The sequence below is a fragment of the Anaerococcus sp. Marseille-Q5996 genome (assembly GCF_946893725.1).
In the GTDB taxonomy this organism is placed as follows: Bacteria; Bacillota; Clostridia; order Tissierellales; family Peptoniphilaceae; genus Anaerococcus; species Anaerococcus martiniensis.
Genome location: NZ_CAMPPE010000001.1, coordinates 115,343 through 173,013 on the forward strand (window position 1 = coordinate 115,343; position 57,671 = coordinate 173,013).

General features: G+C 34.0%; 51 protein-coding genes (2 of these 51 running past the window's edge). 43 read left to right on the plus strand and 8 right to left on the minus strand.

Annotated elements, in window-relative coordinates; genetic code table 11:
- The 27 genes from pta to OC526_RS00655 form a co-directional block, all read left to right on the plus strand.
- Positions 1–591: the 3' portion of a phosphate acetyltransferase gene (gene pta / locus OC526_RS00525; protein ID WP_262121207.1), read on the plus strand. 393 nt of this gene lie to the left of the window's left edge; the window shows 591 of its 984 coding nt (coding positions 394–984); its start codon lies beyond the left edge, outside the window; its stop codon occupies positions 589–591.
- A gap of 123 nt (positions 592–714) precedes the next feature.
- Positions 715–2,061, plus strand: a complete 1,347-nt coding sequence (locus OC526_RS00530) for a DUF1538 domain-containing protein (protein ID WP_262121209.1) — start codon at positions 715–717, stop codon at positions 2,059–2,061.
- Positions 2,061–2,669, plus strand: coding sequence for a transcriptional regulator (locus tag OC526_RS00535; RefSeq protein WP_262121211.1), 609 nt, complete (start codon positions 2,061–2,063; stop codon positions 2,667–2,669). Before OC526_RS00530 ends, OC526_RS00535 begins: the two co-directional genes overlap by 1 nt.
- A 77-nt stretch (positions 2,670–2,746) precedes the next feature.
- A complete protein-coding gene (locus tag OC526_RS00540) occupies positions 2,747–3,055 on the plus strand; it encodes a thioredoxin family protein (RefSeq protein ID WP_262121213.1) in 309 nt (102 codons plus the stop codon).
- Positions 3,055–3,939, plus strand: coding sequence for an NAD(P)/FAD-dependent oxidoreductase (locus tag OC526_RS00545; protein ID WP_262121215.1), 885 nt, complete (start codon positions 3,055–3,057; stop codon positions 3,937–3,939). The genes OC526_RS00540 and OC526_RS00545 overlap by 1 nt, the downstream gene beginning before the upstream one ends.
- A 123-nt stretch (positions 3,940–4,062) precedes the next feature.
- Entirely contained in the window at positions 4,063–4,533 is a 471-nt protein-coding gene (locus tag OC526_RS00550) for a MarR family winged helix-turn-helix transcriptional regulator (RefSeq protein WP_262121218.1), read from the plus strand.
- A 1-nt stretch (position 4,534) separates the two neighbouring features.
- Complete coding sequence (ftsH, locus tag OC526_RS00555) at positions 4,535–6,541, plus strand: ATP-dependent zinc metalloprotease FtsH (RefSeq protein WP_262121220.1); 2,007 nt, start codon at positions 4,535–4,537, stop codon at positions 6,539–6,541.
- 226 nt (positions 6,542–6,767) lie between these two features.
- Positions 6,768–7,757 (plus strand): signal peptide peptidase SppA, encoded by a 990-nt coding sequence (gene sppA, locus OC526_RS00560; RefSeq protein ID WP_262121221.1) that lies wholly within the window; start codon positions 6,768–6,770, stop codon positions 7,755–7,757.
- The gene (locus OC526_RS00565) at positions 7,750–8,235 is read left to right on the plus strand and encodes an RDD family protein (protein WP_262121224.1); all 486 of its coding nucleotides are present in this window, start codon (positions 7,750–7,752) and stop codon (positions 8,233–8,235) included. The genes sppA and OC526_RS00565 overlap by 8 nt, the downstream gene beginning before the upstream one ends.
- A gap of 177 nt (positions 8,236–8,412) precedes the next feature.
- Positions 8,413–10,941 carry a ribonucleoside-diphosphate reductase subunit alpha gene (locus tag OC526_RS00570; protein ID WP_262121225.1) on the plus strand — a complete coding sequence of 843 codons (2,529 nt, stop codon included), beginning with the start codon at positions 8,413–8,415 and terminating at the stop codon, positions 10,939–10,941.
- Positions 10,942–11,013: 72 nt separating this feature from the next.
- The gene (locus OC526_RS00575) at positions 11,014–11,274 is read left to right on the plus strand and encodes a type II toxin-antitoxin system RelB/DinJ family antitoxin (protein WP_262121227.1); all 261 of its coding nucleotides are present in this window, start codon (positions 11,014–11,016) and stop codon (positions 11,272–11,274) included.
- A 1-nt stretch (position 11,275) separates the two neighbouring features.
- On the plus strand, positions 11,276–11,536 hold the full coding sequence (locus tag OC526_RS00580; protein WP_262121228.1) for a Txe/YoeB family addiction module toxin: 261 nt from the start codon (positions 11,276–11,278) through the stop codon (positions 11,534–11,536).
- A gap of 13 nt (positions 11,537–11,549) precedes the next feature.
- Positions 11,550–12,608, plus strand: a complete 1,059-nt coding sequence (locus OC526_RS00585; protein ID WP_262121229.1) for a ribonucleotide-diphosphate reductase subunit beta — start codon at positions 11,550–11,552, stop codon at positions 12,606–12,608.
- Positions 12,609–12,764: 156 nt separating this feature from the next.
- Positions 12,765–13,349, plus strand: a complete 585-nt coding sequence (locus OC526_RS00590) for a TetR/AcrR family transcriptional regulator (RefSeq protein WP_262121232.1) — start codon at positions 12,765–12,767, stop codon at positions 13,347–13,349.
- Between the two features lie 11 nt (positions 13,350–13,360).
- Positions 13,361–15,415 (plus strand): efflux RND transporter permease subunit, encoded by a 2,055-nt coding sequence (locus tag OC526_RS00595; RefSeq protein WP_262121236.1) that lies wholly within the window; start codon positions 13,361–13,363, stop codon positions 15,413–15,415.
- Positions 15,416–15,424: 9 nt separating this feature from the next.
- Entirely contained in the window at positions 15,425–17,734 is a 2,310-nt protein-coding gene (locus OC526_RS00600; RefSeq protein WP_262121238.1) for a hypothetical protein, read from the plus strand.
- Between the two features lie 232 nt (positions 17,735–17,966).
- Positions 17,967–18,290: an ATPase V gene (locus OC526_RS00605; protein ID WP_262121240.1), complete on the plus strand. Its 324-nt coding sequence runs from the start codon at positions 17,967–17,969 to the stop codon at positions 18,288–18,290.
- Entirely contained in the window at positions 18,277–20,211 is a 1,935-nt protein-coding gene (locus OC526_RS00610) for a V-type ATP synthase subunit I (RefSeq protein WP_262121241.1), read from the plus strand. Before OC526_RS00605 ends, OC526_RS00610 begins: the two co-directional genes overlap by 14 nt.
- Entirely contained in the window at positions 20,211–20,684 is a 474-nt protein-coding gene (locus OC526_RS00615) for a V-type ATP synthase subunit K (protein ID WP_262121243.1), read from the plus strand. Before OC526_RS00610 ends, OC526_RS00615 begins: the two co-directional genes overlap by 1 nt.
- Before the next feature lie 15 nt (positions 20,685–20,699).
- Positions 20,700–21,251 carry a V-type ATP synthase subunit E gene (locus OC526_RS00620; protein WP_262121244.1) on the plus strand — a complete coding sequence of 184 codons (552 nt, stop codon included), beginning with the start codon at positions 20,700–20,702 and terminating at the stop codon, positions 21,249–21,251.
- 9 nt (positions 21,252–21,260) lie between these two features.
- Positions 21,261–22,322, plus strand: a complete 1,062-nt coding sequence (locus OC526_RS00625; protein ID WP_262121247.1) for a V-type ATPase subunit — start codon at positions 21,261–21,263, stop codon at positions 22,320–22,322.
- Positions 22,315–22,626 (plus strand): V-type ATP synthase subunit F, encoded by a 312-nt coding sequence (locus OC526_RS00630; protein ID WP_262121249.1) that lies wholly within the window; start codon positions 22,315–22,317, stop codon positions 22,624–22,626. The genes OC526_RS00625 and OC526_RS00630 overlap by 8 nt, the downstream gene beginning before the upstream one ends.
- Positions 22,627–22,637: 11 nt before the next feature.
- A complete protein-coding gene (locus OC526_RS00635) occupies positions 22,638–24,395 on the plus strand; it encodes a V-type ATP synthase subunit A (protein WP_262121251.1) in 1,758 nt (585 codons plus the stop codon).
- Positions 24,395–25,762: a V-type ATP synthase subunit B gene (locus OC526_RS00640; protein ID WP_262121254.1), complete on the plus strand. Its 1,368-nt coding sequence runs from the start codon at positions 24,395–24,397 to the stop codon at positions 25,760–25,762. Before OC526_RS00635 ends, OC526_RS00640 begins: the two co-directional genes overlap by 1 nt.
- A gap of 9 nt (positions 25,763–25,771) precedes the next feature.
- The gene (locus OC526_RS00645; RefSeq protein WP_262121257.1) at positions 25,772–26,500 is read left to right on the plus strand and encodes a V-type ATP synthase subunit D; all 729 of its coding nucleotides are present in this window, start codon (positions 25,772–25,774) and stop codon (positions 26,498–26,500) included.
- A gap of 296 nt (positions 26,501–26,796) precedes the next feature.
- Complete coding sequence (locus OC526_RS00650) at positions 26,797–28,401, plus strand: Na+/H+ antiporter NhaC family protein (protein ID WP_262121260.1); 1,605 nt, start codon at positions 26,797–26,799, stop codon at positions 28,399–28,401.
- A gap of 99 nt (positions 28,402–28,500) precedes the next feature.
- The gene (locus tag OC526_RS00655; RefSeq protein WP_262121263.1) at positions 28,501–29,862 is read left to right on the plus strand and encodes a hemolysin family protein; all 1,362 of its coding nucleotides are present in this window, start codon (positions 28,501–28,503) and stop codon (positions 29,860–29,862) included.
- A 189-nt stretch (positions 29,863–30,051) separates the two neighbouring features.
- On the opposite strand, the gene OC526_RS00660 is transcribed toward OC526_RS00655, so the two are convergent.
- Entirely contained in the window at positions 30,052–31,722 is a 1,671-nt protein-coding gene (locus OC526_RS00660) for an FAD-dependent oxidoreductase (RefSeq protein WP_262121266.1), read from the minus strand.
- Positions 31,723–32,055: 333 nt separating this feature from the next.
- Here OC526_RS00660 and thrS point away from each other — a divergent pair, with 333 nt between their 5' ends.
- From thrS to OC526_RS00680, 4 genes are all read left to right on the plus strand, one after another.
- The gene (thrS, locus tag OC526_RS00665; protein WP_262121268.1) at positions 32,056–33,978 is read left to right on the plus strand and encodes a threonine--tRNA ligase; all 1,923 of its coding nucleotides are present in this window, start codon (positions 32,056–32,058) and stop codon (positions 33,976–33,978) included.
- A gap of 139 nt (positions 33,979–34,117) precedes the next feature.
- Positions 34,118–35,500, plus strand: coding sequence for an MATE family efflux transporter (locus OC526_RS00670; protein WP_262121270.1), 1,383 nt, complete (start codon positions 34,118–34,120; stop codon positions 35,498–35,500).
- Positions 35,501–35,623: 123 nt separating this feature from the next.
- On the plus strand, positions 35,624–36,478 hold the full coding sequence (locus OC526_RS00675) for a DNA adenine methylase (RefSeq protein ID WP_262121273.1): 855 nt from the start codon (positions 35,624–35,626) through the stop codon (positions 36,476–36,478).
- A complete protein-coding gene (locus tag OC526_RS00680; RefSeq protein WP_262121275.1) occupies positions 36,465–37,757 on the plus strand; it encodes a type II restriction enzyme in 1,293 nt (430 codons plus the stop codon). Before OC526_RS00675 ends, OC526_RS00680 begins: the two co-directional genes overlap by 14 nt.
- Before the next feature lie 34 nt (positions 37,758–37,791).
- Here the strand turns inward: OC526_RS00680 and OC526_RS00685 are convergent, their stop codons facing one another.
- The 3 genes from OC526_RS00685 to OC526_RS00695 form a co-directional block, all read right to left on the minus strand.
- Complete coding sequence (locus tag OC526_RS00685; protein WP_262121280.1) at positions 37,792–38,715, minus strand: glycoside hydrolase family 3 N-terminal domain-containing protein; 924 nt, start codon at positions 38,713–38,715, stop codon at positions 37,792–37,794.
- 414 nt (positions 38,716–39,129) lie between these two features.
- Positions 39,130–40,686, minus strand: coding sequence for an N-acetylglucosamine-specific PTS transporter subunit IIBC (gene nagE, locus OC526_RS00690; RefSeq protein ID WP_262121283.1), 1,557 nt, complete (start codon positions 40,684–40,686; stop codon positions 39,130–39,132).
- A gap of 108 nt (positions 40,687–40,794) precedes the next feature.
- Positions 40,795–41,658 (minus strand): hypothetical protein, encoded by an 864-nt coding sequence (locus OC526_RS00695; RefSeq protein WP_262121285.1) that lies wholly within the window; start codon positions 41,656–41,658, stop codon positions 40,795–40,797.
- A gap of 67 nt (positions 41,659–41,725) precedes the next feature.
- Here OC526_RS00695 and OC526_RS00700 point away from each other — a divergent pair, with 67 nt between their 5' ends.
- Both OC526_RS00700 and OC526_RS00705 read left to right on the plus strand, forming a co-directional pair.
- Positions 41,726–42,397 carry a hypothetical protein gene (locus OC526_RS00700; protein ID WP_262121288.1) on the plus strand — a complete coding sequence of 224 codons (672 nt, stop codon included), beginning with the start codon at positions 41,726–41,728 and terminating at the stop codon, positions 42,395–42,397.
- 79 nt (positions 42,398–42,476) lie between these two features.
- On the plus strand, positions 42,477–43,394 hold the full coding sequence (locus OC526_RS00705) for a CPBP family intramembrane glutamic endopeptidase (protein ID WP_262121291.1): 918 nt from the start codon (positions 42,477–42,479) through the stop codon (positions 43,392–43,394).
- Between the two features lie 106 nt (positions 43,395–43,500).
- Here OC526_RS00705 and uraA read toward each other — a convergent pair whose 3' ends face one another.
- On the minus strand, positions 43,501–44,769 hold the full coding sequence (gene uraA, locus OC526_RS00710) for a uracil permease (protein ID WP_262121293.1): 1,269 nt from the start codon (positions 44,767–44,769) through the stop codon (positions 43,501–43,503).
- Between the two features lie 140 nt (positions 44,770–44,909).
- On the opposite strand from uraA, the gene OC526_RS00715 reads away from it, so the two are divergent.
- Positions 44,910–46,136, plus strand: a complete 1,227-nt coding sequence (locus tag OC526_RS00715) for a dicarboxylate/amino acid:cation symporter (protein WP_262121294.1) — start codon at positions 44,910–44,912, stop codon at positions 46,134–46,136.
- A gap of 37 nt (positions 46,137–46,173) precedes the next feature.
- On the opposite strand, the gene OC526_RS00720 is transcribed toward OC526_RS00715, so the two are convergent.
- Both OC526_RS00720 and OC526_RS00725 read right to left on the minus strand, forming a co-directional pair.
- The gene (locus OC526_RS00720) at positions 46,174–47,076 is read right to left on the minus strand and encodes a lactate/malate family dehydrogenase (RefSeq protein WP_262121295.1); all 903 of its coding nucleotides are present in this window, start codon (positions 47,074–47,076) and stop codon (positions 46,174–46,176) included.
- A gap of 99 nt (positions 47,077–47,175) precedes the next feature.
- Positions 47,176–48,459 carry a glucose-6-phosphate isomerase gene (locus OC526_RS00725; protein ID WP_262121297.1) on the minus strand — a complete coding sequence of 428 codons (1,284 nt, stop codon included), beginning with the start codon at positions 48,457–48,459 and terminating at the stop codon, positions 47,176–47,178.
- 183 nt (positions 48,460–48,642) lie between these two features.
- On the opposite strand from OC526_RS00725, the gene galE reads away from it, so the two are divergent.
- From galE to OC526_RS00760, 7 genes are all read left to right on the plus strand, one after another.
- On the plus strand, positions 48,643–49,677 hold the full coding sequence (galE, locus tag OC526_RS00730) for a UDP-glucose 4-epimerase GalE (RefSeq protein ID WP_262121298.1): 1,035 nt from the start codon (positions 48,643–48,645) through the stop codon (positions 49,675–49,677).
- Positions 49,674–50,591: a sugar phosphate nucleotidyltransferase gene (locus tag OC526_RS00735; RefSeq protein ID WP_262121299.1), complete on the plus strand. Its 918-nt coding sequence runs from the start codon at positions 49,674–49,676 to the stop codon at positions 50,589–50,591. Before galE ends, OC526_RS00735 begins: the two co-directional genes overlap by 4 nt.
- 173 nt (positions 50,592–50,764) lie before the next feature.
- Positions 50,765–51,355 carry a rubrerythrin gene (gene rbr, locus OC526_RS00740; RefSeq protein WP_262121301.1) on the plus strand — a complete coding sequence of 197 codons (591 nt, stop codon included), beginning with the start codon at positions 50,765–50,767 and terminating at the stop codon, positions 51,353–51,355.
- Between the two features lie 67 nt (positions 51,356–51,422).
- Positions 51,423–51,605 carry a helix-turn-helix domain-containing protein gene (locus OC526_RS00745; protein ID WP_262121303.1) on the plus strand — a complete coding sequence of 61 codons (183 nt, stop codon included), beginning with the start codon at positions 51,423–51,425 and terminating at the stop codon, positions 51,603–51,605.
- A 143-nt stretch (positions 51,606–51,748) separates the two neighbouring features.
- Positions 51,749–52,282: a hypothetical protein gene (locus OC526_RS00750; RefSeq protein WP_410050262.1), complete on the plus strand. Its 534-nt coding sequence runs from the start codon at positions 51,749–51,751 to the stop codon at positions 52,280–52,282.
- Positions 52,283–52,304: 22 nt separating this feature from the next.
- Complete coding sequence (nagB, locus tag OC526_RS00755; RefSeq protein WP_262121305.1) at positions 52,305–53,027, plus strand: glucosamine-6-phosphate deaminase; 723 nt, start codon at positions 52,305–52,307, stop codon at positions 53,025–53,027.
- Positions 53,028–53,108: 81 nt separating this feature from the next.
- On the plus strand, positions 53,109–53,837 hold the full coding sequence (locus OC526_RS00760; protein ID WP_262121308.1) for a type II CAAX prenyl endopeptidase Rce1 family protein: 729 nt from the start codon (positions 53,109–53,111) through the stop codon (positions 53,835–53,837).
- Positions 53,838–53,865: 28 nt separating this feature from the next.
- Here OC526_RS00760 and OC526_RS00765 read toward each other — a convergent pair whose 3' ends face one another.
- Complete coding sequence (locus tag OC526_RS00765; protein WP_262121310.1) at positions 53,866–55,098, minus strand: aminopeptidase; 1,233 nt, start codon at positions 55,096–55,098, stop codon at positions 53,866–53,868.
- Between the two features lie 91 nt (positions 55,099–55,189).
- On the opposite strand from OC526_RS00765, the gene pepF reads away from it, so the two are divergent.
- Positions 55,190–56,989, plus strand: coding sequence for an oligoendopeptidase F (pepF, locus tag OC526_RS00770; protein ID WP_262121312.1), 1,800 nt, complete (start codon positions 55,190–55,192; stop codon positions 56,987–56,989).
- Positions 56,989–57,671: the 5' portion of a M20 family metallopeptidase gene (locus tag OC526_RS00775; protein WP_262121314.1), read on the plus strand. The gene runs 619 nt beyond the window's last position; only the first 683 of its 1,302 coding nucleotides appear in the window; it begins with the start codon at positions 56,989–56,991; its stop codon lies off the right edge, out of view. Before pepF ends, OC526_RS00775 begins: the two co-directional genes overlap by 1 nt.

Genomic DNA, 57,671 nt, shown 5'->3' on the forward strand with positions numbered 1-57,671 from the left:
GATACAATTAGACCAGCCCTACAACTTATCAAAACAAAACCAGGTGTTTCTAGAGTATCAGGTATTATGATTATGGTTGGAGAAAATGGAGAACAATACGTATTCTCTGATGTTGCTGTAAATATTACATTAGAAGCTCAAGAAATGGCAGAAGTTGCAGTAGAATCTGCTAACACAGCAAAATTATTTGGTATCGATCCAAAAGTAGCCCTACTATCATTCTCAACAAAGGGTTCTGCAAAACACGAACTAGTTGATAAAGTAGCAGAAGCTGCAAAAATCTCAAAAGAACTTGCTCCAGACCTTGCAATTGATGGTGAATTACAATTTGACGCTGCAATTGATCCTACAACAGCTAGCAAAAAAGCTCCTGATTCAAATGTAGCTGGACAAGCAAATGTATTTATTTTCCCAGACCTACAAGCAGGAAATATCGGATACAAAATTGCTCAAAGACTTGGTGGATTTAAAGCAATAGGACCTATCCTTCAAGGTTTAAATGCACCTGTTAATGACCTATCCCGTGGATGCTCAGCAGATGACGTTTACGAAACAGCAATAATTACAGCAAGCCAAGCAGCGGCTGAATAAATGAATGACCGAAACTAAACATTTATCTTAAAAGAGACAATCGAAAGATTGCCTCTTTTTTTTAAAAAATAAAAGGAGGCGCCTATATTTCTAGATTATACAAAAGAAAATACTAAGGCAGTTTTGCCCATAGTTGTTTTAGTTTTTGTCCTCAATTTTTTTGTAGGATTAGCAAGTGATTTGCTTATAAAATTTGTCCTAGGATCTTTTGGGGTCATCATAGGACTTTCAATTTTTCTATCAGGAGTTGACCTTTCTATTTCTAAAATTGGTTCTATGATGGGAGATTTTTTGGCAAGGTTTGATAAAATCATAAAAGTAGTTTTATTTGGTATTTTTATAGGATTTGTAATTTCAATGGCAGAACCAGACCTATTAATTTTGGCCAATCAAATTACCCAAGCCATTGGACTTTCACCGTGGCTTATAGTTGCAATTATTTCTATAGGAGTGGGAATAATGATTGCAATGGGTCTTTTTAGGATTTTTAAAGAGATTTCAATTTCAAGATTAATGTGGATTGTATATTTACTTATTTTTGTCCTTATGTTCTTGGCAAATGACACAGGCCATGCCATTGCCTTTGATGCATCAGGAGCTACCACTGGAGCGATGACAACTCCATTTATAATTGCCCTTGGACTTGGTGTTGCAAATTTAAAGGGTGATTATAGCGAAGATAACTCCTTTGGCTTGGTAGGCATAGCTTCTACCGGCCCAATTATTGCAGGGCTTTTAATGAGTCTTTCAGTGGGAGAAAATAATTTTGAAATCCAAGCAGCAGACCATGGTTCAGCCCTCATAAGTGGACTAAAAAATGCAAGCTTTGCAATAGTGCCTATTGCCCTAGTTTTTATAATAATGAATGCTAAATATTTTAAGCTAGCAAAATACGAGTTAACAGAAATTTTACTTGGTTTGCTATATACTTATATGGGTCTAATAGTATTTTTGACCTCAGTTGAGGCTGGATTTATGGAGCTTGCCAGAGTGTTGGGCGAAGGTCTTAGGGAATCCAAATTTTTACCCCTAATAGGATTTGTAATGGGACTGGTTGTAGTTCTCGCAGAACCAGCCGTTGCCGTATTATCTGAGCAGGTTGAGGATGTAACCGGTGGTTCCATAAAAAGAAAAAGTATTTTAAGGGCCTTATCAATTGGAGTTGCAAGTGCAGTTATGCTTGCAATTATTAGGATAAATTCACAAAATTTTGCCCTTTGGATGGTTATTGTCCCAGGATTTTTGATTTCACTATTGCTATCACTTAAAATTCCGCAAATTTTTGTAGGGATTGCATTTGACTCAGGAGGAGTAGCATCAGGACCTATGACTGCGACATTTATCTTGGCCTTTTGCCAGGGAGTGGCAGGCAATGTAGCAGATGGTTTTGGAGTAATTTCTTTTGTAGCTATGATGCCAGTTCTTACAATAATGATCTTGGGCTACCTTTATAAGAAAGGAAGTAGATAATGCAGTTTTTAAGAGTAATTTTGCCAAGAGGTCTTGGCAGCGATTTTATGAAAGTTTTACAAGATGATGGGGCAAAGGCAATTTCTTGCATGTATGGCTATGGATCAGCTACAGATGCGATTTCAAATATGCTTCATGTAGATAAAATAAGAAAAGAAATTGTAATGGCCATTTTGGATGATGAAAGTGTAAAAAAAATACTTGATGAATTAAGTGAAAAGTTGGATAAAACCAATACAGGTATAGCATTTACATCGCCACTTGATTATAAAGGAGAAGATGATTTGAATTTTGATATAGATTATGTAGCGCTTTATGTAATTGTAGACCGCCATGAAGGTCAAAAAGCAGTCCACATTGCCCAAGAAAATGGTGCAAGGGGTGCTACACTCGTTCACGGACGTGGTTCTGCAAAAGAAGTAAAGTCAATTTTACTAAATATGAATATAGAGCCTGAAAAAGATATTGTAATCATGCTTGTTAAAAAAGACCTAGTAGAAAAAATTCGCGATGCCATATATGATCAAATGAATTTAATAGAAGAAAATAAGGGTATAATATACTCACTACCAGTTATGGAAGTAAGAGGTTTAGTCGAACAAAACTAAATTTCAACTCTTAACAGCAGGAAAAACCTTAATATAAAATTTCCTGCAAATACATAAGAAAAATAAAGGAGAAAAAAATGCGTGAATTAGATACATTAGGATTTAGAGATGAAGTTGAAGCTGGCAAGGGACTTTGCCTGGTAGATTTTAATGCAACATGGTGTGGACCATGCAAAATGCAAAAGCCAGTTTTAGAAGAATTAGCAAGTGAAGTAGATTATCCAATCTATGGAGTAGATGTTGATGAGGCAGAAGAAATTGCTAGCCAATATAATGTAAATGCAGTTCCAAGCCTAATGATTTTTAAAGATGGTAAGTTACAAGAAACTCTTGTAGGTTTTCAATCAAGAGATGTCCTAGAACAAGCAATGGGAAAATATTTATAATGAGATATAATTTAGCAGTAATAGGCGCGGGTCCAGCAGGACTTAGCGCCGCTGTTAATGCTAGCATAAGAAATAAAAGCGTAATAGTATTTGGATTAGATTCGCCGGCCATATCTAAAACTGAGGGGATTAAAAATTATCTGGGTTTTGGAACCATAAGTGGAGCAGAATTAAATGAAAATTTCAAAAAAACTCTTGAAGGTCATGATATAGAAAAATCCACAGAAAAAGTCCAACAAATCTATGCCATGGGAGATTACTTTGCCATAATCCTAAAGGGAGATAAGATGATCGAAGCTACATCTGTAATTGTAGCAACAGGTATAGAACTTAAAAAAGATTTGATCGGCGAAGACAAATTTTTTGGCAAGGGCGTTTCATATTGTGCCACCTGCGATGCAAGTTTTTATAAGGGAAAAAAAGTTGTCTTAATCGGCTACAACGAAGAATCAGTCGAGGAAGCAAATTATACATCTGAAGTAGTTGATAAACTTATTTATGTAAATATGTATAAGGAAAATCCTGAACTTAACGATGATATTGAAGTTATAAATGGAGAAATTCCGGTAGAATTTGTGGGAGAAAACAATCCAACCACCCTTAAATTTAAATCTGGCAAGGAAATAGAAGCAGACGGATTTTTTATAATCAGAGACTCTTCAAAACCAGAAAGACTTGTTCCATCTATAAAAACTGATGCTGAGCATATAATAATTGATAATAATTGCCGAACAAATATCCGCGGACTTTACGCTGCAGGAGACATAGCAGGCAGACCATATCAAATAAATAAGGCGGCAGGCCAAGGACAAGTTGCAGCCCTTGATGCAGCAAAATACATTACTTTAGTAGAAAGTGGTAAGTTTTCCAAGGAAATGTGGTAAAATTTATATTTTAAGGCCTAACAATATTTTTAATAAAAAATATATAAAAAATAGTATTTTTTAGATTGAAAAATCTAAAATAATATGTAAAATAATAAAAAGATTAAAAATTCAGGAGGAGTTATGGCAGCGGAACATATTGATTTTTTTGAATTTAATAATTCGATTTTCTCTATGATTAGGGAGATTTCACATAAAATTGATATTTTATTGCAAGATACAGCCCAAGAATTGGGTATTACAACCTTGCAACTTAAAATGCTAATTACCCTTTATGCCAATAAGGAAGCTGTTTCTATAGGAAACTTAGGAAATGCCATTGGTGTAACCGGAGGAAATATTTCAAATATTTGTAAAAAATTAGAAAAACAAGGGTTTGTAACAAGAATAAGATCTGAAGAAGATGAGAGAGTTGTAAACGTAGAATTAACTGAAAAAGGGGAAAAAGCGGCTGATAAGGTTGGATCTTACTTTGACCAAATCAGAACAGACATCCCAACAGATGAGATAGATGTTAACTTACAAACAATAATTGATGAATTAGGAGCCCTTGATGTACTTTTAGATAATTATATCTCAAGGAGCGGACTATAAGATGAGTGATAAGAAAAATAAATCTAATAGACCCCTTTTGTATTATTGGATAATTGCGATAATTCTTTATATTGTAATTAGATTTGCATTAAATCCAGTAATTAACCAAGATGGAGCAAAAGAGGTAAGCTATAGCCAATTTGTTACTATGATTGAAAAAGATCAGGTAACTGAAGTTTTCAAAGATGAAACTAAATACACTTTTAAAGCGGTAGTAGATGGCAAAGAAGAAACTTATGAAACTGGTTTGTGGGCTGATACAGACCTTACAGATAGGCTTTTAGAAGCTAAGAAAAATAATAATAAGCTAACCTTTAGTAGGAAAATAGAAACAACTATGAATCCATGGTTGACTATATTTCTAACATCAATCCTGCCTTTATTATTCCTATATGCAATATTTTATTTTGCATCAAGATCTCTTACAAAAACCATGGGAGGCCGTGGTGGCGCAGATTTCATGAATTTTGGAAAATCAAATGCCAAGGTTTATGTGGAAAATAAAACAGGAAAAACTTTTAAGGATGTAGCTGGCCAAGAAGAAGCAAAAGATTCTTTATTTGAAATCGTAGACTTTCTTCATAATCCAGGCAAATATAAAGAAATTGGTGCAAAAGTTCCAAAGGGAGTACTTTTAGTAGGACCTCCAGGAACAGGTAAAACACTTTTAGCAAAAGCGGTTGCTGGTGAAGCAAGTGTACCATTTTTCATAATATCTGGTTCAGAATTTGTGGAAATGTTTGTAGGTATGGGTGCTAGCAAAGTACGTGACTTATTTAAACAAGCCAAAGAAAAAGCTCCATGTATAGTATTTATCGATGAGATTGATGCTATTGGTAAAAAACGTGATACTGGTGGTTTTTCTGGAAATGATGAACGTGAGCAAACTCTAAACCAATTATTAAATGAAATGGATGGTTTTGATGCAACAGAAGGTGTAGTACTTTTGGCTGCAACAAATAGACCAGAAATATTAGACCCAGCTTTAACACGTCCAGGACGTTTTGATAGACAAGTTCAAGTAGAACTTCCTGACAAACAAGGCCGTGAAGATATCCTAAAAGTTCACGCCAAAAATATCAAACGTGAAGATAATATCGACTATGAAGAAATAGCAAGAAGAACAGCAGGAACATCTGGGGCAGATTTAGCAAATATTGTAAACGAAGGTGCCTTACGTGCAGTACGTGAAGGACGTAAAAAATTAATCCAAGAGGACTTAGAAGAGTCAATAGAAGTAGTAATTGCAGGTCAACAAAAGAAAAATGCAGTGATTTCTGATGATCAAAAGAAAATTATTGCCTACCACGAAGTTGGCCACGCCCTAGTAGCAGCAATTCAAACCCACAAGACTCCTGTTACAAAAATTACAATTGTACCAAGAACTGGCGGGGCATTGGGTTATACAATGACAGTTGATAAAGATGAAAAATATATCATGACCAAGCAAGAACTATTTGATGAAATTTGTACCTTTGCTGGTGGTCGTTCTGCTGAAGAGCTAGTATTTAATACAAAAACTACTGGTGCAAGCAATGACATAGAACGAGCAACAGCTATGGCAAGATCAATGGTTACAATTTATGGTATGGATGAAGATTTTGACTTTATGCAGCTAGAACAAATCCACGGTAGATACCTTGGAGGAGAAAGAAATCTAATTGTATCAAGTGGTACGGGAAATAAAATTGATGAAAAAGTACAATCAATCATCACCCAGGCCCACATGAGAGCAATTGAAATCTTAAAAGAAAATATGGACAAACTTCACGAAATTTCTGATTTCTTACTAAAAGAAGAAACTATCACAGGCGAAGAATTTATGGAAATTTTAAACCGTAAGGAAGCTGACCCTATTGATAAGGAAGAAATTAGAGAAAATACAGATGTGGATTTAAATGATTTAGATGATGAAAATACAGAAATAAATGATTTACCACCTATAAATGAAAATATAGATGAAATGCCGGGCCAAGATCCTGAAGGCAACACATCAAGTGAAGATTAGCCAAAGAAAAAACTGCCCTAGATAATGGGCAGTTTTTTCTTTGGATATAATATTACATATAATATATGTAAATAGGCCACAATGGCCTATACATTACAATTATTCTTAGTGTTAACGATAACTGTCATGCACTATAATTATACTTAAAATAAAAAATAAAACAATTACAAACTATGTTATAATAATAACAATAGTTTATAATAAATTTTTAAAAATGGGAGGAATTATGCAAACTAGTAACAAAAAAAGATGGTTAGCAGCCGGCTTGGCCTTGTTAGTATTTTTAATATCTATTTTTACAAATAGGTCAGAAAATACAAAAGAAATTAGAGAGGCTAATGTGTACAGAGAGGCCCGCCAAAGACTTATGGGAGCAGAAGATGAAGTTTTATATGGAAACAATGCCCTACAAAGAATTATGGTCTTAAATGTAGATGGAATGATAGCAAAAAATGAAACAAATGATTTTATAGTTGAAAAACTAGATGAAGTCCTAGAGGATAATACAATTAAGGCTGTTATTTTACATGTAAATTCTCCAGGTGGATCAGTTTATGCCAGCGAACGCATTGCAAAAAAAGTTGAGCAAATAAAGGCAAAAGACATACCAGTTTATTCTGTTATGCAAGAGCTAGCTGCAAGTGGTGGATATTACATATCAGCTCCATGCGATAAAATTTATGCATCAAATGAAAGCTTTACTGGATCTATCGGGGTGATTATGCAATCTTATTCCCTAGAAGGTTTATTTGAAGAATATGGAATCAAAGAACAAAATGTAACTACTGGCAAAATGAAAGATGCAGGGACCTTTGGCCGTGATATGAATGCGGAAGAAAAAGAATATCTTCAAGGTCTGGTAGATAGTGCCTTTGGAAGATTTGTAAAAGTTGTAGCAGATGGCCGTGACATGAGCGAATCAGAAGTGAGAAAACTTGCCGATGGTAGGATCTATGATGGTAGCCAAGCTGTGGAAAATGGTTTAGTAGATGAAATAGGCGACCTAGATGATGCGGTAGCTGATATTACAGAAAAATATAAATTAAATGATCCTATGGTATTTGAAAAAAATGAACTAATGAGCTCTTTTGCTAAATACCTACCAGCATTTAAATCTCTTACAAATAAGCCAGAATCTGACCTACAAATCTTAAAAGAATTTATGGAAAATGAGGCTAATAAACCAATGTACCTTTACGGAGGCTACTATGAGTGAAGTCCAAGTTTTAGATAAAAGAGATGTAAGAACTGACTTTTATTATGCAGGTTTTTTCATAAGGCTATTGGCGTTTGCTATTGATATGCTAGTTGTCAACGCTATTGCTAGTATTATTAAAAACCTAATAATAGGTGCTGATGTTAACATTTTTAACGGTATAGGTATATTTGCTATTATTAGCTGGATAATTACCCTAGCATATTTCACTCTTATGACCTATTTTAATGATGGTCAAACCTTGGGCAAAATGATTACAAATATAAGGGTAGTAGCAATTAATGGAGAAAAACTAAGCCTAGGCCAAGTTGTTTCACGTGAAACATTTGGGAGATATGTACAAAATAAATTTGTAATTTTGTATTTAATAATTGCCTTTGCTCCAAAAAAACAATCACTTATGGATATATTATCCGACACCGTAGTTGTAAAAAATAGAGAATATGAGTATTATTTGCAAACTAGAGATATTTTATAAATATATATAAATATAACTAAAAAAGTGTAAAATTTAGCCTATATTTTGTGTAAACTGCAGAATATAGGCTTTGTTAAATTTCTGTATTTCTTTTCAAAAACATACTATATATGGTATCATAATTATCAGTTGATAAGAAAATATACAAGATATAGTATTAGAAAAACAGAGGAAAATATGGAAATTATTAAAAGAGATGGAACAAGAGTTCCATTTGAAAAATCAAAAATTGAAGTGGCTATTTCAAAAGCCTTCGCATCTGTGGATAGCTTGGTATCTGATGAAAAATTAGCTGAAATGAGCGAAAAAATAGCGGCCACAATCAAGGAAAAATATCCTAAAGACCACATAGTATCAGTTGAGGAAGTTCAAGACTTGGTAGAGCTTACTCTAATTGACGAAAACTATTATAGGGAAGTAAAATCATTTATCCTTTACCGTGCAAAACACAACATGGATCGCAAGGTAATGACAGATTTTGAACAATATATCAATGATAAAGAGATTTTAGACATCATTTCAAAAGTCCAAAGCGAATTTGATAATCAAAGATATCCAATAGATTCTTTATATTTTAAATTTGAATCTTTTACCAAGGCAAATATGACTGATGATGAACTTTTAAAGGCCCTAACTCGTGCAGCAAGTGAGCTTACTAGCAAGGAAACTCCTGACTGGGAAATTATAGCGGCAAGATTTTTGATGTATGAAATTGATCTTGAAATAAAGAGAAATGAAGAAAGATACGACATTGTAGACTTCAAATCAAAAATCGACTACCTAACTAATGCTGGCCTTTATGGGGCATATATCAAAGAAAATTATTCTTCAGAAGATTTTGATGAATTAGAAGCATATCTTAAAAAAGACCGCGATGATTTATTTACCTATTCTGGTTTAGATTTGGTTAAAAAGCGCTATCTAATTCGTACTTTTACAGGAGATATTATCGAAAGTGTCCAAGAAATGTTTATGGGCATTGCCATGCACTTAGCAATCCCAGAAAAAGACAGGGTTGCATTTGCAAAAAGACTTTATGATATCCTATCAACATTAAAAGCAACTATGGCGACCCCTACCATGACCAATGCTCGTAAACCATTTAACCAACTTTCATCATGCTTTATTGATACAGTTCCAGATACTTTAAAGGGAATTTACCGTTCAATAACAAATTTTGCTGAAGTTTCTAAACACGGCGGCGGCATGGGTTTATATTTTGGAAAAGTTCGTGCAAATGGATCTGATATTCGTGGCTTTGAAGGAGTTGCAGGTGGAGTTATCCGTTGGATAAGACTTGCCAATGACACTGCAGTTGCTGTTGACCAACTTGGTGTTCGCCAAGGGGCAGTTGCTTGTTACCTAGATATTTGGCATAAAGATATGCCTGAATTTTTGGGACTTAAAACAAACAATGGGGATGACAGAATGAAAGCCCACGATATATTCCCTGGGGTTTGCTTCCCTGATTACTTCTGGGAATTAAGTCGTGATGATATAAATGCAACCTGGTATATGTTTGACCCACATGAAATTGAGAAAAAATATGGCAAGTCTCTTGAGGATACCTATGGAGATGAGTGGAAAGAATTTTATTTAAAACTTGTTGAAGATAAAGAAATATCAAGAAGAACTATGCCAGTAAAAGAAATGGTGCGTTTACTAATCAAATCCTGGACAGAAACAGGAACACCATTTGTCTTTAATAGAGATGCAGTAAATAAATTTAATCCAAACAAACACAAGGGTATGATTTACTCATCAAATCTTTGTACAGAAATCGCCCAAAATATGAGCCCATCAGAAACAGTTTCTACAGAAATTGTGGATGAAAATGGCGACACAATTATAGTTAACAAAACAAAACCAGGTGACTTTGTAGAATGTAACCTAGCAAGCTTAACCCTTGGTAAATTTGATGTGACCGACCAAGCAGTCCTAGAAGAAACTGTTAGAACAGTAGTAAGAGCCCTAGATAATGTAATTGATTTAAATTACTACCCAACCCCATATGCAGAGGTTACAAACAAAAAATACCGAGCAATTGGTCTTGGAACAAGCGGCTACCACCATATGCTAGTTAAAAATGATATAAAATGGACAAATCGCGAAGCCCACGCAGAATTTGTAGACAAGGTTTATGAAGATATAAACTACTATGCAATCCTAGAATCAATGGAAATTGCCAAAGAAAAAGGATCATACAAAGAGTTTGAAGGAAGCGACTGGCAAACAGGTGAATATTTTGATCTAAGAGATTACAATAGCGACCGTTGGGAAGAATTAAAAAATCAAGTAGCTAAAAACGGACTAAGAAATGGCTACCTAATGGCAATAGCTCCAACAGGGTCTACATCAATTATCTCAGGAACATCTGCAGGAGTTGACCCAATTATGAGCAGATACTTCCTAGAAGAGAAAAAAGGAGCCATAGTACCAAGAGTAGCTCCAGGTCTAACTACAAAAACATTTTGGCTATACGAAAATGCCCACGACATTGATCAAAATATATCAATGGAAATGGCAGGCGTAAGACAAAGACATATAGACCAAGCCCAATCCGTAAATATTTATATAACCAACGAATATACCATGCGCCAAATATTAAACGTATATATCAAAGCATGGGAGGCAGGAGTAAAAAGTATATACTATGTAAGAGGTAAAAGCCTTGAAGTAGAAGATTGTGATTCTTGTGCAAGTTAGATGAGAAATAAATCTCCTTTGATAATACGCATATACGTTGTATAGTATTTGTATATAAAAAGGAGATTAATTATGACCCAATCACAAATAAACGTAAGAGTTGATTCTAGTACAAAAAAGGATGCTGAAAGGATATGCTCAGAAATAGGTATATCTTTATCATCAGCGATTAATATATATTTAAAAAAAATAGTTAGAGAAAACAAAATTCCTTTTGAATTGGAAGCAGATCCTTTTTATAGTCCAAAAAATCTTAAAAAGATTGAAAAACTAATCGAAGACTATGAAAAAGGTAAAGTAGAAATTTTAAACCATGAACTAATAGAGGAGTGATTTGAGAAACATCGAGTGGACTCTGCCTGCGTGGGAGGAATACCTTTCTTGGCAGAAGAAAAATAAAAATAATTTCAAAAAGATAAACAAACTTATCAAAATAACTCTTAGAACACCGCTTGATGGTCTGGGAAAACCTGAATCTTTAAAGTCTAACTATTCAGGTTATTGGAGCAGAAGAATTGACCAGGAACACAGAATTGTTTATAAAGTTTTTGATGAAAAAATAGTTATTATATCTTGCAAAGAGCACTATGAGTAAAAAGGAGCAGACAATGGAAGATAGCAAAAAAAGAGAAGTTGAAAAACGTGGTATTTTTAATGAAGATGGAGACCTTGATCTTGCTAAGAGAAAAATTATCCAAGGTAATACAACCAACCTAAATGATTTTAACAACTTAAAATACACTTGGACCAGTGATTGGTACCGCCAAGCTATGAATAACTTCTGGATACCAGAAGAAATTAACCTAAACCAAGACATAAAAGATTATAGAAATCTTGATGAGCACGAAAAATTTGCCTTTGATAGGATAATTTCATTTTTAACATATCTTGACTCAATCCAAACTGCAAATCTCCCAAATTTGCAAACCTATGTTACAGCAAATGAAATCAACCTTTGCCTGTCAATTCAAACCTACCAAGAGTCCATCCACTCTCAATCATATTCATACATCCTAGATACAATTTGTTCACCAGAAGAGCGTACAAATATCCTTTATATGTGGAAGGATGATGAACATTTACTTCACAGAAACGAATATATAGGCGAACAATACAATGATTTCTTAGAAAAAGATGATGAATTCAACTTTATGAAGGCCTTAATTGCAAATTACATTCTAGAAGGTATTTACTTTTACTCAGGATTTTCATTTTTCTATAACCTAGGACGTAACGGAAAAATGCCAGGAACTGTCCAAGAGATTAGATACATCAACCGTGACGAAAACACCCACCTATGGTTATTTAGGTCTCTTATAAATGACCTTAAAAAAGAAAGACCAGATTTATTTACAGATGAGCACATCAAATATTACACAGAAATGCTAAAAGAAGGTGTAGAGCAAGAAATTGCTTGGGGGAAATATGCAATTGGTGATAATATAGCTGGTTTAAATGGAAAAATGATTGAAGATTACATTAAATACCTAGGAAACTTAAGAGCCAAAGGCCTAGGATTTGGAAATCTTTATGAAGGCTACAATGAAGTACCAGAATCTATGAAATGGGTTGAAGAATACGCTGACCCTAACCAAGTAAAAACTGACTTTTTCGAAGCAAAAGTAACTGCATATTCCAAATCTTCTATTATAGAAGATGATTTATAAAATTAGAACCCTTAGGGGTTCTTTTTTTGTGGCTAAAATTCAATATATTTTCTAAAATTTAAAAAATTTTTAAAAATAGTTGAACAATGTTCATTTAGGTGTAGAATATAAACTGTAACAACAAATGAACAACGTTCATTTTTTATAGGAGGTTTTATGGTATCAGATAGCTTAGTCGGAAAAAAAGAAAAAATTATGGAGTCGGCTCTTAAGGTTTTTAAGAAAAAGGGGCCTGACAAGGCTTCTGTCCGTGAAATCATGTCTGAATCAGGTTTTGGACTTGGGACTTTTTATCTTTATTACACTGATAAAAATGATTTGAAGGAAAAAATTGTCCTTGATAAGGCCATGGATATTATAATCAAGGCTGAAGAAAACTGTGAGGGTGAAGATCCAGTTGAAAGATATATTTCTTTTGTGGATTACATAATAGATTATTTAATTGCTAATCCCTTTGAACTTGATCTTTTAAGCAACAATATCACCTGGGCCCTATATACAAAAATTGAGCATGATGAAAGGCTAACTGAGGCTGATTCGACTTTACAATTTATTTTAAATAAGTACGAAAATTTATTTTCCAAATCTTACAGCCAATCTCAACAGCTTTACATTTTAGCTATGACTTTTGATATTATGATGTCCACTTGTAAGAGTGCTCTTATGGAGGATTCAACTTTATCTATCGATGAAATGAAACCAGTTTTATTTGCTGTTATAAGAAAAATTTTTAATAGATAAGGAGAAATAAAATGAAAAAAATATCAAGATTTATTTCATACCATCCAAAATTAGTCTTACTTATTATGACCTTATTACTTATACCTTCTTGGATTGGCTATGAAAATACTGGTGTAAACTATGATATTCTCTCCTACTTACCTGCTGACCTTGAGTCTACCCAAGGCCAAGAAATTCTAGATAAGGATTTTAAAAATGCTGCAACTGGCATGCTGATTTTAAAAGGCGATGACCATGATGCAGATCAGTTAAAAAAGCAGATTCTAGAAATTGATGGTGTAGAAGATGTTATTTCAAAATCTTCTATTGTGGGAGATACAGTACCAAATGAATTTTTACCAGATGGGATAAGAGATGCCTTTTATGCAGAAGATTCTACTCTTTTGATGGTTAAATTTAGTGAGTCTTCATCTTCTTTTAGGACTATGGAGGCAATAGATCAGATAAAGGCAATTGAATCTAAAGAAAAATTTTTATCAGGTATTTCTTCCTTGGTAAAAGATACTAAGGATCTGATAGACCATGAAACGCCAATCTATGTAGCACTGGCGGTAGTTCTTGCCCTAATAGTTTTAAGTTTTACCAATGAGTCTACAATCATACCATTTTTATTTATGTTAAACATTGGTTATGCGATTCTTTATAACTTTGGTACAAATATTTTCTTAGGGGAGATTTCATATATAACAAAGGCAATTGCAGCGGTATTGCAATTAGCTGTAACAACAGACTACTCAATTTTCTTATATCATAGATATGTAGAAAAGAAACAAAAAAATGAAAACAAAAATGAGGCTATGGCTAAGGCTATTGAATCTACAGTAGCATCTATTTTTGCTTCATCACTTACTACCTTTGCAGGATTTTTAGTTTTACTTTTAATGAGACTGGGTCTTGGTAAAGATATCGGTCTTGTAATGAGTAAGGGTGTGCTTTTAGGATTAGTATCAACAGTAGTTGTTCTTCCTCCAATGATCTTGCTTACAGAAAAATGGGTCAATAGATTTAACCATAAGGTTTTACTGCCATCCTTTGAGAAGACTTCAAACTTTACTTTAAAATACAAAAAAACTTTATTTATTGTATTTTTAGCTCTTTTCATCCCAGCAATTTATGGGTCAACTCATACAGACCTTTACTACAACTTAGATAGGTCACTACCTCAAGATCTTGATTCCATAGTTGCCCTAAACAAAATGAAAAAAGATTATGACATGGCATCTACTCATTTTATAGTAGTAAAAGATGATTTGAGCAAGCAATCTATAAATGGCATGGTAGGAGAATTAGAAGATGTAGATGGAGTAAATAATGTCCTTAGTGTCAACTCTGCAACAGGACTTACCCTACCATCTAGTGTTTTACCAGATAAACTAAAAGATAATTTTGTAAAAAATGGCTACCAAATGCTGATGCTAAACTCTAAGTACCAAACAGCATCACCTGAGGTTAAAGAGCAAATAGCAGAAATAAATAAAATTGTAAAAGACCACGATCCAGATGGATATCTGACAGGTGAAGCAGTTCTTACTGATGACCTAACAGAAATATCTGACCGTGACTTTAAAATGGTAAATATTGCATCCATTGCAGTTGTATTTTTAATTATAGCTATAGTATTTAAATCTTTTGCCCTACCAATCGTACTAATTGCGGCAATAGAGCTAGCTATACTTATAAATATGGGGCTACCATTTTATATGGGCCAAACCATACCATTTATCACATCAATAATAATCGGTGTAGTGCAATTAGGTTCAACAATTGACTACTCAATCCTAATGACAGATAGATTTTTATTCGAATACAAGAAAAACAAGGATAAAAACAAGGCTTTAAAAATAGCAACAAAAGAAACAGCAAAATCAATTGTTACATCAGCCCTTGCGTTTTTTGCAGCAACTATTGGTGTAGGTATGTATTCAAAAATGGAGATAGTATCTACCATATGTATATTTTTGGCAAGAGGAGCAATAATTTCCATGCTAGTAATTATTATCTTCCTACCTGCAATAATTAGCGTAACATTCCCATTCATAAAAAAGACAACAAAAGGATTAAATTAGGAGGATTTTATGAATAAAAAATTTGTAAAAGTTCTTGCAGCAGTAACTGTAAGCTCAGTTTTAGGAGCAAATGTATCATATGCAGCTACAGATCCTGTAAGAAAAAGCGAAACCATTTATGTAACCAAAGAAGACAATAAAATTGTTGATCAAACAGCATCTATTTGGTTAAATGCTGATGAAAATATAAAAACAAAAGATAAAACAAACTTAAAAGAAATCAAAAATCTAGAAACCGATGAAGCCATTGATGCAAATAATGGATATATAGACTGGAAGACAGAAGAAAAAGACATTTATTACCAAGGAAAAACTAACGGTGAACTTCCAATAGATATGACTGTAAAATATTTTCTAGATGGCAAGCAAGTAAAAGCAAGTGAACTAGAAGGAAAATCTGGACACTTAAAAATAGTAGCAGAAGCAACAAACAAAAAATCAACACCAGCAAAAATTAATGGCGAAGAAACAAATATCTTCTCCCCATACGCAGTAGCCACAGCAATGATTTTTGATGGAGACAAGGTTTCAAATATCACAAGTGATAGCGGAAAAATTGTAAAAGACGGTAAAAACCAAGTTGTAACTGGACTTTTGACACCAGGATTAAAAGAAAACTTTGATGATGTTCTTGATGCTGACAAGCTTGATAAATTCAAAGATAAAATCGAAGTAGAGATGGATGTCACTGACTACAAACAAAGTGAAATTTATACCCTAATTACAAATGAATTTTTCCAAGAAGAGACAAATTTAGCTTCCTTAGATGATTTAAACGAAGGTATCGATAAGCTAGAAGACAATATGAATAAACTTGTAGATGCTTCTGACGAACTAGCAAATGGTGGCAAACAGATTAACGATGGAATTAGCCAATTAAATGCTGGTGCAGGCAAATTATCAGACGGTTCTGCAAAAATTTTGGCAAACTTTGAAAAACTTGGAGATGCCTTTGCAGATTTACCAGGTCAAGTTTCAGTAATGACCAATGCGGTAAATCAACTTAGCGATGGATCAAATAATTTAAATGCTGGTATCAATAAATACACAGCAGGTGTTAGCCAAGTAAATCAAAATATGCCAGCCCTAAATCAAGGTGCAAAAGAATTACAAAACGGTGCAACAGAACTAGATAATGGCCTTGCCCAATTAAACCAAGCAACAAGCCAATTAAAAGAAAAAACTGCTATGAGTTCAAAAGCCGGAGATCAAAAGGCCGCTTCACTTACAGATTCCCTAGGCCAATTACAAAAAGGGCTTGATGATTTTGGAAAAAACATAAGTCCACTTGCAAATAGTGTAGATGAATTAAACGGGGGACTTACAAAACTTTCTGATGCATCGGCTACTATAAATTCAAGCATAGAAAATTTAAGCGAAACAGCTAATGGAATAAATGTAGAAGCAAGTCTTGAAAATATTTACGCCCAAGCAAATACAATTGATAGTGTAATTGCAAATCTAGAAGCAAGTAACGAAGATGGGTCTTTAAGCGGGCAAATTGAAAATCTAGCTGCAGTTAGAAATAATCTTTATGCTGAGGCAGAAAATTTAAAAACAAGCAGCCAAGTAAGTGCTGGACTAAAAGCAGGACTTAATCAGTTAAACCAAGCATCTTTTGAACTAACAGCAGGCATAAATCAAGCAAATGCTGGGTCAAAAGAACTAGCTACAAAATTATCAGCTTCAAAAGAAGAATTAGCAAAAGCTTCAACTAGCCTATCTAATGGTGTAGAAAAAATTAGCAAAGGATTTTCAGAATCAAACCTTGCAAAACTTCAAGAATCCATTGCAATGCTAGATGAAGCCACAAGCAAGATTAAAGCTGGATCAAGCAAGCTAAAAGAAGGAACCATCCAAAATACAGCAGGTGTTGAAAAACTATCAGGCGCTATCAATGAACTTGACCAAAACTCTGCACAATTAGCTAATGGTTCACAAAAACTTTCAAATGGCTTAGAAGAATTTAAAACAAAATCCCAATCATTAAATCAACTAGCAAATATAAATGAAACAGCAATTAACCCACTAGCAGATGCACTTAGACAACTAAATACAGGATTAAATGAACTTAACCAATCAACAGGCAAATTAAAAGAAGGAAGCGACAAATACGAAGCTGGATACCATGAATTTGCCCAAGGATTAAAAGATTATAAATCTCAAGGCATCGATGAATTGTCAAACAAAACAGGCGATGTTCAAAAAGTAAGTGATATCCTAGATCAAATGTCAAAACTTGCCAAAGAAAATAATTCTATTTCTGGAAGCACAGATGATTTTGAAACAAGATCAAGAATTATAGAAAAAATCAAATAGAAAATAGAATGAGTGGACCTAGGATAATTTATTTTGGGTTCACTTAAATTTTATAAAATTTATTTTAATTATTTTTTATATTGGGTATTTAAAAAATATGTATGGAAAATACAAGAAACTATTTTCAAATATACTATAAAGTCCCAAGGAAATTTGATAAAAATTTAATTAGTCCTATTTTCTGGGCTTATTTTATGGTATAATTTAATTAATGTTATCTAGGGGGTGAAAAATGGCAGATGATATTTTACTAAAAATCAAAGAGGCTGAAGAAACTGCTTCAAAAAGTGTCAGCGATGCAAAAATAAAATCACAAGACATCTTATCAGAAGCAAAATCACAAGCTGAAAGTGAGTATAAGAGAATAATCTCTGATGCAAACCAAAAAGCAAACAGTCTCATTGATGAAGCAAATCGCAAGGCTCAAAGCAGTAAAGAACCTATCTTGCAAAAGGCACGCGAGGCTTCAAATAATATTTTAAACACCGATAACAATAATGTAAAAACTATTATCGATGCTTTGACAGAAAGGATTGTAAGAGATGGCAATAGTTAAAATGGATAAGTTTAACTTGCTAAGTTTTGACTCTGATAGACAAAGTCTTCTTAACAGCTTACAAGCTTTTAACTATGTACATTTTAACGATTTGGTAAAAGAAAATGACGAAAATTATATAAGTGAAGTTCGTGAAACTCAAAGACTTGCTGAAATAGATGAGTCACTTAATAAGGTAAATTATGCTATAGATGTAATAAAAGACTACACCAAAGATTTACCAGAAGAACTTAATGATAAGGTAAGTGACTTATCCCTTGAAGAAGTCAACAGACGCGGATCAAACTTCACTTTTGATTTAATCTATGAGAAATTAAGAAATCTTGTTACCAAGCGTGAAAAACTTGTACAAAATAGGGATAGCCTAAATCAAAAACAAAGCGAATTATCTCCATGGCAAGACATAGATGTCAACATGGATAAGCTTTATAGGTCTGATAGGTTTTTTATGGAAACTGGAACTATCTCAAGCAGATTTTATGAAGATTTGCAAAAGGCTCTAGTAGAAAGAAATCTAGATGGCACTTTGGTTTATAAGCTAAGCGAAAGAGATGGCAATTATTATGTTGTAGCCCTTTCAACCAACAAAGAAGCGGAAAATTTCTCTGAGATACTTAGAGAATTTGGATTTAGCAGAGCAAAAATTGCTGCAGATAGTGAGGTTAATAATTACTTAACCGACCTTAGTGGTCAAGAAGATCAGATAAATAAGGAAATTCAAGCAGTAGACAATGAAATAATTGACTTTAAAAAATACTTGGAAGACTTATATATCTACCAAGCCTACATCATAAACTGCAGAAAAAAAGAAGCTTCAAGTGAAAACTTCCTAAAAACTCGTCAAATGAATATCATAGAAGGCTATGTGCCAAGTGATAAAAGTGAAGAATTTAAGGCAGATTTAAATCAAATTTTGGGAGATAAATACATACTTGATGTAATTCCAGCCCAAAAAGATGACCCAAATGTGCCAATCATTCTAAAAAACAATAAATTAGTAGAACCTTACGAAAATGTTGTTGAAACTTATGCGCTACCAAAATATAGCGAACTAGATCCAACAGGTATTATTGCTCCATTTTATACAATCTTTACAGGATTTATGATTGGGGACTTAGGTTATGGACTTCTTGGAGTTATTGCAATATTACTTGCTTTAAAACTAAAAGATTTTCCAAAATCAACTCAAAAAACCTTAAAACTTTTCCTAGGCATTTCCTTATCAGCATGTGTGTTTGGATTTATCTTTGGATCAGTATTTGGAGGTATCATCGATGTACCATTTGGCTGGATAGATACAACAACAGATATTAACCAATTGATACTAATCAGTTTGATAATAGGTGGATTTAGTTTATTCTTTGCTCTTGGAGTAAAAGGATATATGGCAATTCGAGATGGACACTTTGATGGAGTAATCTTTGATGTACTTAGCTGGTATATGGCTGTAGGTGGAGCGATTGCTCTAGTTATCACCAAAAATCCAATTGCTAAATACATTATGATTGCAGGAATGGTAATGATACTTTTATTTGCAGGACGTGCTATAAAATCATGGCCTGGAAGGATTGCAAGCGGTGCTTATGAACTATATGGAATCACATCTTGGATTGGAGATTTCGTATCATTCTTAAGACTTATGGCCCTTGTACTTTCAGGTGGATTCGTAGCTTATTCTGTAAACTTGATTGTAGAAATGATGGCAGGAAGTGGCATAGGCGGACTAATAGGTGGAATCATCATATTTATTGTTTTCCAATTATTTAATATGTTCCTATCATACCTATCAGCATATGTACACTCACTAAGGTTAATTTATGTAGAAATGTTTAATAAATTCTACGAAGGTGGCGGAATTAAGTTCCGTGAGATGGTCGAAGATACAAACTTTGTAAATATTATTAGAAGAGGAGAAAAATAATGAGTGAATTTTTTATTAACAACGGTGGAACAGCTTTAGCAGTTTTAGCAGCTGCAATTGCAACATTACTAGCTGGTATGGGATCAGCAAAAGGTGTAGGTATGGCAGGGGAAGCTACAGCAGCTCTAACAGTAGATCAACCAGAAAAATTTGGTAAAGCACTTATCCTACAACTACTTCCAGGTACTCAAGGTCTTTATGGATTCGTAATCGGATTCTTTATCCTACAACAAATCACAGGTGGGGATCAAATTACATTTGAAAAAGGACTCTACCTACTAATGGCAGCTCTTCCAGTAGCAATCGTTGGTTACGCATCAGCTAACAGACAAGCTAGAGTAGCTATTGCCGGTGTAAACATCCTTGCTAAAAACGAAGATGAATTCGTAAAAGGTGTAGTTTATTCTGTAATGGTTGAGTTATACGCAATCTTAGGCTTTGTAATCTCTCTACTACTAGTACTAAACGCTTAATATTAGGAAAAGATTATGAATAATCTTGAAGTAATATTAGAATCAATAATTAGCGAAGGAAATACTGAAAGTCAAAATATAATAAATGATGCTACAGATAAAGCCAACAGAATAGTTAGCGAGAGAAAAACTGAAGCAGAAAAAAAGGCACAAGAAATAATTGAAAGTGCAAAAAAAGAAGCCGCAACAATCGAAAAAAACGAAGCGGTATCAACAGAAAGACAATCACGTGATATAGAAATAAATGCAAAAAATAAAGTAATCGATGGAGTAGTAGAAAAACTTCTAGAAAACTTAAAAAATCTAGACCAAAACTCATACAAAGCCTACATTGAAAATACTTTAAAAAAAGCAAATATCACAAATGGCGAGATTTTACTAGCAGAAAACTTCAAAAATGCTATTAAGGACAATGAATTTAATGGTCTAAAAGTAGCTGATGAAACAGTAGAAGATGGTTTTGTAGTAAGATCAGGCAAAATCGAATACGACAACAGATTTTCTTCCATATTAAAATACAATATTGATGATATAAGAAAAGAAATTTCAGATGAAATCTTTAAATAAGGAGGGTTTATGAATAGAGATAACTATATAGGTGGATCTATCTCAACTAGAATACGCGAAAATAACCTCCTTACTAGCAATGACCTAGAAAGATTAAACGATTATAATTCAGTAGAAGATGTGCTAAATGCCTTAAGCGACTCATCATATAGGGATGCCATTCAAAATTTAAATCGTCCTGAAGAATACGAAAAAATCTTAGATGAGGAACTTAAAAATTCCTATGAACTCATAGAAAATACAGCAAGTGATGACAACATTCTCCAATACTTTAGAGAACGATATAATTTTCACAACCTAAAAGTATTAGTTAGAGAAATCGCCCAAGATGAGTCTTACGCAAATTTATATAATGACATAGGAAATATAAATTTAGCTTACATCAAAAGACACTTATCAAGCGATAATATCGAAGTTGGATTTTTAGAGAGTCTTGAAATCGAAGGCTATGAGCCATTTAACAAGTCAGTAAATGAAAATGACACTTATGTTGAATATGGTAAAAAAGCCCTAGCAAAATTTAGGGAAACTAACAATCCAAAAGACATAGACATCACTCTAGATAAGGCATATTACGAAAAACTTTTAATAGATGCTAAGGAAATAGACCTAGAAGAGCTTACAAAATATACAAAAGAACGTATTGATCTAATCAATATCAAAACTCTTTTGCGTATAAAGGCTCAAGGAAATGAAGCAAGCAATCTATCTGAGGCACTAATCGATGGCGGATATATTGAGCCAGAAAGATTAGTAGAACTTGCCCCAGCAGATATAAATCATATTGTGGTCAAGCTTTCAAATGAAAATATCAACAAGTATCTAGTTAGAGCTTTGGATGATGAAAAATCACTTGACCAAAACCTACTAGATCTTGAAAAAGCAATTGATGACCACCAAATGGATTATTCAAGGCTTGCAAAATCTATGACCTATGGCCCTGAAGTTTTGATGAATTATATAATTTCTAAAGAAACTGAGATTAAAAACCTAAGGATCATTCTAGTATCAAAACTAAATTCATTACCAAAAGAATTTACATTAGAAAGGTTGCGTGAAACTTATGCATAGAGTAGCAGTAATCGGGGATAAGGACAGTGTTCTTGCCTTTAAGGCACTCGGTGTAGAAGTATATACAGTTATAGATGGCGAAGAAGCAGCAAATACTATAAATAGCCTTGCCAAAGAAGATGTTGGCGTAATATTTATAACAGAAAAATTTGCCCAAGAAATCCCATCTACAATTGATAAATATAGAGATCAAATGACTCCAGCTATCATTCTAATCCCTGGAAATAAGGGATCAATGGGTATAGGCCTTGCTGATATTAACAAATCAGTAGAAAAGGCTGTTGGAGCCAACATTCTAAATTAAAGGAGCTTAATTTGAAAGAAGGTAAAATTACTAAAGTATCAGGACCATTGATAGAAGCTAGCGGATTATCTGATGCTAACATCTATGACGTGGTTGAGGTATCAAAAGATAAGCTCATCGGCGAAATAATTGAGATGAGAGGAGATGTTGCAAGTATTCAGGTTTATGAAGAAACAACAGGTATTGGACCAGGAGACCCAGTAGTTTCTACAGGCCACCCTCTATCAGTTGAACTTGGACCTGGTATGCTTCGTCACATGTATGACGGTATCCAAAGACCTCTAGAAAAACTTGAAGACCTTGCAGGATCATTTTTAACTAGAGGAGTTACAGCACCACCACTAAATCGTGAAACAAAATGGGAATTTGTCCCAACAAAAAATGTAGGCGATGAAGTAGTGGCAGGTGATGTCCTTGGTACAGTTGAAGAAACACTTGTACTTACTCACAAAATCATGGTTCCATACGGAATCAGCGGTAGACTTAAAGATATAAAATCTGGTGAATATACAGTAGATAGCACAATAGCTGTTATTGAAACTGAAAATGGCGATAAAGAAATAAATATGATTCAAGAATGGCCAGTAAGACAAGCGCGTCCATCAAGAAGAAAGCTTGATCCAAACGAACCACTTGTTACAGGTCAAAGAGTAATCGATACATTTTTCCCAGTTGCAAAAGGTGGTACATCTGCAATCCCAGGACCATTTGGATCTGGTAAAACAGTAGTACAACACCAAATTGCAAAATTTGCCGATGCAGACATGGTAGTTTATGTAGGTTGTGGTGAACGTGGTAACGAAATGACTGACGTACTTAACGAATTCCCAGAACTTATCGACCCAAAAACAGGCGAATCTATCATGGAGCGTACAATTCTTATAGCAAATACATCAAACATGCCAGTAGCAGCTCGTGAAGCAAGTATTTATACAGGAATTACCCTTGGAGAATATTTCCGAGACATGGGCTATAACGTAGCTATGATGGCTGACTCAACAAGCCGTTGGGCAGAGGCCCTTCGTGAAATGTCTGGACGTCTAGAAGAGATGCCAGGGGATGAAGGTTTCCCAGCATATCTTGCATCTAGAATCGCAGATTTCTATGAAAGAAGTGGTAAAGTTGAAGTTTTAGGAAATAGGGATGAAGTAGGATCACTAACAGTAATCGGTGCTGTATCTCCTCCAGGTGGGGACCTTTCAGAACCAGTTACCCAAGCTACATTACGTATTGTAAAAGTATTCTGGGGACTAGATTACGACCTATCCTACCAACGTCACTTCCCAGCTATCAACTGGTTAAACTCATATTCCCTATACCAAGATAAAATGGATAGATATATTGATAATAACTTTGATGAAAGCTTCTCAACTATGAGAAAACGTGCCATGAGTCTATTACAACAAGAATCTTCACTAGTAGAAGTTGTAAGACTAGTTGGTCGTGATGCCCTAAGTGATGATGATAAATTAAAATTAAATGTAACAAAATCTATCAGAGAAGACTACCTACAACAAAACGCCTTCCATGATGTAGATACTTATTGTTCACTAAAAAAACAAAATATCATGCTTGATTTAATTCTTTATAACTATGATAGATCTCTAGAAGCTTTAGCAAATGGTATTGAGCTTGAAAAACTAGAAAATCTTCCAGTTCATGAGAAAATCACAAGAGCAAAATTCGTTCACGAAGATGAAATAGGCAAACTAACAGACATCAAAAATGAAATTGACCAAGAAATTGGCCAATTAACAAGGGAGGCATAATGTTAAAAGAATATAAAACAGTAACCGAAGTTGTTGGGCCTCTAATGCTTGTTGAAGGTGTTGAAGGTGTAAGCTTCGATGAACTAGTAGATATAGAAATGCAAACTGGCGAACGCCGCCGTGGTCGTGTTATAGAAATTGAAGAAGGCCGTGCCATGGTCCAACTTTTCGAAGGATCAACAGGTATCAACCTTGAATCAACATCTGTAAGATTTTTAGGCCGCCCATTAGAACTTGGGGTGTCAGAAGATATGGTTGGTCGTGCTTTTAACGGACTTGGCGAACCAATCGATGATGGCCCAGCTATCATTCCAGAAGAAAAACGTGATGTAAACGGAACTGCAATAAACCCAGTAAGCCGTGACTACCCATCAGAATTTATCCAGACAGGTATTTCTACAATTGACGGACTAAATACCCTTGTACGTGGACAAAAACTTCCTATTTTCTCAGGAAACGGTCTGCCACACAACCAAGTAGCAGCACAAATTGCCCGTCAAGCTCGTGTATTAAACGATGATGAAGGATTTGCGGTAGTATTTGCAGCTATCGGTATTACCTTTGAAGAAGCACAATTTTTCCTAGAAGACTTTAGAAAAACTGGGGCCCTTGACCGTTCAGTATTATTTATGAACCTTGCAGATGACCCAGCTATCGAACGTCTATCTACACCAAAAATGGCTTTAACTTGTGCAGAATACCTAGCATATGAAAAAGACATGCAAGTACTTGTAATCATGACAGATATGACTAACTACGCAGAAGCCCTACGTGAAGTATCAGCTGCTCGTAAGGAAGTACCAGGTCGTCGTGGTTACCCAGGATACCTATATACAGACCTTTCTACAATTTATGAAAGAGCTGGTAAACTTCGTGGCAAACCAGGAACTATTACACAAATTCCTATACTTTCAATGCCAGAAGATGATATCACTCACCCAATCCCAGACCTTACAGGATACATCACAGAAGGACAAATTATCCTAAACCGTGAATTATATAACCAAGGTGTAGAACCACCAGTTTCAATATTACCATCTCTTTCTCGTCTAAAAGATAAGGGTATAGGTAAGGGCAAAACTCGTGAAGACCACGCTGGTACTATGAACCAAATTTATGCAGCATATGCATCAGGGGTTGATGCCCGCGAATTACAAAAAATCTTAGGTGACTCAGCGCTTTCAGATGCAGACCTTGCATTTGCTGAATTTGCCAAAGAGTTTGAAGAAAGATATATCAACCAAGGATATTATACAAACAGAACTATCGAGGAAACTTTAAATCTAGGTTGGGAATTATTAAAACTAATTCCAAAATCAGAACTTAAGAGAATTGATGATAACCTTATTGAAAAATATTTGGGTTAGGTGATAAAGATGGCAAGACTAAAAGTAACGCCAACTAGGATGAATCTTAACACCTTAAAAGAAAGGCTTGGCACAAGTAAACGTGGATATAAATTATTAAAAGACAAGCAAGATGAGCTTATGCGTCAATTTATGATTTTAATCCGCCAAAACAAAACATTAAGAGAAGAAGTAGAAAAAGAACTATCTGATTCTTTTTCTGATTTTCTTATTGCAAGTGCCTTTATGAGCCCAGAATCAATGGAAGCAGCAGTTAGCTTTCCTACACAAAAAGTTGGTGTTGATATAGGTGTTAAAAATGTCATGAGTGTTAGGATTCCACAAATGGAATTTAAGGTAGATCAAAATGAAGATGCAAGCATGTATTCTTATGGTTATGCAGAAACATCAGCAGGACTAGACCAAGCAATTGCAGGGCTAAATGATGTTATGGAAAAACTATTAGAGCTTGCAGAACTAGAAAAAACAACCCAGCTAATGGCAGATGAAATTGAATCTACACGTAGACGTGTAAATGCTCTAGAATACCGTACTATCCCAGACTTGGAAGAAACTATTAAGTATATTAGAGCAAAACTAGAAGAAAACGAAAGAGCAACTATCGCAAGACTGATGAAAGTTAAAGATATAATCTCAGATCCAGACGTGACAGATACCATTGCTGAACCAGGATTTAGAGAAAATCAAGAAGGACTTAATCCATCAGGCGATAGCAGACCGACTTTATCTAAGGAGTAAGGATTACTTTAGTATAAAAATGTAATTTTGCTAGCTATTTTAATTAATAAATACTATCGTAGTTGCTACAAATACTAAACACATTTTCCTTAATGCAGAAAAGTTAAAAGAATTGGAAGAAGAGGACCCAGGGTCTTCTTTTTTTTGCCTATAATTTTAAATTTCAAAAATAGCTGGTAAAATCACTTTTATATATGAAAAAAATAAGTATAATCTAAAACATACGTTAAAATACTTGAGTTTTATTATATAAAGTGCGTTTTTATAAATATTTAAAACTCATAGAGAGGTTTTTCATGGATAGCAAAAAATTTAAACCAGCCCTTGGGGTCGCAATTTTGTCTTTGGGGCTTTCTTTATACATTGCAGCAACAGGAAAAGCTACTGAGGCGAGTGTTTGGTCACTTTTTCCACCTTTAGTAGCTATTTTTGTGGCATTATTTACAAAAGAAGTTTTTTCATCTTTATTTTTAGGAATTGTTACAGGTGCTATTTTAGCATCAGGAGGCTCATTTGGAGTTTTTCTAGATAATTTAGTCCAGAAAGGATTTATTTCTTCTATTTCAGGAAGTTCAGGAATTTTTATATTTTTAGTAGTTCTTGGAATAATGGTTGTGCTTATAAATTATTCAGGGGGATCCAAGGCCTTTGGAGATTGGGCTAATTCAAGGATAAAAACTAGAAAAGGATCCCAGCTTGCTACATTTTGCTTGTGTATAATGCTATTTATTGATGATTACTTTAATTGTCTAACAAGTGGATCTGTTATGAAATCTATAACTGATTCTCACAAGGTATCAAGGGCGAAACTTGCTTATATAATAGATGCAACGGCAGCTCCTGTTTGTATGATAGCACCTATTTCTTCATGGGCTGCTGCTGTATCAGGATATGCTGAAAATAGTCATATGTCAGGTATAGAGTTATTTATAAGAGCCATTCCTTTTAACTTTTATTCTCTTTTGACCTTGGTTTTTGTAATAAATATTATAGTTTTTGATAATGATTTTGGGCCAATGAAAAAATATGAACAAAGGGCTATAAATGAGGGATATTTAGGTATTAGAAAAGATACTTCTATTGTTGATTCAGATCAAAACTTACATGGATCTGTAATTGACTTAGTTTTTCCTGTATTAGTTCTGATTATCTCTTGTGTTGTTAGCTTAATTAATGTAGGCGGATTTTTTGATATACAAAGTCCTTTTTATCATGATTTTGTAAATGCTTTTGCCAATACAGATTCATCAGTAGCCCTTGCCATGGGATCTATTATTGCCCTAATAATTACTATAATATTTTTTGTAGCAAAAAAGGCCTTAACATTTGAAAAATCTATGGATGCTATTTCTGAAGGATTTTCTTCAATGGTAGCGGCTATTTTGATTTTGACCATGGCTACAAGTTTAAAAAATATATCAAACGACCTATTGGGCTCAACCCAATATGTAGGTGGACTTATGGAAAATGTAGCAGGAAGTTTAAATTCATTCTTGCCAGTTGTAATTTTTATAGTTGCAATATTTCTTGCCTTTGCTACAGGAACAAGCTGGGGGACTTTTGGAATTTTGATACCAATTGTGGTATCTATGTTTGAGCCAACAAATCCAATATTTTTTATAGGATTATCAGCTACTCTTTCAGGAGCAGTTTGTGGAGATCACCTATCTCCAATATCTGATACAACTATAATGTCATCTACAGGGGCAGGATGTATTCATATTGATCATGTTAAAACTCAGTTACCATATGGTATGAGTGTTGCAGCCATATCCGCAATAGCATATATCATAGCAGGATTTACTCATTCAGCTATTATTTCCTTATCTTTTGGAGTGATAGTAATTTTTGCCTTGATGTATGTATTAAAATTAAAAAATAAAAAAGAGCTCAGCTTATAAAGGGAGTTGAACTCTTTTTTTTGTACATAATTGCTTTGACAATAGCTAAAATAATGTATATAGTCATATTTAGATAAAGAAAGAACGGAGAAAATACAAATGGACCAAGGGCCCTATTTTAGTTTACAAAATGTAATTACAATAGCAATATTAATAATCCTAAATGCTGTAATAATTGCAATTCATACTGGACTTATTTCCCTCAATATTGAAAAGCTTAAAGAACTAGAAGAAGAGGGAGACAGTAAAGCTAAATCACTTTTAAAAATAATAAGCGATCAGGATAGGCTAAATCAATCCTTTGAAATGATAGACTTATTTTTGACCTTGCTAATAGTTACTTTTTTTGTAAGACGCATCAGAATTGCGGTAAGTGATGCTACAATATTTGGCCAAAACTTTAGCACAAACACATATATATTTCTATCACTTATACTATTTGTCACAATAAAAATAATTTTTATAGACAAAATTCCAAAAAGAATTGGAGTTAGAAATCCGATGGACCTAGCAATGAATACGATATTTGTATCTCGTATCATCCTTGCAATAACCAATCCATTTGTAAAATTCACTCGTTTTGTAACAAATTTATTTATGAAAATCTTTGGCATAGAGGCCAAGGGCATCGAAAAAGCAGTTACCAGCGAGCAAATCAAATCCATTGTCCAAGTAGGAGAAAATCAAGGAATCATTCGCCCTATGGAATCAAAAATGATCCACTCTATTATGGGATTTGATGACTTGATTGCTGAAGAAATAATGACAGCAAGAACTGATGTTTTTATGATAGACATAAATGATGAAGATAGAACTTGGCTAGATGAATTTACAAAAATAAAACACTCCCGAATCCCAGTTTACGAAGACGAAGTAGATAATATATTAGGAATTCTTTATACCAAGGACTACCTACTAGAAGCAACCAGGGTTGGGATAAAAAATGTCCATGTCAAAAGCCTGATAAAACCTGCCTACTACGCACCAGATAAGATTGAAACTGATAAATTATTTGCCGATATGCAGATAAAACATATTCATATGGCAGTCTTAATCGACGAATATGGAGGATTTGCAGGAGTAGTAACAATCGATGACCTCCTAGAAGAAATCGTAGGAGATTTAGATGAAGGAGCTAATCTTTCAAGCGAATTTAGAGAAAATCGCAAGGGAGTGTATGTTGTAAAAGCTTCCATGAATATCAAAGACCTAAACGAAAAAATCCCTATCGAAATAGATGAAGATAACGAAAACTTTGATTCACTGGGCGGATTTATAATAGATAAACTAGGCTACATCCCAGAAGAAGGAGCAAACGAAACAATAATCTACAACGGCTACGAAATAAAAATCCTCTATATCGAGGATAATAGGATAAAGGCATGTAGGATTAGAAAACTAAAAGATCAACCAAACACCAAAGACAATGAAGTAGATACTAAAGAAAATCCAGAAAATTAAAATCACCCATAATGGGTGATTTTTTGTATATCAATATAAAAATTTTAAAAAGATAAACTGACTCCAAAAATTGATAAATTTACAATTTCGAAATTCTAAAAACTACAAACTCGCATGTGCTCAAACAACGCAATTTTTTGCGAACAGAAGATTTTTAAAATTTTATTTTGTCTTAATGTAGATACATTCTTACTCGTCTCCCTCACAAAGCATGCCGAGTTTGAAATACTCATCATACTTTCTAAAGTACAGCAAGCCACCATCTAACATATAGATATTTTCAAATCCTAGATTATTTAGCATCTTTATCATATTTGAACTTTGTACTCCTGTTTCATCGTAAAATAAAACTTTTTTGTCTTTTGGGATTTTCTCATAGTCCTCTCTTAGCTTTTTGCCCTCAATTAGCCTTGCTCCCTTGATGTGACATTCGTCATATGCTGCTTGGTTGCGGATGTCAACAATGTCATATTCGTCTTTTGTATTGCAAAAATCAGAAAACTTTACATGTGGGAGGCGACCCTTGCAAATATTAATGGCTTGGCTTGCAATTACGTTATTTATATCCTCAGTTGTGGAATAGTAAGGTTGGTAGCCTAATTCTAGATTGTACAAATCAGAAATTGTTCCGCCCATTTTTATCAGTGTGCCAATCACATCTATTCTTTTATCCACTACACCCCTTCCTAGGGCTTGGGCCCCATATATTTTGCCACTTTTCTTTTCAAAAAGTAATTTCATATAGACCATTTCTGAGCTTGGCATAATGCCGACCTTATCAGAATGAGAAATCAATGTAACATCATAATCATAGCCTAGTTTTTGGAGTGATTTTTCATTTAGACCAGTCATGCCAATATTTAAATCAAAAGATTTTATCAAAAATGTGCCTATATATTTGAGCGGCTCGTCATCATTTCCTAGCAAATGATTTGCTAAAAATTTCGCTTGCCTATGGGCTGGCCATGCTAGCTTTAGATTTTGCTTTTCATTGCTTATAAAATTTATAATATCAATGGCATCACCAATGGCATAAATATTTGGATCGGTGGTTTGATAGTTGTCATTAGTTACAATGGAGCCTTTTTCTGTGATTTGCAAACCTGCGTCTACTGCTAATTTGTTGTTTGCAGCCATACCAAGGGCCAAAATCACCATATCAGCCTTAACTTTTTTGCCAGAAGCAAAAACTACTTCATCATCACGGATTTCTACTAATTCTTTTTCGCGGATGATATTTACTCCATTTTCCCTAATATTTTCATCAATGAAGGCTGTCAGTTCATCATCTATCATAGATAGAATTTTGCTGCGGGCAAAGATAGAAACATTGGTATCTTCTAGTTCCTTTAAGGCATGGGCTGCTTCTACTGCTATAAATCCACCACCAGCTACCAAGATATTTTTTGCATCATGGTCTTCATAATAGGCCCTGATATTTTCTACATCCATAACATTACGGATGGTAAAAACATGGTCTTTGTCAGTTCCTTTTATGGATTTTGGAATGTTTGGATGGGCGCCGGGCGCTAGAACTAGATAGTCATAAGTTTCATTAAATTCTTCACCACATCTCTTATCTAAAACTGTGACATATTTTTCCTCACGGTTGATGGATATTACTTCGTGGTAGTTGTAAGCATCGATATTATAACCTTTTTTAAACTTATCACTGTCCCTATGGACTAAAAGTCTGCTATCTTTAATTTCGTATGATAAGTAATAAGGAAGTTCGCAGTTTCCAAAACTCATGTCCCTATCTTTTTCAAACATTACTATTTCAACGTTTTCATCCAAGCGGCGCAGGGATGCTGCAAATGTGGCACCAGCCGCTACCGCTCCTACTATTACTACTTTCATATGTACATCCTTTGCTTTTTTCTATTTCCCAAGACTTTTTAAATATTTACCCAAATTCCATTTGCAAAAATAATTTATCGTGGTAAACTAAAAATATAAATAATAACTATGACAGGAAAAGTAGTAATTATGAGTATCCACAGAGAAAGGCCGTTGCTGAGAGGTCTTATACGAGTTTTTATGAAAAACCACCCTGGAGTTTTTTAAGAGATTAAAACGTTGGTCGCGTTAAGACTTTAAATGAGCACAAAATTAGGTGGAACCACGGAATCAACCCGTCCTTTTATCGGCAACGATAAGGGCGGTTTTTTTGTGGCAAAAAAAGGAGAAATTATGATTAAAATTACATTACCTGATAATTCGGTAAGAGAATATGAAGCTGGCGTAAGTGTTGGTGAGGTTACAAAAGATATTTCTGAAGGCCTTCACAGACAAGCTCTTGGAGCAGTTGTAAATGGTGTAACACGCGGATATATGGAGCCTATCAATGAAGATAGTGACTTTAGAGTTGTAAAATTTGATGATCCAGAAGGCAAAGAAATATTTTGGCATACATCTAGCCACCTTATGGCTGCAGCGATAGAGGCTTTATGGCCAGATACAAAATTTGCCATCGGACCAGCTATCAATGATGGTTTCTACTATGATATGGAACTAGACCACAGATTTGTTCCAGAAGATTTTGCAAAAATTGAGAAAAAAATGCTAGAAATAGCCAAAGCTGACCACAAAATGGAAAGAATCGAAATTTCCCGTGACGAGGCTTTAAAAATGTTTGAAGAAATGGGCCAAGATTACAAAATCGAACTAATCAATGACCTGCCAGAAGATGAGCTAATCACTCTTTACAAAATGGGAGATGCCTTTGTAGATCTTTGCCGTGGACCACACCTTGAATCTACAAAAAAAATCAAGGCAGTAAAATTAAAAACAATAGCTGGTGCATATTGGAGAGGTGATTCTGACCGTCAAATGCTTCAAAGACTTTATGGTATTTCATTTGAAAAAGCTAAGCAACTTGAAGAGTGGGAAGAATTGCAAAAAGAAATCGAACGCCGTGACCACAGAAAAATTGGCCGTGAAATGGATTTATTTGCTTTCCATGAAGAAGGACCAGGATTCCCATTCTTCCATCCAAATGGCATGATTTTAATGAATGAACTTCTTGACTGGTGGAGAGGTGTTTTAGAAGAACGTGGATATGGTGAAATCAAAACTCCACTTATCATGAATGAAGAATTATGGCACAGATCAGGCCACTGGGACCATTACAAAGAAAATATGTACTTCACACAAATAGATGAAGAAGATTATGCAATCAAACCAATGAACTGCCCAGGATCAGTTTTAACATATGCATCAAACCAACACTCTTATAGAGACCTACCAATTAGACTTGCAGAATTTGGTCAAGTACACAGACACGAGCTATCAGGTACCCTACACGGGCTATTTAGAGTAAGAACATTTACCCAAGATGATGCCCACGTTTATTGTTTGCCAAGCCAAATCAAAGATGAAGTTTACAAAATGATAGACTTAGCGGACCTATTATACTCAACATTTGGTTTTAAATATTCACTAGAATTATCAACAAGACCAGATGACTTTATGGGAGATATAAAAGATTGGGACTTTGCAGAAGACCAACTTAAAGCAGCTCTAGAAGAACGTGGCATGGACTATGAACTAAACCCTGGTGATGGGGCATTTTATGGACCAAAAATCGACTTCCATTTAGAAGATGCAGCTAAAAGAACATGGCAATGTGGTACTATCCAATTAGACTTCCAATTACCACAAAACTTTGATTTGACATACATTGATGAAAATGGGGAAAAACAAAGACCAGTTATGCTACACAGAGCATTATTAGGATCAGTAGAAAGATTTATCGGTGTACTTACAGAACACTTTGCAGGTAGATTCCCACTATGGCTAAATCCTGAACAAGTAGTAATCATCCCAGTATCAGACAAATTCCTAGATACAGCTAACGATTTAAAATCAAAAATCAAAGACGCAGGCTTTAGAGTATCAGTAGATGAAAGAAGCGAGGGTGTAGGATATAAAATCAGACAAGCCCAATTAATGCGTGCAAACTACATGCTAGTAGTTGGTGAAAAAGAAGAAGAATCCAAACTACTAACAGTAAGAAATAGGGATGGAGAAGAAACTCCAGAAGTATCTGTTGAAACCTTTATCCAAAAATTAAGCGAAGAAAGAGACAACAAAGCAGTAAACCCTGCTTTCTAAGCAAAGATATATAAAAATTAGCCTGGGAAAACATTCCTAGGCTTTTTTGCTTTAGCAAGCCACTATTGACAGAAAATTGCAAATCGGGTTTACTGTATAGGCTTACATATAATTTATAATTATTTTATTGGGAGATTTTATGGAAGAAATTCAAGTAAAAGAAAATAAACTAGGTACTTTAGCCATTGATAAACTATTGCTAGAAATGGCAATACCAATGGTAATATCAATGCTAGTCCAATCAATCTATAACATAGTAGACTCAATGTTTGTGGCAAGAATATCAGAAGATGCACTGACAGCGGTTTCAATTGCCTTTCCAGTACAAAATATCCTGATAGCCTTTGGAGTAGGAATCGGAGTAGGTTCATCGGCACTCTTATCCAGGTTTTTGGGAGAAAATAACCGCGACAGAGTAGGATCAGTAGCTATCCACGGGGTAGTAATATCTGCAATCACTTATATAGCATTTGCCATTATTGGTATATTATTTACCAATTCCTTTGCCAATGCCCAAGGTCAAAATGCTGTAGTAACAACTTATACAAAAGAATATACCTATATAGTAACCATATTTAGTATGGGAATATTTTTTCAAATCCTAGCAGAAAAACTCTTACAAGCCACTTCCCTTACAAAATACACAATGATAACCCAAATTTCAGGGGCACTTATAAACTTAATCCTTGACCCAATCTTAATATTTGGACTATTTGGATTGCCAAGACTAGAAGTAAAAGGTGCTGCAATAGCAACAGTTATCGGTCAATTAGCTGGAGCACTAATAGGTTTTTACTTTAACAAAACAAAAAACAAAGACATCAAATTTAGCTCAAGAAGATTTAAGTTCCATCCAGAGATAGTAAAACAAATCTTTTGGATAGGATTGCCATCCACAGTAATGACAACCATAGGATCAATAGTAGTATTTGTCCTAAACCTGATATTAAAAGACTTTGGAGCAAGTGCCATAGCAGCCTTTGGGGTAATGTTTAAATTCCAGTCATTTGCCTTCTTGCCAGTATTTGGTATATCAAATGCACTTACAACCATAGTTTCCTATAATTACGGAGCGAGAAAAAAGGAAAGAATAAAAGGATCAATAAATCTAGCCATGAAAAGTTCCTTTGTCCTAATGACTATATCAGTACTTATAATGTGGTTATTCCCAAGGCAATTGTTAGGATTTTTCAATGCTACAGAATCCATGATGCAAATAGGGGTGCCAATGATGAGGATAGTTTCCCTATCATATATAGCAGCAGTCCCATCTATAGTATCAGTAGGAGGAGTCTTCCAATCACTGGGAAATTGGCAAATAGCAATCCTCCAATCAGTCCTTAGGCAATTATTAATCCTAATCCCAATATTCTATGCCCTAAGCCGCACAGGCAACCTAAACATAGCATGGTGGGCTTTTGTAATAGCAGAATCATTAAATACAATTTTATGTACATGGATGCTAAAAAAAGAAATCAGAACAAAAATAGATATCCTAGAAGCACCAAAGACAGTAGCATAAACTACTGTCTTTTTTCTTCGGGAAGATTCTTGGATTTTTTCTATATATAAGTAGTGGGTGGGATTGAACCTTATATATAGATCAATATGTTTTATAATGTATAGTAATAATTAAGAGGTGTTAATGATGGAAATAGAGAAATCTAGTAATATATATCCATTTGTAAAATGGGTTGGTGGAAAAAGGCAATTGGCTAATAAAATAAATAAGCTAATTCCAGAAAATTATAATTGCTATTTTGAACCTTTCGTTGGTGGAGGTGCTATTTTATTTAGTTTACAACCTAAAAAAGCTATTATTAATGATTACAATGAAGAGTTAATAAATACATATAGAGTTATAAGAGATAATCCAGAACAACTAATAACATTTTTAGAAATTCACGAAATAAGAAATAATGAAGATTATTTTTATGAAATCAGATCTCTTGATAGGAATGATGATTATAAATATATTTCAGATATTGAAAAAGCTGCAAGGACTATATATCTTAACAAGACTTGTTTTAACGGTTTATATAGAGTCAATAGCTTAAACCAATTTAATGCCCCTTATGGAAAATACAAAAAACCAAAAATTGTCGATTATAAAAACATTATAGCTTGTTCAAATTATTTAAATGATGCTCAAATTACAATTAGTTCTGGTGATTATAAAGACTCAATAAAAGTTGCTAATGAAAATGATTTTATTTATCTAGATCCACCATATTTGCCAGTTTCTAAAACATCTAACTTTACAAGTTATACTAAGAATAATTTTAAATATGATGAGCAGATTGACTTAAAAAACGAATGCGATAAACTTACAGAAAAAGGTATTAAATTCTTATTATCAAATTCATACTCTGATATTATTTTAGATCTATATAGAGATTATGAAATAATTACTGTAGATGCAAAAAGAGCTATAAATAGTGATCCTACAAAAAGAGGAAAAGTAAAAGAGGTTTTGATAAGAAATTATGTCAACAAATAAATCTAATAATGCTTGGATAAAGCTTATTGAGAAATATAATATCATTGACCAAATTGATAATTATGGATCGTTTATAATAACTAGTAAGAAAATAAATGAGTTTAGAGAATCAAGATTAATGTCAAAATGGGATACTTACGAATCTTTACCTCAAGTATTTAAGAATGAAAAAATAAATATATTACCCATTAGTAGACAAGCTTACGTACTAGGAAGATTTGACCTATATAAAGAATTACCCGAGTTTGGAGTAAGAAAAAGTGAGATAAAAACAGTTAATGTTCCACAATACGAAACTATAGATTTGGATAAAATCAATTCAGAGTCAAACGCTCTTAACATTATGCTAATTTCTAATATATTGGCTGATTTTCTAAATGAAGAAAATCCCGTTGAAACTTTTAATGGTAGAATGGGAACTGAGAATTTTGATTTTCTTGTAAATCAGTATAGAAGCAAAAATAAAGCAAGTGTTAATGTAAGTAAGGCTCAAATTGAAATAGATAGTGGACTAGAAACTAAAGAATCAGTTACAATTATTGAAGCTAAAAATGTAATAAATGCTAATATGAATATAAGACAACTTTACTATCCATATAGGTTATGGGAAAATAAGGTAAATAAGCCAATTAGAAATATTTTTTCAATTTACTCTAACAAGATATACAAGTTAATCGAATATGAATTTATAGATAAAAAAGATTTTTCATCAATAAAGCTTTTAAAAGAATCAGAATATTCTATAGATGAAACTTTAATTACACTTAGAGATCTGAAAGACATTCACAAAACTACTAAACCTATATATGATGAAGATAAAGACAGAAATGGGTTTCCGTCTTTACAAGCAAATTCAGTAGATAAATTAATATCGCTTATGGAATTATTATCAGAATATCCTAAAACTAAGGACGAGATTGCTGATAAAATGGAATTTGACATAAGACAGGCCGACTATTATTTCAATGCAGGAAGATACTTAAATGTAATGGAAAATATTTATGAAGATGGTGAAATCTTAAGATCATTAAACGATAATGGGAAAAGTATTTTAGAAGGTAGTTATAGGTATAGACAATTAGAAATTGTGAAATTAATTTTTGAGCATAAACTATTCTATATATTATTTGATCTATCTTTTCCAAATGGTGATATATCAACAGAAGTAATAATGCAAACTATGAGTGAATATGGGTCAAGAGAGAATGAAACAACTAGGTTTAGAAGAGCAAGCACAATTAAACAATGGTTGAGATGGATATATTCATTAACAGAATAATAACTAAGAAAAGACAGCTTATAGCTGTCTTTTCTTATTCATTCCTCCTAATTGAAGAACTCATTTGGTAAATTTGCCATCTTACTCCTCTTATTGCTACACCCATTGTGTAAATATTTTCTGGTAATGATATACCGTTCATGGCATCTCCTATGTGTTGGAGGTGGGCGCCGCTTGATTTTGCTGCTAGGGCTATTTGTCTGATGGTGTCTTTGTCGGCGGTTTCTTGGCTGGTGCCTATGGCTGACATGATTAGGACTTTTTGGTCTATTTCTTTGTCTTTGTTGTAGGATCTGATGTAGTCTGCTATTTCTCTTAGGTCATTTTCGTTAAAGTGCGGGATGGTGTATGGGGCTGGGACTAGGAGGATGTCGCATCCTGCATTTACAAATTCTTTGGCAATTTCTAAGTCCATTACGAGCCCATCTGTGCCTGCTGCGTGCATTTTGCCGGCTATGATTAGGCCATTAAAGTTTTCTTTGGCTTCTTTGATTGCTTTTAGTATTGCTTCATTGGTTACTCCTGTGGCTGGGTTTCCTGTTAGGCAAATCAAATCTAGGCCATAATCGTTTGCTTTTTTGTAGTTTTCAATGCTTGCCTTGCGGCCTTTACCTATTTCTTCCTTGCCTTGGGTCATATTTGCACCCTCATCTACTGGTTCTAGATTGACCCCTATTGGTCTTGAGGTGGCTTTTTTTAGCCAACCTATGTGATCTGCCTCTGATTCTGGCACTCCTTCTATCTTTGGATTGTCTAAGTCGAGTACATTTAATAACAAAATGTCGGCACCAAAGGCCTTTTCTATTTCTGCATTTGTGAGACCATTTACATAAGGCTCAAAGGTGACTACTGATTCTGAAACTATGACCCTGCCTTCGCTTGCAAGTATTGCTTGTTTAAGTTCTAGGGGAGTCGCATTTAAAAAGTCTGCCCCTTGGAAGTTTAATAATCTTTTCATTTTCTACTCCTTTTAAGGTATTTTACCCATAAGCTGGGATAAAATAATATTGAAAAGGCACAAATTGTGACATATAATATATGTAAGAGAAGCCACCTCTATCAAAGCCCTTGGCAACAAGGATGAGAATCGAAACAGAGTATATACTCACAAAAAAAGACAGTAGCTGCAACTACTGTCTTTTTGTTTTACTTGCATTTTTGGTCTAAAATTTGTTCTATTAAAACTAATATTAAGCCAACCAGCAAGGGAAAAATAAAATTTTCCATTAGGAATCGAAACATTTCTAAAACTCACACCTCCTTTCACCTCTTAGGTTAGAGGCTTTTTTATTATAACACATTGCTTGTTACTTATATCCCACAAAAAAATCAGCAAGCAAATAGCCTGCTGATTTGTCTTTTATTTCCGATTTTATTTACCTAATAATTTTACAAATTCATCGTGTACTGCTTGAACTTGTGGGCCTATTATTACTTGAACTGCTTTTGGACCTGGTTTGATTAGTCCTGCAACTCCAGCTGCTTTGATTTTTTCCTCATCTACTTTTGCTGGGTCATTTACTGTTAGACGTAATCTTGTTGTACAATAGCTTGATGTATCAACGTTTTCTGGGCCGCCTAGTCCTTCTAGGATTTCTCTTGCTGTATCAGCGTATGAACCTGATACTGTTGCTTGTTGCTCTCTTCTTTCTTCAGCTTCTGATTTATCAGCTGTTGACACTCTGCCTTGATCTTCTGTTTCGATTACTCTTGAATCATTTGTTTTTTGAGATTTTGGTGTTCTACCTGGTGTAGCTATATCCCAAGCATCGATTAATGCTCTAAAGATTAGATAATATAGGGCAAAGAATACTAGACCCATGATTATTAGGATTAGCATATTATTTCTCATAGGGTTTTGTGATGATAGGAAGAAGTCTATAAGACCTGCTGAGAATCCAAAGCCTGCAAATGCTTGTAATTTTGCTGCTAAGAATACTGAAATACCTGTAAGCACTGCGTGTACAAAGTATAGTTGTGGAGCTGCGAACATAAATGCAAATTCTAGTGGTTCTGTAACCCCTGTTAGGAATGATGCTAGGGCACCTGCTATCATAAGAGCCTTGATAGTTTTTTTATTTTTTTCATCTGCTCTTTGAGCCATAGCTAGGGCTGCACCTGGCAGACCAAACATCATAATTGGGAAGAAACCAGCTTGGTACATACCTGGGTGGTAGGTTGCTGTGATTGTATCTTGTGCGTTGTTTAGGAAGTTTGGAATATCATTTACTCCTACAAGGTCAAACCAGAATACTTGGTTTAGAGCGTGGTGGAGTCCTGTTGGAATCAGTAATCTATTTGCAAAGCCGTAGATACCTGCACCTTTTGCACCTAGACCTAGTAAGAATGCACCAAAGCTTGCTAGAGCTGAGTAAATAACTGGCCATAAGAACATTAAAATAAGTGATGCAATTAGAGCATAAACTGAAGCAATAATTGGCACAAGTCTTCTACCTGAGAAGAATGCTAAGAAGTCTGGTAATCTTGTTTCGTGGAATTTGTCATAGGCCTTACCACCTAAGATACCTGATAAGATACCGATTAATACGTTACCATTGCCGATTTTACTAAAAGCTGAATATTGGAAAGGATCGGCTGCTTGCCAAGCTTCCATGTCTAAGCTTCTTAGTTGGGCAACTGTATCAGGTGATAACATTTTTGAAAGGGTCAAAAATGCAACAAGACCAGCTAGAGCACTTGCTCCGTGGTTTTCTTTGGCAATACCAAAGGCAACACCAACTGCAAATAGGATACCTAGGTTATCTAAGATTGCACCACCAGCAGAAATTAAAAATGCTGCTATAGGTGATGATGCACCCCATCCATCTGGGTCAATTAAGTAACCAAGTCCTAGTAGCAAGGCAGCTAAAGGCATAACCGCAACCGGTTGCATTAGGGATTGGCCTAATCTTTGTAGTTTTTCTTTCATAAACTACCCTCCTTAAATAATATTTATAATACAAAATGATAAACAAAATCGTTTACATCTTTATCTTATCATAATTTACTTAATATGAAAATGTTTTTTTCTAGTCTATCAGTGGATTCCTATCAAAAGATAATCCAAAAATTTGGCCCTAATCTTGTATAAAAGTTCAGCTAGGATAAAGACAGATAGGACTCCTATGATTGTAATCACAAGGGGACTAGCATCTACTAGGCTTTTTATCAATACATAGACAACTTTGTAGGGGAAAAGATAGGCAAAAAATAAGTACCTTTGCTTGTTTACTCCTTGGACATCCGGGCTTTGCTTTAGAATAAGGTAGGTTAAAATTATCATTGATAGGTAAAAACCTGGGTAATAATTTAAGTACATATAAAGGTAGATTTCACCTGCAAATAGTAAAATAGCTGGAACAAAGAGGAAATTATTAAATTTCATGGATTGTTTTAGCCTAGATCCCATCATATAAAAGAAAAAATAAAGCAAAAGGTCATTGTAATAAAAATCAAAGGGCAAAAAGTTAGTATTTTGCATTACATAGTAGAGTATAAGGGCAAATATTCCCACTCCCAGACTTCCATTTGCACCAATGATGCGGGATAGGATAATTTCAACTATAAAAAAGCAAAAAACTACAAATATTACATCATATAAGTTTGTAATTACATAAATTAGGTCATTTATCCTTTGTTTTTCAAATGTTAGCTTAAAGCCACGCATAAAAAATATCAAAAAACCACTATATAAAATTAAGGGTATGGCCATCAAAAATACTTTTTTGCTCTCCATAAAGGAAATTAAATATGCCAAATAGCCTATCAAATAAGCATTGATAAGCAAAAGCAAAACGTTAGCATTTACACCTATATTTGCCCCTAAAGATGGCAAGAAAAATGAAAATACTAATAATATTAAAGCTATTAAATCCATTAAATTAATCTTAAAACTTTTCATAATCTTATCTTATCATATTTATTAAAAATGTATAATAGATGGTATAATGAATCTTAAAGAGGAAATTATGGCAAAAAAAGCAAAAAAAGCACAAAGAAATATTCATAGAAAACCAAACAAACGCCGCCTTTTCATATTTCCCTATGTGATTATGGCCCTGCTAATAATAGGCATACCCTTTGGTATTTACCAGTTTTATATATCAAATGTAAATAGGACTGTGGATGGTCTAGAGATGGCCATACAAACTTATGACATAGAATATATGGAAAATAACACTGAAAGGCTACCGATAATCCTTGATGTCTTGAGGACTTCCTATTCTGATGATGGAACTAAGCAGGAAGACTTTTACGAAAATAATTTTAAAAATCTAGACATCCAGGTAGAAAGTGTTGAAAAACAAAACCGTGGCAAGGAAGTAAAATTAAAAATATCCAATGTAAATTACATAGATGTCTATGACAAAGTAGATGATAGTGAAGATGATCAAAAAATCCACAGCGACTATATGGCAGCACTTGCTGATCCAAACCAGGAACGCAATACCAGAGAAGCTACCATTTTCCTAAATCGCAAGTTAAATGGCTATGAGATCAATGAATCCCGAGATTTTATAAATGCAATATTAGGTGGGGCCTTAGAATATGCACAGGGGTCTAAAAATACAAATGACTCTGATAAATCAAGTGCACCCGAAGATACTGATAGCATAGATGATGCAATAAATAATGACTAACACGGAAAATTCCGTGTTTTTTATTGAATAAAAATAAAATATAGTTATAATTAAAGTATAAAATTTAATGGAGAATGAAATGTTTGAAGACAATCTAACGATTAGGGAGACTAAGAGAGTTCAAAAACACAGGAATGCAGTCATCTTAGTGGTAGTTTTGATAATGCTTACAATATTGCCAAAACTATTCTTGGGAGGTGTATTTTTTCCTAATCTTTTAAATAACATAGATGCCTATAAAAATCTTATGCCAGCAGATAAGATGATTTTGGGCTTACTTTATGGGACGGTTTTATCAACTGTCTTAATTTACATATTTGCAAAAAAATACCTAAATTACAATGATTTTTCTATGGGCCTAAAAAACCCAAACAGGGTCAAAAATTATTTTAAGGGGGCAATATTTGGTTTTGCTTTAATTACAGGAGTTTTTTTGCAGCTTAAAATCAGAGATTTAGCAGATATTAGCCCAAATTATCAAAATGTAAATCCAGGGATTTTCCTTATTTTTTTTATTGGTTGGGTTTTGCAAGGATTTAGCGAAGAATTGATGGCAAGATCTGTGCTTATGAATTATTTTGCAGCAGAAAATGGCGTAAAACTAGCAATTATAGCCAATAGCCTTATTTTTTCTATAATGCACCTTGGAAATGATGGTTTCGGAGTATTTCCTTTTATAAATATTTTCCTGATGGGGGTTATATTTTCCCTTATGTTTTATGTTTCAGATGACATATTTTTCCCAGCAGCAGCCCATACTTTTTGGAACTTTGCCCAAGGAAATATATATGGCATCAATGTCTCAGGCATCAGCCAATCAAATATAAGCCTGTTAAAAACACAACTTGTCGGCAATCAATTCCTAACAGGAGGAGCCTTTGGAGTAGAAGGAGGATTATTGACATTTTGGATGGAAGTGATGGCAATTATGCTATTACTGGCAGGCGTTAATAATAAAAATAAAAATACAAGTAAAGAATATAAAAGAACTTTCTAAAGAAAAAACTGCTTTATAGAAATTAATCTATAAAGCAGTTTTTTATTTTTATTAATTAAGCTTTCAATTAGGTCTGCAGTGAAATCCATTTATATTTAATTACAAATTATTCCAAATTAGAAAGCCCAGCTTTCTTGATAAAATAAATAAGCAATGACAAAATAACTGCAACGACAGAAGATAAGACCATTCCACTTAATTCTATAGATCCAAATTGTATAGAAAGGCCACTAAGTCCAGCAATAAATATTACAGAAGTCAGTATCAAATTATCACTTTTTGAATAATCCACATTTTGGTCAACCAAAAGTCTTATCCCACTTGTACCAATCATCCCATAAAGCAAGAATGTAACTCCGCCTATAACATTTCCAGGGATTGTAGAAATAAGGGCGGAAAGTGGACCTATAAAGGCCATCAAAATAGAAATTACAGCTGCACTTGCAATAACTTTTACAGAGTAAACTCCAGTAATGGCCATAACTCCAATATTTTCCCCATATGTCGTTGTTGGCACTCCACCTACTAGACCAGAGATTGCAGTTGATATATTATCTGCAAAAATTGACCTGTGTAGGCCTGGATCTTTTATCAAGTCTTCACCAATAATGTTGCTGGTAACTACCTGGTGGCTGATATGTTCAGCTGCAATTACCAACAATACTGGCAGCATAGCAAATATTGCCTCAGGAGAAAATTTTGCTAATTGAAAATGAGGAAGGGTAAACAAACTTGCCTCACGGACTGGGCTTAAATCTACTTGACCATTAAAATAAGCTACGATGTAGCCTACAATGATTGCAATTAAAATTGGAATAGTGGACATAAATCCCTTAAACATGATTGATCCTAAAATAGCAGTCATTAAAGTTACTAAAAATACCAGCCAATCAGCCCCTGACACCGTATCTGTCATTAAATTTGCCCCGATTGTACCACCAGAAACAGTATTTCCAGCTAGCTCAAAACCTATTAGTGCCACAACTGCACCCATGGCAGCAGGTGGCAATACTACATCTATCCAGGATGTCCCAAACCTATAAATTATATAGGAAAGTATGCATCCCAAAAGCCCAACTGCAACAAAGGCACCTTGGGCGTATTCAAATCCCTGAGACTGGATAATAGCAATACCTGGTGCCAAAAAAGCAAAAGATGATCCCAAATATGCTGGAGCCTTGCCCTTAGTTATCAAAATAAAAAGTAAAGTCCCAATACCATTCATTAAAAGCACTATGCCAGGATTGATACCAAATAAAATTGGCACTAGGACTGATGCACCAAACATGGCAAAAGTGTGTTGCAAACCTAGGGGAAGCAATAGCTTTTTAGGCACATCATCATTTACCTTATAAATTCTCTTATCTTCTTTCATTTAAACCTCCTTATTTTTTTCCAAATCTTCAATATTTTAAATGATTTCAAAAAAATTGTCAAATTTTTTAAAAATTATCTTTACAAAAGGGGGGTCAGTGAAGTAATATATATATAATTTGAAAAGAAAAGGAGAAATATATGGAAAGCTCACCTCGCAAAAAATCACACCTGACCCGCAATATTTTTATTGCCCTCGTTATTGCAATTGTTTTAGGTTTGCTGTTGCAAAACCAAGCAGAGATTTTAAATGCTTATGTCAAACCTATTGGGGATATATTCCTAAATTTACTTAAATTTATTGTTACACCTATTGTTTTATTTTCTATTATGGGCGGAATTATCTCTATGAGGGATATAAAAAGAGTTGGTGAAGTTGGTGTTTTTACAATCATCTACTACTTTTTCACAACTTCTTTTGCAATCATAATTGGCCTTGTTTTTGCAAATATTGCCAAAAGATTTTTCCCACTTATAGCTACTACAAATCTTGAATTTGCCCTTGAAAACCAAGTTTCACTTATAGATACTTTGGTAAATATCTTCCCGAAAAACTTCCTAGCACCAATTGTTGAAGCTAATATGCTACAAATTATTGTTATGGCTATTATTATTGGATTTTCAATACTTTTAATTGATAAATCAAAACAAGCTAAGGCAATTGAAGCTATAGAAATAGTAAATGACATAAATATGAAGGCTATGGGACTTATTTTAAAACTATCTCCACTAGGAGTTCTTTGCCTACTAATGCCAGTTATTGCAGAAAATGGTCCTATGATTATCGGATCTCTTGCAAGCGTGCTATTAGTTGCATATATTGCCTACGCCTTCCATGCAGCTGTCATTTACTCATTTACAGTAAAAACTTTTGCTGGTATAAATCCAGTTGAATTTTTTAAGGGTGTAGCTCCTGCAATGATGTTTGCATTTTCATCTGCATCAAGCATGGGAACTTTACCTATAAATATGAAATGCTGTGAAGAATTGGGAGCTGATTCAGATGTAACAAGCTTTGTATTGCCACTTGGGGCAACCATAAATATGGATGGAACTGCTATTTACCAAGGAGTTTGTGCAGTATTTATAGCTTCATGCTATGGTATTGACCTAACACTTGGACAAATTGTTACAATTGTATTAACAGCAACACTTGCATCAATTGGTACAGCTGGAGTTCCAGGATCTGGAATGATTATGCTTGCCATGGTTTTACAATCTGTTGGCCTTCCAGTAGAAGGTATTGCCCTAGTTGCAGGTATTGATAGAATATTTGATATGGGTAGAACAACCCTAAATATTACTGGAGATGCTACAGCAGCTCTTATAAACTCAGCAAGACTTAGAAGAAAAGGTAAAATTGCATAAATTTAGACAAAAAAAACAAGCCATCATGGCTTGTTTTTTATTCTGGTCTGATATTTTTAATAGTTTCTACTGAGTGATTCCATTTTTTTGTCTCTTCATCATTTAATTCTAAATGATATTCGCGTATTACTCCTTGTCTGCCAACAACGCATGGGTGGCCAATGTAGCATTGAGCTTCGGATGAATATGAAGAGACTGGAAGGATTGTTTTTGCATCTTTAAATACTGTTTCAACAATTATTGCAGCTGCATTTGCAATTCCGTATGATGTATAGCCCTTGCCTTTAATAATTTCAAAGGCCTTCATTTTGGAAGCTTCTTCTATTTGTTTACAAGTATTTTCATCTAAAATTTTATTTATAGCCTTTGTAGCAATTGAAACCTTTGACCATGCTACAAACTGGCTGTTTCCATGTTCTCCGATTACAAAACCATCTACAGAATCTGGATCAATTCCTATGTATTTTGCAACTGCATTTTTCATCCTTGCTGTATCTAAAATTGTACCTGTTCCAATTACTCTTTCTTTTGGAAGGCCTGTTAATTTTTGCATATATTCTGCAATTACATCGCATGGATTTGTAATGGAGATTATAATGCCATTAAAACCTGAATCTTTAATAATTGGTGCCCATTCTTCTACACAAGTTTTTGTGTATTTAAATTCTTCAAGGCGGTCGCTATTTTTTTGCAAAATTGTAATATCACCTGGGGCAAAAATTATAATGTCACTTTCTGCTAAATCTGAATCTTGACCTGCAACTAAGCATACATTGCCATTTCTTCTTACAAGGCCATCTCTAAAATCATTTACTTCTGCATTTGCTAATTCATCTTTTTTGTCAAATAGTGCAATTTCATCGCACAGTCTTCTTTCGATTAGGGTGTGGATTGTAGTTGCTCCTACATTTCCTAGACCGATTACTGATATTTTTCTCATTATTCCTTCTTTCCTAATTTAAAGTTTCAATATAATTATAAATCATTTTAGAAAAATTTACATCTATAAAAAGAATCCTTAAGGATTCTTTTAAAAAATTTATTTATTTTCGTAACCAGGTTTTCCTAAAAGCTTAAACATCTGTGCCTTATATTCTTCAACTCCTGGTTGGTTAAATGGGTTTATGCCCATCATATATCCACTTACACCGACTGTTATTTCAAAAAAGTAGAATAGTTCTGCAAGAGACTTTGCACTTACATTTTCAATTTTGATGCGGATATTTGGCACATTGCCTTTAACGTGAGCGATGGTTGTTCCTTCCATGGCTTGGGTGTTCACATAATTCATTGATTTGCCTGCTAAATAGTTTAAGCCATCTAGGTTGTCTGCATCTTCTTTTATTTCTATATCTCTGTCATAATTTTCAATTTCTAGGACTGTTTCAAATAGATTTCTTTTTCCATCTTGGATCATTTGTCCTAGGGAGTGGAGGTCTGTTGAGTTATTTACTGAAACTGGGAATAAACCTTGGCCGTCTTTACCTTCTGATTCTGCAAATAATTGTTTCCACCATTCGGCAATATATTGGAGTTTTGGCTCATAGTTTACTAAAACTTCTATGGCCTTATCATCTTCATAAAGCATATTTCTAATTGCAGCGTATTTTATAGCATCGTTAGTTTCAAAATCTGCTTTTGTATATTTTTCGCGTCCTTGCTCAAATCCTGCCATTAATTCGTCAATATCCACTCCACTTGCAGCTAGTGGTAAAAGTCCTACTGCAGATATAACGGAAAATCTACCACCTATATCATCTGGCACTACAAAAGTTTCATAGCCTTCTTTTGTAGAAAGGTCTTTTAAGGCTCCTTTTTGCCTATCAGTTGTGGCATAGATACGGCCCTTGGCTTCTTCTTTGCCGTATTTTTCTTCCAAGGCTTCTTTTAAAAATCTAAAGGCAATTGCTGGTTCTGTAGTAGTTCCTGATTTTGAGATTACATTTAAAGAGTAGTCCTTATCTTTTAGGTAATCCAAAAGTTCAGCCATATATTGGCCGGATAATTGGTGGCCAGCGTAAATTAATTTTACTTTTTTGTTTGATTCAAAATAATTATCAAGGGCAAAGTCGATAGCTTTTATGCCCAAATATGAACCGCCGATACCGATTGATACCAAAATCTCACTGTCAGATTGGATTTTTGCAGCAGCCTTTTTTATTCTTTCAAATTCTTCTTTGTCATAGTCAACAGGTCTATCAATCCATCCCAAAAAATCTGATCCTTGGCCAGAACCATCCATTAGGGTATTAAAGGATTCTAAGGCTTTTTCTTCGTAATTTCCAAGCTTTTCTAGGTTTATATTTGTATAATCAACGCGCATTACATTCCTCCATAAAACTATATTCTTCATTATTATATACCCAGTCTTTAAATTGTTAAAATATTTTTAAACAAAGCTTATGTGCTAATATGTGAAAAGGTTTTTAACTTTATTGACATATATTTTGATAATACCTATAATAGTTGTAAGTTAGGGAAATTTTGCAAAGATTTGGAAGGTTTTATGAAAAAACGCGTTTTATTAACTGGAGGAGCAGGATATATCGGCAGCCATACGGCAGTGGAACTTTTAGATAGCGGATATGATGTAATAATTTATGACAACTTGTCCAATGCTTCAAAAATAGCTATCGACAGAGTCGAAGAAATCACTGGCAAAAAGGTCAAATTTTATAAGGCTGATATACTTGACACAGAGTTTTTAAAAAAAGTTTTAATAGATGAAAAAATTGATCTTGTAATTCATTTTGCAGCCCTAAAGGCTGTGGGTGAATCAGTAAGAAATCCACTAAAATACTACCACAACAACCTTACAGGTACTCTTAGCCTGCTAAAGGCCATGGAGGATGTGGGATGCAAAAATATTATTTTTAGCTCCTCTGCAACAGTATATGGTGACCCAGAAGTGACACCAATTACTGAGGATGTAGCAAAGGGATTTTGCACAAATCCATATGGATGGTCCAAGTCTTTTATGGAGCAAATAATGACAGACTTACATACAGCAGATCCAGATTTCAAGGTCGTTTTGCTCCGTTATTTTAATCCAATTGGTGCCCACAAATCAGGATTAATAGGTGAAGACCCTCAAGGAGTTCCAAATAATTTATTGCCATACATTTCACAAGTTGCAGTAGGCGAGCTAGACTATGTCCACATCTTTGGTGATGATTACAAGACCCACGATGGTACTGGAGTTCGTGATTATATCCACGTGGTTGATTTGGCACGCGGCCATGTAAAAGCTGTGGAAAATATGGAAAAATTAAATGGAATTGAGATTATAAATCTTGCAACTGGCAAGGGATATTCAGTCCTTGATGTTATAAAATCTTTTGAAGAAGTAATCGGCAAAAAAATTCCCTATAAAATAGAAAAAAGAAGAGCAGGCGACATCGACAAATCATTTGCTGATGCAAGTAAGGCCAAAAAAGTTTTAGGCTGGCAGGCTCAATATGATATAAAAGATATGTGCGAAGATGCATGGAGATGGCAAAAAATGAATCCTCGCGGATATGAAAGAGAGGAAAAAATATGAAAACCACTTTAGTGGTCATGGCAGCAGGGATAGGATCCCGTTATGGTGCAGGCATTAAACAACTTGCAAAAATGGATGATAATGGATACACAATTATCGATTATTCTATTTTTGATGCAAAAAAAGCAGGTTTTGACAAGGTCGTTTTTATAATTAGACGTGATATAGAAGAAGACTTTAAAGAGGTAATAGGCGATAGGATTTCAAAAATAATTGATGTAGAATACGCCTACCAATCTTTAGAATTGCCAGAAGCTTATGAAGTTCCACAAGAACGCACAAAGCCATGGGGAACAGTCCATGCAGTTTTGGCAGCCAAAGACTTAGTAAATGAGCCGTTTTTAGTAATAAATGCAGATGACTATTATGGCAAAAATGTATTTAAAGATTTTCACGAATTTTTAAATGATAAAAATAATCAAGATGCATCCAAATTACAAATTGCAATGGCAGGTTACAAATTAAAAAATACACTTTCTGACAATGGAACAGTAACTCGCGGGGTTTCTGTTGGCAATGCAGACAATAAATTAGTAAAAATCATCGAGACCCACGAAATAGCCCTAGGAGAAGATGGCAAAATCACAAGTCGTGAAAACTTAGACAGTGATTTATTAAATCTGGAATCTCTTGTTTCTATGAATATGTGGGCTACATTCCCAGCCTTTATCGACCTTTGCGATCAGTATTTTAATAAATATTTAGAAAAAAATAAAGAAAATTTAGAAAAAGCAGAATACGTCTTGCCAGAAATGATAGCTGAGTTTTTAGAAGAAGATATAGCAGAAATTACAATTCTTCCAACAAATGACAAATGGATAGGAATTACCTACAAAGAAGACTTGGCTCCAGCCCAAGAAGAATTTAAAAAAATGCTAGAAAATAAAGATTATCCAGCAAATATTTGGCAATAAAATTAAGTCTCCCATCTGGGAGGCTTTTTTGGTTTAGTGTAAAAAATCATTTAGTAATGATAATCATTATTTAATCAACTAAAATATTTAGAACAAAATTTGACAAAGTTTCTTTCTAAATATATAATCATTATAGAAAGTACATACAAAAATTAATCCAGGAGGATATACATATGACATTAAAAGGTACAAAAACAGCACAAAACCTAATCACATCATTTGTTGGTGAAAGCCAAGCAAATATGAGATACACATTTGCAGCAAAAGTTGCAAAAAAAGAAGGATACGTTCAAATTTCAAGAATATTTGAAGAAACAGCAATGAATGAAAGAGAACACGCTGCAAGATTTTTCAAATTCTTAAGAGAAGAATACAAATTAGAAGATATCGAACTTAACGAAAATTACACAAAATGGCCAGTAGTATGGCACGATACTGTTACAAACCTTCAAGGTGCTATCGATGGAGAAAATGATGAAGCAGAAAATATGTATCCATCATTTGCAGATGTTGCTGAAGAAGAAGGTTTCCCAGAAATCGCAAGTGCATTTAGAAACATCGCAAAAGTAGAAGAAGCTCACAGAGAAAGATATAAAGCATTAAAAGCTAATATAGAAAATGACAGAGTATTCAAAAAAGACGAAAAAGTTATCTGGATGTGCGGTAACTGTGGTTTCTTAGTAGAAGCAAAAGAAGCACCAAAAATCTGCCCAGCATGTGCACACCCACAAGACTACTTCGAATTAGCAAGATTTAATTACTAAAATATCAAAAAAAGCAAACCTTGAACTGCACCCCAAAATCCGGAATACGGATGGAGGGGTTTTTTCTATGCCAAAATACACAAAAGAATTTAAAATTAAATTAGTACTGGAATACTTATCAGGTCAAATAGGTGGACGACCTGCAATAGCAAACAAATACAATATACCTGATAGCACTCTAGAAAACTGGATTAATAAATATAATTCAGGAGGCTTTGATAACTTATCTAAGAAGCTAAACAATTATTGAATTTAAGTTAACTGTAATACAATATAGGCAAACCTGTCGTAGAAATTTCTGATGATTTTGAAGCGGTTATTGAACAAGCAAAACTTGCTGATCCATCTTCAAAACCAGTAAAAGATGCAGAATACACAGATGACACAGACAAGATGCTAGAACGTAAACTATTTTTAGTAAATGGTGCCCACGCTGCAAGCAGCTATTTTGCTTATAATAAAGGCTATAAAATGATGAATGAAGCCTTTGAAGATGAAAAAATATTAGCTGATGTCAAAAATCTTATGACAGAATCAGGCAATGTATTAATAAAAGAACACGGTCTAGACAAAGATGAACTAGAAAACTTTAAGGAAAGTAAGTTAAATAGATTTATAAAAACAGCTTCCCACGATACAATTGAGCGTGTAGGACGCGATCCAGTTAGAAAACTGGGAGAAAAAGATAGGCTTGTGGCTCCAGCAATAAAAGCATTTGATAACAATCTACCATTTGATTATTTGGCAAAAGCAATCGCCTATGCCTTTAAATACGATGAGCCAAGTGATGACAAAGCAGGAGAATTAATCCAATTTGTAAATCAAAATTCAATAGAGTCAGCAATCGAAAAATATACGGGTATAAAAGAAGAGGAAAGAAAAGAATTATTTGACAAAATTGTTTCAGAATATCAAAATATTAATTAGAAATTAATATTGAGGGGGAAAAATGAGAGTAATAGTAAGCAAAGATTACGATGAAATGAGTAGAAAAGCAGCAGACTTTGTAATAAGCCTAATGCAAGACAAACCACAAATCAAATTTGGTTTAGCAACAGGATCAACACCAGAAGGGCTTTATAAAAATCTAATCGAGGCTAATAAAGAAGGTGAAATTGGTTTTAAATATGCAAGTGCAGTAAATCTTGATGAGTATGTAGGTATTGATAAGGACAATGAACAATCTTACCAATATTTTATGAACGACAGATTATTTAACCACGTAGACATTGATAAAAGCAAAACCCACCTACCATTTGCCCCAGAAGCAGATGAAAAATATGCAAAAGAATACGATCAATTATTAGATGAATTTGGACCACGTGATATCCAAGTTTTAGGTATAGGACCAAATGGTCATTTGGCCTTTAATGAACCAGACCAAAAACTAAACCAAAGAACATCTATCATCAAATTATCAGATGAAACAATAAAAGCAAACTCAAGATTTTTTGATAGCGAAGAAGACGTGCCAAAATATGCAGTATCAATGGGAATGGCAGATGCATTTAATGCAAAAACAATAGTAGTAATGGCAAGTGGAAAAAATAAACACGATGCAGTAAAAAGATTATTAGAAGAAGATAAAATCTACCCGGAATTCCCAGCAAGTTTCCTACACCTACATCCAAATGTATATTTATTTGTAGATGAAGAAGCTTACAATGGCTAAAAAAAATCCTACCAGTCCACTACTTTTTGGGCTGGTATTTTTTTGCTAAAATGTAGGTGAAAAATGTTTTGGAGGTTATGGGTGGAAAGTCAGAGATTAAAATTATTTTTTATTACTATTATTTTTATACTTTTAAGCTTTTTTGCTGTAAAATTTTTTGCTCCTTTATTTTTATTTTTAGGGATAATTATTGCTGCAATTTATTTGTTGATTAAAAACAAGGAGAAACTAACAAAAAAAGATTTGATAGTGGCCATAATTATGTCATCTCTTGGATCACTTAATATCATTTTTATAGAAAAATCTCTTCTTGCCATTGCCTTATTTGCCATTATTTTTATTACATATATAGGATCTGTTACAGTTTTTAAAAACTTTTTAGGTTGGGATAAGCTTTTAAGCAAAAATTGGCAAAAAAATTTGATAATTGCAACTGCAATTGGTCTGATTTTAGGATTTATAAATTTAGGAGGGGCGGAAATTAAAATAAAAGACCCAACAATCACCCCACTTCTTATTGGCCTACAAGCGGGCATCATGGAAGAAATCAGCTTTAGATTTATTTTTTATGCACTTAGCATTTATATTTTAAGAGGCAAGGAAAAATCTATTGTAGATAAAATTTTGATTTACGCAATAATGACCCTACCCCACGCAATAGCCCATGGATTTGATATAAGAAACTTGATTGGAGCTTGGCTTGTTTTCGCAATGCCACTAGCAATCCTTCAAAAAAAATCAGACCTAACAAGTTCAATTACAACACATTTTATAATTGATTTGATTAGATTCAGCGTTTTAGGCATTTAAAAAGACCACTTGTGTGGTCTTTTTTATATTAAATTGCCCAGTTTCCATTTTCAAATATAGGAAACTCATCATCGTTTTTATATCCTGTTATTTTTAAATCGCTTGCTCCTACCATGAAGTCTTCGTGGATTAGGGAGTCGTTTATTCCTCTTTGCTTTAATTCGCTTTCTTCTAAGTCCGCGCCGCCTACTACATTTGTTGGATATGCTTTTCCTAATGCGAAGTGGCAGGATGCGTTTTCGTCAAATAATGTATTATAGAAAAGAATATTTGAGTTGCTAATTGGACTATCGAAAGGCACTAGGGCAATTTCTCCTAAGTTTTTGCTACCTTCATCGCTTTCTAACATTTTTGCAAGTGTATCTTTGCCTTTTTTGGCATCAAAGTCGATTACTTTTCCATTTTCGAAAGTAAAATTAAATTCATCTATGACTACACCGTTGTAAACTAAAGGTTTTGTGGCAAAAAGTGTGCCATCTACTCCGTCATATTGTGGGGCTGTGAAAACTTCTTCTGTTGGCATATTTGGGATAAATGGATCGCCTTTTTCATTTTTTGATCCAGCTGATGTCCAAATATGGTCTTTTGGAAGTTTTACCCAAAGATCTGTACCGTTTGATGATTGGTAGTGTAATTTGTCAAATTGGTGGTCATTTAGGTAATTTGCTTTTTGGTTTAAGGTTTCTATGTGCTTGGTCCAATTTGCTTTTGTTTCTTCCCAAGATTCTTCTACTCGGCTAACATCTAGGATAGTTTCCCAAAGTTTTTCGTAAGCCTCATCTTCGTTTAGGTCTGGGAAGACTTTTGCCGCCCATTTTTTGGTTGGCACTGAAATTACCAGCCAGCTTACAATATCGTTCATGGAATATTTTACAAATTCTTTGGTTTTTTTGGAATTTTCCTTGATTGCTTCTGAAATTTTGGATTCATCTAGGCCGTTTAATAAGTCTGGGTCTTCGGCGTAGATTGAAATTCTGTTTGATTTTTTATTTGCTATTTGGTATTTTAATTTTTCTATTTTCCAGTCTGGAACTTCATTTAGTGTTTCTTGGTTTTGATTTTCGTAAGTTAATCTTGTAATGGCATCATCACGCCAGTCTATTGATACATTTCTGGCACCTTTTTCATAGGCTGCTTTTGTTATTAATCTTGCTAAATCTGGATTTTCTACTGGAGCATTAATCACCACATCTTCGCCAGCTTTTACATTTACTCCAAATTCGACTGCAAGTTTTGCAAAATTTTCTATTCTTTTATCCATAATTTCCTCCTTGTGTCATTATACCTTTAGGATTTTTATGGTAAAATAAAATACATATAATTGTATAAATAATTATTTAAGGAAGGTAATCATGAAAAAAAGACATGAAGTTAATATAAATGAAACTTGGGCTATAGAAGAACTTTTTGAAAGTGATGAAGTTTTTTTAGCAAGCCTTAATGAGCTTAAAAACCTAGCTGATGATTTTGCAAATAAATACAAATCTTTAAATTCATCAGAAGAAATTTTTGAAGCTTTAGAAGCTTATAGCGAAATTGCCGCATTAACTGATAGATTGGGGACTTTTGCAAGTATCACAACAGAAGTTGATACATCTGATGATAAGGTTATGAAAAGATTTGCTAATTTTGTAAACGAAATGAGTAAGATCGATGCAAATCTAAGCTTTTTTGAATCTATGCTTTCTAAGGCTGATAAAAATTTATTAGAAGAGGCCAAGAAAAACCATCCAGAATATAAATATTACTTAGAAAGAGTAATTGAAAACTCAAAATATTTGTTATCTGATGAAACAGAAAAAGTTTTGGCAAATCTTGTGCCAACCTTTGATGCATCATACAAATCTTATGCAGACATCCGTTATGGAGATATGGCCTTTGAAGATTTTACCTATGAAGGCGAAGAAATAATCTTAAATCACAACACCTTTGAAGAATTTTTAGAAGCAGATCCTAGGGATGATTTGCGCCGTGATGCCTTTAAAAGATACCACGATGTTTTAAGAAAATACCAAAATTCAGATGCATCTGTTTATCTAACCCATGTTGAAAATGAAAAACGCCTTTCAGACATTAGAGGCTACGATTCAGTTTTTGATTATTTATTGTCACGCCAAGATGTAGATAAAGAAATTTATGACAACCACATCGATACAATAATGGCAGAACTTGCTCCTCATATGAGAAAGTATGCAAAAATTATTCAAAAAATCTATGGCTTAGATGAAATGACCTATGCTGATTTAAAACTATCTATAGATCCAGATTACGAACCAGAAGTATCTATTGACCAAGCTCGTGCCTATATAGTTGAAGGACTTTCAAATCTTGGTGAAGAATATGTAGAAGTTTTAAACCGTGCTTTTGATCAAAGATGGATTGACTATGCTCAAAATATAGGTAAAAGAACAGGTGCTTTTGCAGCAGGACCTTATGGATCACATCCATTTATCATGACAACTTATAATAACAAAATGAGCCAAGTAATGACTCTTGCCCATGAACTAGGCCATGCAGGACAATTTTATTATTCAAATAACAATCAAAATGCTTTAAACAACGATATGTCCATGTATTTTGTAGAGGCACCATCAACCGCAAATGAAATTACCATGGAAAGATTTTTACTAAATAAGGCAAAAGATGACCGCGAAAAACTTTGGGTTTTATCAACAATGATTTCAAAAACCTACTACCACAACTTTGTAACCCACTTTATAGAAGCAGCATTCCAAAGAGAAGTTTATAGAAAAGTGGAAGCTAACGAAAACCTAAATACAGATGATTTGAACAAATTATTTACAGAAACTTTAGAAGAATTTTGGGCAGACTCTGTAAAACTTGTTGATGGGGCAGAGCTAACATGGATGCGTCAACCACACTACTACATGGGACTTTATCCTTACACATATTCAGCTGGGCTTACAGTAGGAACAATCATTTCTGACAATATTTTAAATGGAGATGAAAAAGACCGTGAAAATTGGATTGAAGTTTTAAAACTAGGTGGGTCAATGGGACCAATTGAACTTGCAAATGCAGCAGGAGTTGATATGACAAATACAAAGGCAATTTCTGAAACAGTTGCATTTATAGGTTCATTAATCGATCAAATAGATGAATTAGCAAAAAAATTAGGAATGTATAAATAATGTATAAAAAGAAAGTTCAAGAACTTTTTGATTATACAGTAGATATCCGCAGGAAAATCCACGAAAACCCCGAACTTTCGGGCCAGGAAGAAAAAACTGTAGAACTTGTAAAAAAAGAATTAAAAGAAATTGGTATAGACTTTGTAGACGTAAATAAGGGCGGAGTCTTAGGATTTATAGAAGGAAATCAAAAAAGTGATAATCCTAAAACCATAATCCTAAGAGCTGACCTTGATGCACTTCCCTTTGAAGAAACAGAAAAAAACCTAAAAAACAACCGACTAGTAAAAAGCAAAAATCCTGGAGTTATGCATGCTTGCGGCCATGATGGACATACAGCCATGCTCTTAACTGCGGCTAAAATTTTAAATGAAAATAAGGATGATTTTGCTGGTAGAATTATTTTATGCTTTGAACGTGGTGAAGAATTTGGTTTGAATTATAAATATTTAATGGCATATTTGGGTAAGAATGAAGTGGATATTGATTCTAGTTTTGCCATCCACGTTTCCCCAGAATATGAATCTGGTGTTATGGCCATAAAATCTGGCGGGATAAATGCTGGAGCAATGATGTATGATGTTACTATAAAAGGTGAAAGTGGTCATGGATCTCGTCCTTATATGGCAAATAATCCTTTGGATTGCTTTGTAGATATTTATAACGAATTAAAATCCTTACG

Coding starts and splice junctions, on each gene's coding strand:
- OC526_RS00595 (WP_262121236.1), top strand. CDS start 13,361: ATGAAAAAAATATCAAGATTTATTTCATACCATCCAAAATTAGTCTTA.
- OC526_RS00750 (WP_410050262.1), top strand. CDS start 51,749: ATGCTAGAACGTAAACTATTTTTAGTAAATGGTGCCCACGCTGCAAGC.
- OC526_RS00765 (WP_262121310.1), bottom strand. CDS start 55,098: ATGGATAAAAGAATAGAAAATTTTGCAAAACTTGCAGTCGAATTTGGA.
- OC526_RS00610 (WP_262121241.1), top strand. CDS start 18,277: ATGGCAATAGTTAAAATGGATAAGTTTAACTTGCTAAGTTTTGACTCT.
- OC526_RS00575 (WP_262121227.1), top strand. CDS start 11,014: ATGACCCAATCACAAATAAACGTAAGAGTTGATTCTAGTACAAAAAAG.
- OC526_RS00670 (WP_262121270.1), top strand. CDS start 34,118: ATGGAAGAAATTCAAGTAAAAGAAAATAAACTAGGTACTTTAGCCATT.
- OC526_RS00715 (WP_262121294.1), top strand. CDS start 44,910: ATGGAAAGCTCACCTCGCAAAAAATCACACCTGACCCGCAATATTTTT.
- OC526_RS00725 (WP_262121297.1), bottom strand. CDS start 48,459: ATGCGCGTTGATTATACAAATATAAACCTAGAAAAGCTTGGAAATTAC.
- OC526_RS00735 (WP_262121299.1), top strand. CDS start 49,674: ATGAAAACCACTTTAGTGGTCATGGCAGCAGGGATAGGATCCCGTTAT.
- OC526_RS00695 (WP_262121285.1), bottom strand. CDS start 41,658: ATGAAAAGTTTTAAGATTAATTTAATGGATTTAATAGCTTTAATATTA.
- OC526_RS00605 (WP_262121240.1), top strand. CDS start 17,967: ATGGCAGATGATATTTTACTAAAAATCAAAGAGGCTGAAGAAACTGCT.
- nagB (WP_262121305.1), top strand. CDS start 52,305: ATGAGAGTAATAGTAAGCAAAGATTACGATGAAATGAGTAGAAAAGCA.
- OC526_RS00680 (WP_262121275.1), top strand. CDS start 36,465: ATGTCAACAAATAAATCTAATAATGCTTGGATAAAGCTTATTGAGAAA.
- OC526_RS00640 (WP_262121254.1), top strand. CDS start 24,395: ATGTTAAAAGAATATAAAACAGTAACCGAAGTTGTTGGGCCTCTAATG.
- OC526_RS00620 (WP_262121244.1), top strand. CDS start 20,700: ATGAATAATCTTGAAGTAATATTAGAATCAATAATTAGCGAAGGAAAT.
- OC526_RS00630 (WP_262121249.1), top strand. CDS start 22,315: ATGCATAGAGTAGCAGTAATCGGGGATAAGGACAGTGTTCTTGCCTTT.
- rbr (WP_262121301.1), top strand. CDS start 50,765: ATGACATTAAAAGGTACAAAAACAGCACAAAACCTAATCACATCATTT.
- OC526_RS00685 (WP_262121280.1), bottom strand. CDS start 38,715: ATGAAAAGATTATTAAACTTCCAAGGGGCAGACTTTTTAAATGCGACT.
- OC526_RS00550 (WP_262121218.1), top strand. CDS start 4,063: ATGGCAGCGGAACATATTGATTTTTTTGAATTTAATAATTCGATTTTC.
- OC526_RS00660 (WP_262121266.1), bottom strand. CDS start 31,722: ATGAAAGTAGTAATAGTAGGAGCGGTAGCGGCTGGTGCCACATTTGCA.
- OC526_RS00650 (WP_262121260.1), top strand. CDS start 26,797: ATGGATAGCAAAAAATTTAAACCAGCCCTTGGGGTCGCAATTTTGTCT.
- OC526_RS00615 (WP_262121243.1), top strand. CDS start 20,211: ATGAGTGAATTTTTTATTAACAACGGTGGAACAGCTTTAGCAGTTTTA.
- OC526_RS00655 (WP_262121263.1), top strand. CDS start 28,501: ATGGACCAAGGGCCCTATTTTAGTTTACAAAATGTAATTACAATAGCA.
- thrS (WP_262121268.1), top strand. CDS start 32,056: ATGATTAAAATTACATTACCTGATAATTCGGTAAGAGAATATGAAGCT.
- OC526_RS00705 (WP_262121291.1), top strand. CDS start 42,477: ATGTTTGAAGACAATCTAACGATTAGGGAGACTAAGAGAGTTCAAAAA.
- OC526_RS00545 (WP_262121215.1), top strand. CDS start 3,055: ATGAGATATAATTTAGCAGTAATAGGCGCGGGTCCAGCAGGACTTAGC.
- OC526_RS00565 (WP_262121224.1), top strand. CDS start 7,750: ATGAGTGAAGTCCAAGTTTTAGATAAAAGAGATGTAAGAACTGACTTT.
- OC526_RS00540 (WP_262121213.1), top strand. CDS start 2,747: ATGCGTGAATTAGATACATTAGGATTTAGAGATGAAGTTGAAGCTGGC.
- OC526_RS00645 (WP_262121257.1), top strand. CDS start 25,772: ATGGCAAGACTAAAAGTAACGCCAACTAGGATGAATCTTAACACCTTA.
- OC526_RS00590 (WP_262121232.1), top strand. CDS start 12,765: ATGGTATCAGATAGCTTAGTCGGAAAAAAAGAAAAAATTATGGAGTCG.
- galE (WP_262121298.1), top strand. CDS start 48,643: ATGAAAAAACGCGTTTTATTAACTGGAGGAGCAGGATATATCGGCAGC.
- ftsH (WP_262121220.1), top strand. CDS start 4,535: ATGAGTGATAAGAAAAATAAATCTAATAGACCCCTTTTGTATTATTGG.
- nagE (WP_262121283.1), bottom strand. CDS start 40,686: ATGAAAGAAAAACTACAAAGATTAGGCCAATCCCTAATGCAACCGGTT.
- pepF (WP_262121312.1), top strand. CDS start 55,190: ATGAAAAAAAGACATGAAGTTAATATAAATGAAACTTGGGCTATAGAA.
- OC526_RS00585 (WP_262121229.1), top strand. CDS start 11,550: ATGGAAGATAGCAAAAAAAGAGAAGTTGAAAAACGTGGTATTTTTAAT.
- OC526_RS00745 (WP_262121303.1), top strand. CDS start 51,423: ATGCCAAAATACACAAAAGAATTTAAAATTAAATTAGTACTGGAATAC.
- OC526_RS00535 (WP_262121211.1), top strand. CDS start 2,061: ATGCAGTTTTTAAGAGTAATTTTGCCAAGAGGTCTTGGCAGCGATTTT.
- sppA (WP_262121221.1), top strand. CDS start 6,768: ATGCAAACTAGTAACAAAAAAAGATGGTTAGCAGCCGGCTTGGCCTTG.
- OC526_RS00600 (WP_262121238.1), top strand. CDS start 15,425: ATGAATAAAAAATTTGTAAAAGTTCTTGCAGCAGTAACTGTAAGCTCA.
- OC526_RS00720 (WP_262121295.1), bottom strand. CDS start 47,076: ATGAGAAAAATATCAGTAATCGGTCTAGGAAATGTAGGAGCAACTACA.
- OC526_RS00625 (WP_262121247.1), top strand. CDS start 21,261: ATGAATAGAGATAACTATATAGGTGGATCTATCTCAACTAGAATACGC.
- OC526_RS00700 (WP_262121288.1), top strand. CDS start 41,726: ATGGCAAAAAAAGCAAAAAAAGCACAAAGAAATATTCATAGAAAACCA.
- OC526_RS00570 (WP_262121225.1), top strand. CDS start 8,413: ATGGAAATTATTAAAAGAGATGGAACAAGAGTTCCATTTGAAAAATCA.
- OC526_RS00675 (WP_262121273.1), top strand. CDS start 35,624: ATGATGGAAATAGAGAAATCTAGTAATATATATCCATTTGTAAAATGG.
- uraA (WP_262121293.1), bottom strand. CDS start 44,769: ATGAAAGAAGATAAGAGAATTTATAAGGTAAATGATGATGTGCCTAAA.